Origin of the sequence: Brumimicrobium sp., assembly GCA_023957385.1 — a bacterium.
Taxonomy (GTDB): Bacteria; Bacteroidota; Bacteroidia; order Flavobacteriales_D; family Crocinitomicaceae; genus Brumimicrobium.
Window position 1 is genome coordinate 1,730,143 of sequence record JAMLGZ010000001.1, and the last position, 57,671, is coordinate 1,787,813.

A 57,671-nucleotide genomic window follows, 5' to 3' on the forward strand; every position below is an offset into this window, starting at 1 on the left:
CATAATTTAGAACTCTTACTTGCAAGTGCTACTGGCTCAACTTTTCCAAATATATCAAGAAATCAATTAGAGGAATTAGAGATTTTAATCCCCCCTCTCCCCGAACAAACAGCCATTGCCTCCGTCCTCAGCAGTTTAGACGACAAAATAGACCTGCTGCACCGCCAAAACGCCACCTTAGAAAAAATGGCTGAAACGCTGTTTAGGCAGTGGTTTGTGGAAGAAGCGAAGGAAGAGTGGGAGAATTGCAATTTAGAAGATTTATGCACTCAAATAAATTCAGGCGGCACACCTTTGACCAAAATAGAATCGTATTACAATGGCAACATAAATTGGTATTCTACCAAAGAACTTAACGACAACTATCTATTTGAAAGCATATCAAAAATTACGCAAGATGGTCTGGATAACTCGTCTGCAAAATTATTTCCAAAAGGAACTGTTTTGATTGCTATTTATGCGGCACCGACAGTTGGAAGACTTGGTATACTTGGCAATCAAGCATCATTTAATCAAGCTGCTTGCGGGTTAGTTGCCAATAATAAAATTTGTTGCAAAGAATTTATTTATCTCTTTCTCAAAAGCCAAAGAGATGAATTAAATGCGATGGCATCAGGTTCAGCACAACAAAATCTAAATGTTGGCAAAATCAAATCTTACCCATCCTTTATTCCTGATGAAATGTCAATGGCTAAATTTAAAAAGAAAGTAGTGCCCTTGTTTGATAAGATTGAAAAAAATGCAGGTCAAATCCGCACCCTCACATCATTGCGAGATACTTTGTTGCCGAAGTTGATGAGTGGGGATGTAAGGGTGGAAATAGAAAAGGCCTAAAAAAAATAATATGAGTACAGCATTACAACTTGCCATAACCAAAATTGGTGACCTGCTCTTGGATAGTACAATTAGCCAAAATGCGGAGGGGAAGACTATTAGTCCTATCAATTTGGCAATTCCCCCTTATCAACGTCCTTACAAATGGACAACCAAAAATGCTGTCCAACTATTAGATGACATTATTGAGGCAAAAAACCAAAATAAAGAGACTTACCGCGTAGGAACTCTTATCCTTCATTTTGATGCAAAACAATCGGTGTACAATATTGTAGATGGACAACAACGTACCATTACTTTTTCGCTATTGCTTATGGCTATAAATCAAGAGTACGGAGCTTCAATTCCTTTCTTAAATCAGTCGTTAACTGATGATGCTTATAACTCGAGAAACATTCCCAATAACTATAGAACCCTCGAAAGACGCATACATAATATTTCTGATAATCGGGAACGATTAGAACTTGAGGATTACATCAAAAATAATTGTGAACTCATCGTTGTTATTACGGAGGACATTTCCGAAGCATTTCAGTTTTTTGATTCTCAAAATGCTCGTGGTAAAAAGCTATATCCGCATGATTTGTTAAAGGCTTATCACTTAAGAGAAATGAACAATTTGGATATTGCTCAAACCGAAAAAACGGTAAAAGACTGGGAAGATTTGGACCAGAAGAAGTTGTCCCTTTTATTCAGCGATTACCTCTACCGACTGAAAGAATGGATTAAAGGAAACAGAGCTTGGGAGCTTAATGAACATAATATTCAAAAGTTCAAAGGGATAAGCCGCAACGGAAATTATCCTTATGCGCAGTTTTTTAAAGGGGCTTTTGCCTATGCGGATATGGTCAATCAATCTTCAATGCCCTTTGTTTCCGGTATGAACGACCTTAAACCATTTCAGATAGATACCCCCATAATTTCGGGAAAATCATTTTTTGACTATGCCAAACACTATTTTGAAATCTTAAAAGACATTCAAAACAATGATAAATATGAAGGGTATTTTATCAATGATAATGAAATCGTTAAAACACTCAACTTACGAACATACAAAAACGGAGTCGGCAATGGAATAACGCGTCTGTTATTCGATACAGCTGTATTGCTTTATGTAGATAGGTTCTGTCCCAGTGAACGACCATCGAAAACGGATAAAGAAATGTTGGAAAAACAATTCGTAATGTATGCTTTTATTTGGGCATACTCGCTCAGGGCACAATACTATAATCTTGGGTGGCAATCTGCTCAAAATTATATTTTAGGAGCCGGGGTTAAAAATTCATTCAACATTTACAAAATGATAACAGAGGCAGATTCTCCAATTGCATTGTTAAGCTCGCTTTCCGACAAATTAAGTCCACTCTCAATGAGTAAAATCGTAGCAAAAAAAGAGGATATCGATATAGAGGTGAACGGAATTTATCAAAATTACCTACACTATTTCAAGGTGAATAAATTTATTGAGGAATAATATGGCAAAGAATGTTTTACCACTCAAAGAACAGTCGATAGCAGACATATATAACGGTAATCAGGTTACCTATGAAGTACCTATTTATCAGCGAAATTATGCTTGGGAAGATGATGAGATTACTGCACTTATCCAAGATGTGTACGATGCTTATCTTCTGAATAGTAGTTTAAGTAAAAAAGGTACTTATTTCATTGGTACATTGGTTTCCTATCATAAAGGCGACCAAGTATATGAAGTAATCGATGGACAACAACGACTTACCACCATTAACCTTGTGCTTTCTGCTCTAGGCGTACCCCGTCAAAACAAATTAACCTATAGGGCACGAAAAAAATCTAATGATACCATTCTAAGTATCCCTCTATTTAATATTGATGAAAAAGACAATGGTATTATCAATGGTTTCAATTATGCTAAAAATGCACTAAATAAGATTGTTCCGGAAAAGGATTTAGAAAATTTCAAAAAGTATTTTCAGGAAAACGTTCACATTATACACTATAATGTCCCTAGAGATATAGACTTAAATCATTACTTCGAAATAATGAATTCAAGAGGTGAACAACTTGAAAAACACGAAATTATAAAAGCACGTTTAATAGAACAATTGAATGAAGAAGATAAAGTAACATTCAGCCAATTATGGGAAAACTGTAGCATCATGAATGTGCATATTCAGCAGAAATATCGGCAGGAAGCCATTTTTGGAAAAACACATTCTGATTTCATAATTACAAGTTTTGATGAATTACCGAAAGTAGAAGTTGGGGCAGGAAAAAAGTCAATTATTTCACTTTTAGAAGGAAAAGTCGCAGATGATGTGTCTGCTAAAGATGATAACTTAGATAGCTTTCAACCGATTATAGATTTTTCAAATTTATTACTGATTGTACTTAAAATCACAAGAATAAAAGACCCTAACTTCAATCCATCTAATTTTACACTTGATGATAAAGAACTGATTCGGGAATTTGATAAGTTAACTATTGATGAGAAGTTTGTAAAAGAGTTTGGTTTCAATTTATTGAAATCTAAGTATTTCCTAGACAACTACATAGTGCATCATTCAAATGAAAACGACACAATTGAAAGTAATCCATGGAAGTTACAATATTGGCAAAAAGAGGGTAAAAACGAATATTTGAAGAATCTGGATGCTGAAAGTGAAATCCAACAAAAACTGGTGCAGTTACTTTCTATGTTTGAAGTTTCATTCACAGCAAGACAAAGGAAAAATTACTTGTTCTATTGTTTATTACATCTGTTTAATGAAGGTAGCGATGTTGCAAACTATTATGAATTTGTAAAAGGATTGGCAGATAAGTACTTCATTGATGTTTATTTAGATCAGAGTAAATTGAATGCGATTAATACGCCCAATCCAGGTAGTTTTGACATCACAATCCTAAGTAATAACAAGCTTGGTACTGAACTGCAAAATATCAATTTAGATTTTTCTAATATTTATGGTGATGGTACAGTAAAATCAAACGGGATTCCATTATTTGTATTTAATTACTTAGACTATAAATTGTGGGAGAAATACTTTAATGAGTTAAGAGGCGAAAAAACAAAAGAAGGAAGTTCTGAAAGAATAGCCTTTTTTGACACACTTGGTTGTAGTGACTTTGGCTTAAAAATTTTTGAACAGTTCTATTTTTCGAGAACTCGAAGAAGTTTAGAACATTTCTATCCTCAATCCAAAGGCGATGGAAAAGAAGGTAGGCCATCACAAGACCAAATAAATTGCCTTGGTAATTATGCTATGATTGGTAGCGAAATGAATAGTTCTGGAAATAATTGGGACCCAAATGCAAAACTGAGTCATTATTTAGATGGAGGAAAAATTAAACAGGTGAGTATTGCTTCCATAAAGTTTATGATAATGATGCAAAAGTGCAAGGATAATTTACTGAAAAATAATCGAGAAACTGGCCTAGAGTGGATTTACGATGATATAAAAGAACATCAGGAAAAAATGGAAAATATTCTTTTGGGTAATTAAAAATAGGGTTAGCAAATGACAAGAATAACCGAAAACACCATAGAAACCTTCACTATCGAGTTACTCGAAAAACTCGGTTATGCGTATATCTATGCACCGGATATTGCACCTGATTCAGAAAATCCTGAAAGAGAAAGTTTTGAGCAAGTGCTATTGGTGCAGAGGTTGCAAAATGCCGTTAAGCGAATAAATCATAGTATTCCAACCGATGCACAGACAGAAGCTATAAAAGAAATTCAGCGTATTGCTTCACCTGAACTTCTTACCAACAATGAAAACTTTCATCGTCTTTTAACAGAAGGTATTCCAGTTTCAAAACGTGTGGATGGAGATGACAGGGGCGACAGAGTTTGGCTGATTGATTTCAAGAATCCGCACAACAACGAATTTGTTGTAGCCAACCAATTTACCATCATAGAAAACGGGAACAACAAACGTCCTGACGTTATTTTGTTTGTCAATGGAATTCCGTTGGTAGTTATTGAATTAAAAAATGCAGCAGACGAAAACACAACGATTAATTCTGCTTTCAAGCAAGTAGAAACTTATAAAACCATCATTCCTAGTTTATTCACTTACAACGGCTTTGTGGTTATCTCTGACGGTTTAGAAGCTAAAGCAGGTTCGATTTCTGCGGGATTTAGTCGTTACATGGCTTGGAAATCGGCAGACGGAAAAGCCGAAGCATCGCATTTGGTAAGTCAGTTAGAAACATTAATTCAAGGGATGTTGAATAAAGAAACCTTGATTGACTTAATCAGGCATTTCATTGTTTTTGAAAAATCGAAAAAAGAAGATGCAGTAACGGGTATTACCACCATTTCCACCGTTAAAAAATTAGCTGCATATCATCAATATTATGCTGTAAACAGAGCCGTTGAATCAACTTTAAGAGCAACAGGTTTTACCGTAGAAAATGAAACGCCCTTGAGTATGGTCATGGAATCTCCTGAAAGCTATGGAGTGCCGGGAGTAAAAAATCAACCTATTGGTGACAGAAAAGGCGGTGTGGTTTGGCATACGCAAGGAAGTGGAAAATCATTGTCGATGGTTTTCTATACAGGTAAAATCGTATTGGCTTTAGACAATCCGACCATACTTGTAATTACAGACCGCAACGATTTGGACGATCAACTTTTTGACACATTTGCAGCATCCAAACAATTACTGAGACAAGAACCAGTACAGGCGGAGGACAGAAACCAATTAAAGGATTTATTGAAAGTTGCTTCGGGCGGTGTAGTGTTTGCAACCGTGCAAAAATTTCAACCCGAAGAAGGCAATGTGTATGAATTGCTTTCTGACAGAAAAAACATTGTAGTAATCGCAGACGAAGCACACAGAACCCAATACGGATTTAAGGCCAAAACTATTGATGCCAAAGACGGACAGGGAAATGTGGTTGGAAAGAAAATCGTTTACGGTTTTGCCAAATACATGCGTGATGCTTTGCCAAATGCAACATATTTAGGTTTTACAGGAACACCCATTGAAAGCACAGACGTAAACACACCAGCAGTTTTCGGTAACTATGTGGACATTTACGATATAGCCCAAGCCGTTGAAGATGGAGCAACCGTTCGTATTTTTTACGAAAGCCGTTTGGCAAAAGTGAAATTAAGTGAAGAAGGCAAACAATTAGTTGACGACCTTGATGATGAGTTAGAACAAGAAGATTTAACCAATACACAAAAAGCAAAAGCCAAGTGGACACAATTGGAAGCCTTGGTTGGTAGTGAAAATCGAATTAAGAATATAGCCAAAGACATAGTTGCACATTTTAGCCAACGTCAGGAAGTGTTTGAAGGCAAAGGAATGATTGTTTCCATGAGTCGCAGAATTGCAGCCGATTTGTATCAGGCAATTATTGACCTGAAACCCGAATGGCATTCAGACGATTTGAATAAAGGCGTGATAAAAGTGGTCATGACTTCGGCATCTTCAGATGGTCCGAAGATTTCCAAACATCATACCACCAAAGAACAAAGAAGAACACTTGCAGAGAGAATGAAAAATCCTGATGACGAATTACAATTGGTCATCGTTCGGGATATGTGGCTCACAGGTTTTGATGCACCAAGTATGCACACCCTTTACATTGACAAACCAATGAAAGGACATAATTTGATGCAAGCCATAGCAAGGGTAAATAGAGTTTATAAAGATAAGCCAGGCGGTTTGATTGTAGATTATTTGGGCATTGCAGCAGACTTGAAAAAAGCTTTGGCATTTTATTCTGATGCAGGCGGAAAAGGCGACCCAACTATATTACAAGAACAAGCCGTTCAATTGATGTTGGAGAAATTAGAAGTTGTTTCTCAAATGTATCATGGTTTTGAATATGAAACTTATTTTGAAGCAGATACTTCAAAGAAGTTATCGTTAATACTTGCAGCCGAAGAACACATTTTAGGACTACAAGATGGAAAGAAAAGATACATCAATGAAGTAACAGCATTGTCAAAAGCTTTTGCCATTGCAATACCTCATGACCAAGCTATGGATGCAAAAGACGAAGTTTCGTTTTTCCAAGCCGTAAAAGCAAGGTTGGCAAAGTTTGACGGAACAGGGTCAGGAAGAACAGATGAAGAAATTGAAACAACCATTCGCCAAGTCATTGACAAGGCTTTAGTTTCCGAACAAGTAATTGATGTTTTTGATGCAGCAGGAATTAAGAAACCCGACATTTCTATTTTATCCGAAGAGTTCTTGTTGGAACTGAAAGGAATGGAGCATAAAAATGTTGCCTTAGAAGTTTTAAAGAAGCTCTTGAATGACGAGATAAAATCAAGAGCTAAAAAGAATCTTGTTAAAAGCAAAACATTTTTAGAAATGCTCGAAAACTCTATCAAGAAATATCACAACAAAATATTGACAGCAGCAGAAGTAATCGAAGAACTTATAAACCTGAGCAAAGACATTGTGGAGATGGACAATGAAGCCAAGCACATGGGTTTATCAGATTTTGAATTTGCTTTTTACACAGCAGTTGCCAACAACGACAGTGCAAGAGAACTCATGCAGCAAGACAAATTGAGAGAACTTGCCGTTGTGCTGACAGAAACCATAAGACAAAACGCATCTATCGACTGGACAATTAAAGAAAGTGTAAAGGCCAAATTGAAAGTTGCGGTAAAAAGAATATTGAGAAAATACGGTTATCTGTCTTGTCCTGAAATAGGTTTACACATTTATTAACCATAAAAAGTGTAAACAATGCAAAAAAGTAAAGTCAATTTAGGACTAAAATCTTCGGGAGAATTTAATTTAGAAGAACGGAGGCAAATCATTGAAGAATATCTTCAATCAGATTGTACTAAAAGAGAAATCTGGTATAAATATACCGGTCAAGAACATGAAAAAGGTTATCTTTTAAATTGGATGCGTCAACTAGGTTACCAAGTTCCAGAGAAAAGAGTTAAATTTGTTTCGACTAAAACACTAGCTATGAGCAACAAAGCCAAAGAATCGGTAGAAGTAACTCAATTAAAGGAAAAAATTAAACAGCTAGAAAAGGCACTAGTCAGCTCTGAACTAAGAGCCACTGCGTATGAAACAATGATTGAAATTGCAGAAAAGGAGCTAAAAATAAGTATTAAAAAAGTCCAATACCAAACAATCTTTACGATAAAAATGCGTCAACCTAAAATAGGATTAAGCAAATTATGCTGGTTGTTTGGTGTTACTCGTCAGGCATATTATCAGAGTTTTTATAGAGCAGAATTTCAAGAAATTGAACAAGCTTTAGTATTAAAAGAAGTCATTTCTATTAGAAATAATCATCCAAGAATAGGAACTAGGAAAGCTGTACATTATGTTGGAAAGTTTTCTGCTAGAGCACCAAATAAAAATGGGGAGAGATGCTTTGTTTGACTTGCTTTCCTACATACTTTATTGATTAGAAGGAGAAAAAGAGTCATCAGAACAACCCAGTCTAATCACTGGATGAGAAAATACCCCAACTTAATAAGAGCATTTATTCCAACTGCTCCTAACCAGTTATGGGTAAGTGATATAACTTATTGGAAAACAGGATTTGGTGTTTTGTATATTTCTTTAATTACAGATGCTTTTAGTCATAAAATAATTGGTTATAACCTAGCTCAATCTCTTGAAGCCATTGAGAGTTTAAAGGCTCTTAAAATGGCATTAAAGCAGGATATATTGTCGCAAAATCTTATTCATCATTCTGACAGAGGGAGTCAGTATTGCAGCTATAAATATGTAAATCTCTTAAATAGTTATGATGTTCAAATAAGTATGACTGAATCTGGAGATCCGTTAGAAAATGCCGTTGCAGAAAGGGTTAATGGAATACTAAAAGAAGAATATTTAGAGTATTATAAAGTAAGAACTTTTAAGCAGGCTAAGGAGTTATTTGACAAGGTGGTTGTTCTGTATAATGAACATAGACCTCACATGAGTATTGGGAATCAAACTCCTAATAAGGTTCATTTAGGAGAGGTGGAAAAGGGCGAAAGGAAATGGAAAACATATTATAGAAAAGTAAATCAAGAACAAAAAAGTGAAGAGTGTGTATAGGTTTTTTTTAGGCATTAAGACCTCTAAAGTATTTAGAAAAGGGCTAACAAAAGTTAGCCCCATAACAAAGTTTAATACTTCGTCGGTCGTCGATTTATCCCTGATAAGTTGCTCCTCAGCAGAGCTTATTTCCGTTTCCATCGATAATGCAAAAATAAATAAAATGTAAATGAATTTTAGGATTAAAATAAAATGTAAATTTATAACAGGATTAAAGAGAAAAAGTGTAAACTTTTTTTAGGACGAGACAATCCGCCCGACATGCAAATGTTGGCGACAGAGACCGTTTTAAAACAAGCAGAAATGATAGCAAACGAAATTACGACATAGAAAGCCATCGCACAGGTGTAAGCACATTTGCAATTCGCACAAGCCAGCGCACAGACCAAAAATTGCAAAAGAGCTTCCACCTCACCGACCCAAGAAAGAATTTCAAAATATTTTTCCCAACGCTTCAAAAAAAAATAAAACACGCAACCGCACAGACCAACACGACACAGAAAATGATACTAAAACTCAACAAAGACAATGGTTTACAGACACGGTGGACAAGAACGCCAGCTGGTAACATGCGTTTGGCGTCATGCGGGGTGAAGTGCTTAAATTCAAGTGCAGTTTTTCAAATCAACTTTAGTGCTGGGTTGACAGTTTTGTGCCCTGAAAACCCGCACGAACGCCAAGCGCAAAAACGTTATAGCTAATTAAAAGTCTTGAATTCAACTAATAAATGCAACTTTTTGAGGGCATAAATTAATTTTTTTCAAACGAAAGGACAAAAAAATGTCCCTTCGCTCGAAACGGATAAATTTCCTTTACTTTGTGTCCTCGACCAAAAGTTGCAAAATATGAGTCATTTAACCTTAGAACAAAGATACACAATTGATGTAATGAAACGCAATGGATATAAACAAAAAGATATTGCTCTAGCTATCGGCAAAGATAAATCCGTTGTTAGTAAAGAGTTGAAACGAAATAAAGACAGGCGTTCTGGTGAATATCGTTATGATTTAGCTCAACGAAAATATGAAAAAAGACAAAAGGAGAAACCAAAGAAAATTCGGTTTACTCCCGAGATTAGACAGAATGTAGAAACATTACTTAAGAAAGATTATAGCCCTGAACAAATTGTTGGAACTCTAAAAAAACAAAATGAAGACACCGTTTCTGTCGAGCGCATATACCAACATATATGGGCTGATAAGAAGCGAAAAGGCAAACTTTACGCCCACCTTAGAAATCAAGGTCGAAGATACAGAAAACGAGGAAATACTAAAGACAATAGAGGTATTATTAAAAACAGGGTTGGGATAGAAAAGCGACCTAAAATTGTTGAGGAGAGAGGTAGATTTGGAGATTTAGAAATAGACCTAATCATTGGTAAAAATCATAATCAAACAATTCTTACCATTTGCGATAGAGCCTTCGGGAATGCTGAAAATGAGAAAAGTAAAGTCTAAACAGGCAGAAGTAGTTGCAAATGCTTTGGTAGGAGAATTGGAAGATTGGAAACCTTATCTGAAAACCATAACAGCCGATAATGGAAAGGAGTTTGCTTATCATGAGTTTGTTGCTGAAGAGTTAAATATTGATTACTTTTTTGCTCGTCCATATCATTCGTGGGAACGTGGTTCTAATGAAAACTTAAATGGATTAATAAGACAATATTTTAAGAAATCAACAGATTTTACAGTCATTACAATGGAGCAAATCAAACAGATTGAAAAGAAATTAAATTCAAGACCAAGAAAGCGTTTTCATTTTGAAAATCCTATATTTGTAATGAATAAGTTATTGTTTAACCAAAAGTTGCGTTTGTGACTTGAATCTAGCTTTGGATAAAATAACGTAATTTTATAAACTACAAAACAACAATTATGAAAACAATAAAATACAACATAAATAAGTGGCTTAGCAAAAGTTGCTTAGCTATTTTTGGGCTTGTAGCCACAATTGGCAATACAAATGCCCAATCACAAAACAACGTTTGGAGTTTAGCTCCCAATTATTTTAAAAACGGACAGCCTTTTAGCTTCCCAAACGGCTTTGACTATTCAGGTCAACCAGCCTCCAACGTACACAATGCGATGCAGGATGCCAATGGCAACTTGCTTTTCTTCATGGTGGATGACCAAGTTTTTGACAAGGATGGCTATTTGATTGATTATGTTTACAGCAATAGTGTAGCGGTAAAAGGAACTGCTGAAATTGCTTTCGTACCTGACCCTGTTAACTGCCAAAAATACTACATCATTGCTGCAGGAAGGCAGAATTACTCAGTCGGTTTTTCAAATAAAATTCCATACATAGCAACTTTAGATTTAGCCCAACCGAATAATTATTACCCTTCACGTTTTGGAGTTCTTGAATATACCAATTCAGGAACTGCAATGGACATTGCAGCGATTACTCCTGGATTTGTCGTAGAGGGTACTAAACAGGGTGGTGTTTTTATCGCTGCTTCTAAAATACGCAACGACAACAGTCGCTTGGTTTTTATTTCCAATGGTTATGGGATATACCGTTACATAATAGACAACAATGGATTCAATTACGATAATTATTTTCTGCCTTGGGGTCCCTCACAGTTCAACCAAATATCGATGCGTGGAGAAATGGAACTGGTAGAACTTTCCAATGGGAATTATCGAATTGCTGCTCCTTTTATTTACGAACAGTTCGTTTATCCTTCCATAGTTATTAAACATGCTGTATTTACTGCTGATTTAGATGCTTCAGGTACACTTATTCCGGGTACAAATAATTTATTGCTTTTTACCTATACCAACAACGATGTGTTTCGTCCTTATATTCATGGTTTGGAATTTTCTCCTGATGGCAATATTCTTTACATCACTCACGATAATTCATCTTTACATCCCAATCCGATTGAATATTTTGATTTCAACAATACAGGCTCAGGTGTACAACCATTGAATGTTACCAATGCCCTTGATTTTAAATCTTCGCAAATTGAATTGGGTAAAGATGGGAAGCTATATTTGGCAACAAGTAACCGTCTTGCTACACTTTCCAATCCTAACAATCCAAATCCTGCTAATTGGACAAATAACGCTCAACCGATTAGTTATACGGCAAATTACGAAGGTGTTTCAACTCCTGATTACAACTTAAAAACCTACATCCTACCCGACCAAATTGATGGAATGGATTATACCACCCATTTTTTTGCCAATACACAATGTTGCTTACTAAATACCTTTTTCGATGCTGAAATTTTTTCAGCGACTACAAATGCCACATGGACACCGGGAACTTTATCCAATCCTTTTGGCTCTGTTTCTGGAACTGTTCTAATAGAAAAAGAACTTATTATTCCGGCAGGAAAAACCATTACCATTCAAAACATGACGTTTAAGTTTGCTCCAGGTGCAAAAGTAGTTCTGCAAAGAGGTACTGGAGCTTTACAGGGAGGTAAACTCATTTTAAACAACACCACTTTTACCGTTGACAACCGCTGCGACCCTAATGCCATGTGGTTGGGTGTTCAGGTTTACGGGTATGTTAACCAAAATCAAACACCATATTCCACAAGTCAACAAGGATGGTTTATTATGAACAATGGTTCGGTGGTTGAACACGCTTTAAAAGGTGCTGTGGCTATTAAAATCAATTCAAGCCCGAATTATCCATATAACTTTACATCTTATGATTTTAACTATACGGGAGGAATTATTCAGGCAACCAACTCTTCTTTTAAAAACAACCGTCAGGATGTAGAATTTAGAAGATATGTTGCACCAAACAATTTAAACAATCAAAGTCGCTTTACCAATTGCGAATTTACTACCAATGGCTTGCTAAACAATCCGATTTATACTCCACTCTACCATGTTTTTATGCATGATGTTGTTGGTATTGGCTTTTATGGTAATGATTTTAAAAATCTAACTCCAAATCTATTCAATTATTGGCAACAAGGTTGGGGGATTTACAGCGTGGATGCACATTATTTTGTAAATGCTCGTTGTACAAGTATGTCTTTTCCTTGTTCAAGTTTCGACCCCAACGAGTTTCAGGATTTATACTTCGGTATTCGTGCTTTATCGAGCAATGCGTTAAGAACCGTAAAAGCTGACAGAAATAAATTCATCAATAATTTCTTTGGGGCGTATCTTGGTGGACCTGATTTTGCCACTTTTACAAGAAATGACTTTGAAGTTTATCGTTCTGCTACTCCTAATCAAACTTTTCAGACCTATGGAATGTATTTGAATGGTTGTTCAGGTTACAAAGTAGAGCAAAATACATTTACTGAATTTAATGATGTAAATGTTTCTGCCAATGGTAATACTTACGGTGTGATTGTAAACAACTCAGGCAATCTGCACAATGAAATTTATAAAAATCAATTTCATGATATAAAGATTGGTGGACAAGCTCAAGGGATTAACGGTCAAAATTTTGTTTATGGAGACCCTAACGCTTCCAATCAGGGATTACAATTCCGTTGTAACACGTTTTACAATGACCTTTTTCAAGCAGATTTGGCTGTAACTTCCGGTAGAATTGATTATCAGCAAGGATATTGTTTGCCTCATACCAATCCTATGACAGTTGTATCTCCAGCAGGGAACAAGTTTAGTCATTCTTTGTTTGACCCTCAAAATGATATTGCTGCCAACAATGCTGTTTTAGCATTTAACTACGCACATCATGCAGATTTAATCACTACTCCGCTGTATTACAATTTTAATGTAGTAACTCCACAGCAATGTGCTAGTAATGCAAATCCGGTTTATTTTGATAATGTAAAATCTTGTCCTACTAAAATTAAAGATGGTGGTATTATTTTGTATCCTATGCTAAAGGATCAATCAGATTCTTTAAAACAAGCTATTACCAATAAAGAAAATCTGATTGATGGCGGTAATACCAATTACTTATTGAATGTTATTGCTACACAAAATAACGGTAATGTGAAAAATGCTTTATTATTGGCTTCACCTTATCTTTCTGATGAAGTGTTATTAGCATATCTGGCAAAAAATCCGCCAGCAGGGCATATTCAGCAAGTTGTTTTAGCAAATTCACCTGTATCTCAAGAGGTGTTGAATGTCTTAAACAGTATGAATATTCCAAACGGAATAAAAAACCAAATCAACAATGCACAAACAGGTGTTTCTGCTATGACGTATTTGAACAACGAAATATCCTTTGCATCAACAGAACGAAATAGTCTGATTGATGAGCGTATTCGTTTATTCTTAAATGATACGTTAATTCAAAATCCTTTGGACAGCATCGCTATAATCCTAAAAGAGGAAAAAAGGGAAATACGTAAAAAACAGCTTTGTGATACTTACATTGGCAAAGGTGATACTGTTAAAGCCACTGAAACAAGAGATACTTTAGCATTGGAATATGGATATAATAATTACGTAAAAATGGCTGATGTTCAACTAGAAGTTTTTAGTTTGCCTTCATCTTGCTTTGCGGTTATTACCGACCCCAACATTAAACAGGAAGTAGAATACGTGGCTTACGACCCTAACGACCGCATCAATGCTGTTCGTGGAGAAGCCCTGCTTGCCGTTGCTTTTGATAGTTTATTTTTAGCGAACATAGAACCGCTTGAACCCATCGGCAGCGGTTTACGAATGGGACAGAATAATCTAGAACAGCAAAAAGTTTCAGCTAAAGAAAGTTCTTTATCTATCTATCCGAATCCTTCGGATGGTGGTATCGTAAACTTAGAAATTAAAGGTGATGAATTGTTAAACAATGTAAGCCTTGAAATCTATACTATCACAGGTCAGTTAGTTGCTTCGTATTCGTTCAGTGGTGAGAACAGAATGGTTACTATAAACACCAACAAATTAATACCCGGTGTTTATTTTGTAAAACTGTTCAGCAATACCCAACTTATCGAAACTAAAAAACTCTTGATTAATAATTAAATTTCAAATCCCTGTTCTGCCAAGCAGAACAGGGATTATTTTTATGAAACGATTCGTTTTACATATCGCTTTGTTTTTTTCTTTCCTTGTTATAAGAGTCAATTTTGTTTCTGCCCAAAATCTTTTCCATCAGGATATTTTTTATGGCGGAGTTACGGCTGGTGGGTTTTCAACAGGGCAAGGACAAGGTTCAGGTACTTTAAACCTATACATTGAACCAGGTAGCACCATTAGAAAAGCCTATTTGTTTTCGTATAGGCAAGGCTACGCTCCCGCAGTACCAATTACAGTAAACAGCACTCCTTATGTTTTCGATACAATTAATTGTGTTATGACCGCATCTCATATAAGTCCTCTTGTTAATCCGATAAAACTTTATTTTAAAGATATCACAACAGATTTAAATACTGTCATTACTTCAACTTTTAATATAACCATTCCTAATCAGTTTGGACTTCCTATTGGTTGGGGTTGGTTTACTGCGTTTATTTACATTGAATACGAAAACCTTTCTTTACCAAAAGTTGCTTCATCGCTTTTTATTAATGATAAAGATTTTAACGGGAATGAATCCTACTCTATGGCAGGAATGAATCCGATAAATACTGCTAATCCAGTTGGTTTATCATTAATGATAGACAGGGCTTGCAACAATACTAATGATGGTACAATTGTAACATTAAACAGTAACAATCTTGGTATTATTGGAACTCCTGATGCCGTTAATAATCTTTTTTCGTGTAGTGGAACAAAAGGACATTTTTATTATCAAAACAATACCTTATTTGGCTTAGATGATGATACGGCAAACAATACTATGAATGGAGCAGATGCTTTAGCTGATATTTCTTCGTATATTTTAAATGGGTCAACTGGTTTTACAACTAATTTAAATCTTAATATACTAGGAGGTGATCCAAATTCTAATCTTCTTTTCATCAACGCCTATACCACACCCTGCGATACTATTACAACTAGCATTATAACTGATACCGTAATTTGTAAAGGTGATAGCATACAGCTTTTAGCAAGCGGTGGTACTAATTATTATTGGCTGCCTGCCACGGGCTTGGATAATTCAAACATTGCCAACCCTATGGCTTCACCTGATAGCACCACGCTATACATTGTTCGTATTGAAGATAGTTTAGACTGCTCCCGTACAGAAAAAGTATTGGTAAAGGTTAATGAACCTCCTAAAATAAGTGCTATTAATATCACTCCTTCGGTTTGTGGTAATGATGATGGAAAGATAATTATTTCTGCAAGCGGAGCAAATTCATTGCAATATTCAATCGGCAATGGCTTTCAAAATAGTAACACCTTTGCTAACCTGTCTACAGGCAATTACACCCTTAGCATTTTAGACAACAATGGCTGCTCTTTTGACTCCACTGTTTTTGTACCTGAGATAAATCCGGTAAGTGCTTTATTTAACGCTAATCCTGAAATTGGAGTTGAACCCCTTTTTGTTGACTTAAATAATCAATCAAACAATGCAAATAATTATGTTTGGTATGTTGACAATATTTCTTTTTCAAATTCTTACAATACCTCTTACACCTTTGACAGTTCTGGAGTTTATACAATAATGCTCATCGCCTATAACAACCTGCCCCAATGTGCCGACACGTTTTCTTTGCAAATCATAGTGTACGACTCTTTAATGATTCAAATACCAAATGTTTTTACTCCTAACAATGACGGCATTAATGACAATTTCTCTATAAAAGTGAAGGGTATTAAAGAAATATCATTTTCTGTTTTTAACCGTTGGGGAAATTTATTGACAGAATATAGCAACACAATTACTGTAAGCCCAACGACAATTGATTTATGGGACGGACGGACTTCGGCAGGGGAAAAAGTTTCTGATGGTGTTTACTTTTACATTATCTATGTAACCGATATACAAGACAAAAAACATAATTTTAATGGAACAATTCATTTATTCAGATGACATGAAAATGAGGAAAACCAAGAAGTAGCACCGAAGGTAAACTAATTGCCAATGCTGGTCATACACATTTGCAAAGCCACGAAAAATCTGCCCACACTCCAAAGCTTTGCAAAAGAGCATTCCCTCCGACACACGGACAGAATTGCACGATTTGCTAACATGGGCTAAAATCAAGTGGGCATTTGTAGGTCATTCAAGTTCAGTACTTTTTATCTACTTTTGTGGTGGTGGACAATGAAGTGGTTATCAATTGCCCACCAGCTTTTAGCCCAAGCCCGTTAGCGGTAATTAACAGAAAACATAAATATGGCAAAGTCAATAGACATAAGTAGCTTAATGAATAGTGAAAAAATGAAAAGAATTAATGAGAAAGTCACTTTATTTAAGAATGGTGATTTTGAGGGCTGGTTAAGACTACAATTAGAAGATTTTTTACTTCTTAAAAATAACCCTAATAATTCAGAATATGAATCAGTATTAAATATGGTTATTGTCACTGTAAAAATATATGAAAAATTAGATAAGAAAAAGGAAGCCATACACTTTCTTGAAGAAATTATTAGAGATTATCCCAAAGATATTCATGTAAACGAATGGTCATTATATCTAGAAATAATTACAAAAAGCAAAATTTGGAAAATGTTCAATAAAGCTGAATTTGAGCGTATAAAGGGAGAATTTGATAAAGAGCAAGAAAAGAATGAATCTTATTCTTATATTGATAAGTTGACTGAAGAGGACAAAGAAGAAGAGGCAGAGGCTATCGAAAGGTCGAGAAGAGTAACTAAATTAGTTGTTGAGAATAAAATGTCAGAAGCTGTAGCACTAGCAAAAGAAAATTTTGACAAATTATTTAAATCTCCCGATAATGAGAACTTACATTACTACCTATCACAAGCACATATGACAGCTAACTATATTTCAAATTATGAGGGTGCAGAAAAAGGAATTGATTTCTTAAATAAAATGATTATTTTATTTCCTGATACCACTTTTGTAATACATTGGAAAAGACTTAAAACGGTTTTAGAACGATCCTTATAATTAAGTTAGCGATAATTAACAGGATAACAACAGGATAATTAATATTTAATAATTTAAATTGATGACATATGAAGAATATAGTTTTAATCATTGCAATTGCATTTAGTTTACAATCTTTTGGGCAAAAATATGTTGTAACTCCAAACGGCCTCAGAGATAAATCAGATACGACAAAAACATATCTTGTTCTTGAAGCAAATGGATTAACAGCAGAACAACTTTTCGACAATGCAATAAAATATATTAACGAAAATTATAAAAACCCTGAAGAGGTTGTAAAGGCTAAAACCAATGGAGAATATTTAAGATTTAATACGCATGTCCCTGATTTTTTATTCTATAATAATTCAGGCACAAATATTCCAATTCAAGCGACTTATACTACAGAATTACGTTTTAAAGATGGGAAAGTGAAATATGAGATAATATCATTAGATATGGTAGGAAAGAAAGGAGGTTTCCATTTGCTTTTTTCAGGAGGACTAATGTCTGGATATATAATTTATAAGAAAAATGGAAGTCTATTTAAAGAAGAAACTAAAACAGATATTGAAAACTATTTTAGCTTGCAGGTAGTTGATTTATTAAAGTTTCTTAAGGAAGAAAATAAGTCTAATGATTGGTAAAGTAAAAAAACATTAATTTTTTATAGATAAATAAACACTTTTAACGGCAATTTTTAGAAATGTAACATTATGAAATCAGCTGAAATAAAACTTATAAAAGGAGTGAAAATAACAGAAATAAAAAAAATTAAAGATAATATTTCATCGATTATTGAAGAGTTAACCACTCAAATTAAGCAAGAAAAAGAAATAAGAAACATAAGTACTTGCAATATAGATGAGATTAAAAATTTATATCCAGATATATATAATATTCTAAAGTTTAATACTAAAAAAACCTTAGAATATTATTTTAAAAAATTGAATTCAATACCTAATTTAACAGACGTTCTTTCAATTAATCACTTTAAATTCTCTGACTTTTTTATTGAAATTATTGAAACAGATAAGGCTAAATTAGAATTTACTGTTTTTTTTATTAGTGAGAAAATGAAACTAATTGATAGCCTAAACAATAAAATTCTGATATCATTAAGCCCTCACAAAGACAGTGATTTAATTCCTACTTTTCTTATTGAAATGGGTGATGGACTGAGTTTCTATGATTATAAACTAAATAACCACTCCTATTAAATAAAAAAAACATGATTCAGATAAGTACCACTGATGGAAATGAAGGCGGTTTATTAGCAGACACAATTTCTGAAATAATAAACAAAAGTAATAATTTGAAAAATAACAATTTAGCCTTATCTTTTGCTCTTATCATTTATGATTTTGAAGCCCCACACATTAGGAAACTGTTAACTGATGATTTTTACATGGATGCACTTGATAAATTATCTGGTAAACATATATCAATATTTTATGTGAACAGTAATTATGTAAGAGAGCAAGCTAGAAGATCAGAAACTATTATACGCCTTACCATGTCAGTCGAGCAAATAGATAATAATTCAAATTTCAGTGCTAAAGAAATTGGTAGAGAACTCATCAATACAAAAAAACTCCCTTCTCCGTCTGTTTTATTTTTTTCTATAAAAGATGATAAAATTAAAGATTATACAATAGCCAGGTTAAGAGAAAATGAAATTGAAAAAGCTTTTAATGAATTGAAAAAAATCATCGAAATCTCTATAGATAGTATTAGTAAAGTCAAGGTAGAGTTTAGAAATAATGATCAAGAAATCTTTCGCCTTATAAAAAACGCAATTGATTCATCAGAATTTTGGAAAAACACATCGGATTTATATAAAAAAATCATCAAAGTGAAGCAATTTTTATCATTCTTTAGATTATAATAAATGCTTAACCCACAAAAATAAATACCGCTAACATGCTATTACTCGCAAGCCGAAATAACCGCTTCGTTTAACATTTTTCATTAGAAAAAAGTCTTATCTTCGTATCTAAGTTTAATGCTAAAAGTCGGCCAGCGAGTAGTAGCTTCCCGTTGGCAACAACTGTAAGAACCACCGTACCTCATAGAAACAAAAGAGAAAGACTAAAAAAAATGGCAATATTTGAGATAGATAAAGGAAAAGCAAAACGAGTTCGATTAAGTGAATTTAAACTTGAAAAAGACCTTCAAAGACTTGTTGAAGAGAATGTCGAAACAATCTTTAATTGCCGTTTTATTGCAACAGAATTTTCTACAGGAAATATTCATTCTGGACGAATTGACTCTTTAGCAATTTCCGAAGACAATAATCCAGTAATTATTGAATATAAGAAAGTTGCATCGTCTGATTTAATAAATCAAAGTCTTTATTACTTGCACTGGATTAGAGACCATAAAGGCGACTTTCAAGTTGCAGTAAATAGAAAATTCGGAAAAGAAATAGAAGTTGACTGGTCAGACATCAGAGTAATTTGCCTTGCCCCTGAATATAAAAAATATGACTTGCATGCTGTTCAAGTTATGGGAGCAAATATTGAATTATGGCAGTATAAAATTTACGAAAATGGCATTTTAAGCATTGACGAAGTATATAAAAGAACAAGCAGTTCCAGTCATCAAGAAACTGAAGAATATTCCGAGAAAAATCCTATTATGGTGGAAGCTGGGAAAAAGGCTGCACTAACAAGAAAAACAGCAACCTATACACTGGAACAGCATTTTGAAAATCTTGATGACAATATACTGGAATTGTTTAATGCGACAAGAGATTACATTATTTCATTGGACAGCACTGTTGAAGAAACACCTAAGAAAAACTATGTGGCATATAAAACAAGTCAAAATTTTGTGTGCATGCAGACTTATAGAAAGAAAATAACTCTATATTTAAAACTCAATGCTGACGAAATTGAAACAATACCCAAGCAAGGTCGTGATGTTAAAAATATTGGACATTTTGGCACTGGTGATTTTGAATTGACAATTAAAGATTTAAAAGACTTTGAAGAAACAAAGCATTTGATTAATGAAGCATACAAAAATATTGGTGGATAAACATGAAAATAAATTGTATCGAAATATCAATAAATGACGAAGATTTAGGCTGTCAAGTGACTTTCTCAGAGAATAAAAGTTTAGGGGAAGAAGCTGCGGAAATGTCAGTTCAAGAAATAATTGATTCGACAGGTAAATACTTGTTAATACAAAGGTCATACCCTGATTTTGAAGATGAAAGTGATTACATATACTTTGAAACTCACAATGAAGAATTTGCTGGGGAATTAAGTGATTATGAAATGGTTTTATCGAGAGAACAGTTTGAACTAAAATTAATCGATGGGAAAATTGAAGTTTTAATAAATCCGACTGACAAGGAATATTCAGAGTTAAAAAAAATATTGCCAATTTTGACAAATAAAACAGGAAAACTGATTGTAAATGACTGAAAAACAGCAGTTGCCAACACGCAATATAGCAAAAAGCGGTGAAGTGCGTAATTGGGGCGTCTTTAGCCCGTTTCAACTTCATCTCGGTTTGATAGTGAATCACTCGCAATCCGCTTCATGCCATATTGCCAACCGTTACCTGCAAGCCTAAAAAACGAAACAGACAATGATAGATAAAAGGTCTCCATTTTTTGCATTTAGATATTTGGTCACTCCGACAAGTGAGCAAATCACTATTGTGCAACAATTAAACAAAAGCAAAGAGGAACTAATGACTGACATCATTAGAGACCTTGCTGTTAATGTAAAATCTGAATGGACAAAAGGAAGCAAGCGTTTTCTGTTTTATGGTTTTCAGCAGAAGGACGATATTCATATAATAAAATTTGCGAGAGAGACTAATGAGAATATTTATATAGAAGGGGACAATGACATTGAAATCAAAGGGATTAAAGAAGCTAAGTATGTTTTTTTAATCATCGACACAAAACATCAGATTATTTTAATTGAAAGAAATGTTTCCGTGTTCCAACAAATTGAAAGTTCAGTTAACATACTCGCTGACTTCTTTAGAAGTAAAATGAGAGACTTTGATTATGTTGTAAATATTTATCCTTTGGTTTCTAAAAAGAAATTTTGGAATTATGTCGAGACTGCGGAGGAAATTTATGAACTCTCGTTAGAAATGAATGCTCCAAATATGGCATTATTTGGTAATTCAGATACAAGAGACGTTTTACAACAGATAAAAGAAACAACAAATAATGAGGTGTTTGACATTTCATTTAAAAACAAAGAAGGAAGACTTAAGGTCCTAAGAGAAGCTTTGGGCGGCTACATAGACTATGTAAGGGAGGTAGGTGGAAAATATTTGCTTAAATTTAAAAGGAATGGAATTAGAGAAACCAAAACGAGCGAGACTGATACTGCCAAAACTTACATAGAAAGGAAAAAAACAGAAAAGTATTCGGATGAGGAGCTTCAGAATATTTCAGACAAATTGAATGCAATTCACAACTTGGAAAGCCGGGAAGATGAAGATGAACAAGACTAAACGCTTTTTCTTAACAATGCTGGTTGTTTTATCAGTTGGCATAATTTCCAATTTCTTGGTCAGGACAACTCCTGTATCTACATTTACAATATTTGAAACTGCAAACCTGTTTACTTATTTCGGTGTTCTGATAGGTTTTGCATTGACAATTTACACATTCGGACTTTCAATGGTTTCAGATATCAAATCTAAAATTGACAATCATAAGAAATTGACTGATGAACAAAAGAAGAAAATGTATTCAAGTTTGGTTAGTGGTTTCGGTGAAATCAAAGGAGATATTTGGCTGATATTTTATTCAATCCTAATTGTCATCGGATTTGCAATTGCAAAAGAAATTCCTAACCCTTTTAATTGGCAAGTGGAAAAATACAAATTTCCTGACACCGCAAATTTGACACTTTTCATAACGACAACTATTGCAATGTGGGACATCATGCAGACATTGTTTAATCTCGCTGAAATCAACTTAGAATTAAATAAAGAAAGTAAACAAAGTGATTAACTCGAAACAAAGAAATACATGGATAATTCATTTAAACAAGATAAAATTCTTTATTACCCAACCATAGAGTTTCAAGATGAAACATGGGTAAAATCAGCCTTAACATTTTGGGATAAAGTATATCGAATTGTGCCAAGAGGTTATAATCCAAATGATTCAGATGATATATATATTGCAAAACAAGAAGGTTTGATTGAAGATATTTTTCTTTCCGCAGATGATTTGAAAATAGCTGCAATAGAATTTGAGAAGTTCTGTGACAATCAAAATGGTTTACCTGCTGGATTAGATGCAAGCTTGTATGAAGTAAGACTTCACACGGATAAAATTGACGAAAGGCTAAAACCATTCTTTGCTCAATTTTCAAAATCAATTGACAAAGATGGCTTTTATAAAATTCCTGAAAGAATTGCTAATGGATATATGTTTTTCCTTTCAGATACTGTTTCCAAAAGACGGAATATTCCAAAACTGACAGACAATCCAGATATGTTTGCAGCAATGACCTATTTTGATGTTGAAGGAGAAATTGATGAATGGTTTACAGATGAGGAAGCAAGTGAAACCTATTCAAATCTCGTAATTGAAAACCTTATACCTGCAGATATTAGGTCAATGTCAATAAACGATTTGATTAAGTTGAATAAGGGAATGTCAGAATATAAAACTGAATTTAGAAAAAGTGTTTCGGAGTTCAATGATAAACTTACAAAAATTGAAGATTCTGATTTTGCGTTAATGGAAATTAAAAAGTTTAAAGATGAATTGACAAGATTTAACGCAAGTAAAATGGAAGTTTTAAAGACATACATAAAGGAGCTAAAGCCATCATTATTATATGTTGGCTTACCTGTGTGTACGACTAGTTTGATAGGATCAATTTATTCAAACCCAAACGACCTTTATTCAACTATGATTCAAATTAGTAAGGGTATTTTTCTTGGAGGAATTGCCTCTCTTGGTAATGCTGCGAAAGACGTAAGAAATCGTTGGACAAGTTCCCGTTCTAATTATTACTTGGAGTTAAAAAAACAATTAACTTCTGACCACAATGCTGAAATTAGAATAACAAATATGAATAATAGATTAGAAGAATTTATAAACGACTAAAAAGCCAGCAGGTAACAGCACCTACCCAAAAGTGGCGGTTCAGTGGTTAAATCAAGCTTTGTGCTTCTATCAAAGTTTCTGCTTGGTTGACAGTGAAGTGCTTCGAAATCGCCACCTTCGGGTAGCTGCAAAACGTGTGTGACTTGAACAATCAGCTGTCTGCTGATTGGTGCTTTAAAACAGATGAGAGTAGGTCTCTCAATGGCGATTTTCAGGAATAGCCATTAAACCACTTTGTGCTGCAAGATTAGGAAACGGTTTTGTGGTGAGCGACAAAGAAAAACGGAAGCAACGACTTCTGTAGGTGTGTGTATGTGAGTTGAACGAAAGTGAACCCAACGATGAAGCCTCGTAAGGGCAATAGACGATGTCAAAAATAGGTAGTTACGTTTGTACCTATGATAAGAGTGTACCGGACACCTGATTTACTGGGTACACGGCATCCGGGGTTAAGTGGGCAAGACGCATACATAGGCTGTTTTAAGGAACAAGTGAACTCTACATCGTTCTGTAAAATAGAAATAGGAAGCAGACAAGAGGGGATGTGCTTGAGATGTAGGGGGCAGACTTAGCCGTAGTAGTGTTGAAGTGTTTGTAATGAACATGGAGCGAAGGGCTAAGCATGTTAGGTTTCAAACGAATTTACAACCGTAAAAGGGATGATTAATTATTATGAAACAAAATCACAGCCAATAACCAGATTAATGGTTTGGCAAGCATACAAGGAGGTAAAATCCAATGCTGGAAGTGGTGGAATAGACAAAATGAGTTGGGAATATTTGCAGAAAAACGCAAGTACGGAACTTTATATGCTCTGGAACCGCCTAAGCTCAGGGAGTTATTTTCCGAAAGCTGTCAAACAAGTTGCTATACCAAAGAAAGGGGGAGGAGAACGATTACTCGGTATCCCGACGATTTTAGACCGTATAGCACAACAAGTAGTACGAAAACACTTGGAACGAATAGTAGAACCAAAATTTCATTCCAGTTCATTTGGTTACCGACCCAATCGGAACTGTCATCAAGCCGTTGAACAAGCATATACAAATTTATACAATCATGATTTTGCTATTGACTTAGACATCAAAGGTTTCTTTGACAACATCGACCACGAACTGATGATGAAAGCATTAAAACACTACTGTTCAGACAATTGGGTTTTGTTATATGTGGAAAGGTGGTTGAAAGCAGGAATTGTACAGAAAGAGGGAGATTTTAAACCAACCCTTTCAGGAACTCCACAAGGTGGCGTTATTAGTCCGCTTTTAGCAAACTTATTTCTACATGTAGTCTTCGATAAATGGATGGATAAGTTCCACCCTGAAAAGCCATTTGAAAGGTATGCAGATGATATTGTAGTGCATTGCAAAACCGAGAATCAAGCGCAATTCATGTTGCGCCAAATTAAAGAGCGCATGGAATCGTGTAAATTACAGTTGCATGAAGTCAAAAGTAAAATAGTCAATTTGAGAGGGTTTTCACAAACGAAATACTCCAAAGGGTTCGACTTTCTTGGCTTTACAATCCGTCCACGAGCCTACAAAACAAAAGGCACAGGAAAAGTGAAATCTATTCCATGTATCTGCGTAAGTCAGAAGTCGAAGACAAGCATCATGCGAAAGTTCAGGGAAATGAATTTACACAAGCGCAGAAAATCCTTGGAAGAAATCGCCAAGGAAATCAACCCCGTCATTCGTGGGATTATCAACTATTACCACAAGTTTTGGAAAGATGATATGCGAATGGTGTGGAATCAACTGAACGCACGACTACTGAAATGGACAAAATGGGAGAAAGACTTATTCAAGAAAGCCTCTGTGCGCTACTTGAAAACCAAGTACAAAGAAAACCCCAATTTATTTGCGCATTGGTTATTGGTATATCCGTAAAAAGTTATTACTTTTGATGTGATTTAGTAACATGAAGAGCCGTATGAAGGGAGACTTTCACGTACGGTTCCGTGAGAACGTAGGGGTGAAATTCCCTTACGTGACTCGATTACCAACAACTAAAAAAAGCAACAATGAACAATATCGCAACATATTTAATTCTCGGTTTGACTTTGGCTTTCAGTCAAGTCTACGGACAGACATATAAGCAACAATTTGACGATTTGGTTTCTAAACAAGACACCTTAGGTCTACAACAACTTTTAGATAAATGGGAACAAGCAGATAGTGAAGACCCTGAGCTTTATGTTGCTTACTTTAACTATTTCGCAATGAAGAGTGAAAAAGAAATAGTTCGTCTTGACGGAAATCCCAAGGGTAAAGAAGGTCTTCAAGTTATGGACAATGATAGTACGAATAAAGAGCCTATTGCATTTTTATATAGTGATATGTATTACGATCCAGATATTTTGAAAAAAGGTTTTGATTACATAGACATAGAGATTGAAAAACATCCTAACAGACTTGATATGCGATTTGGGAAAATTTATATGTTCGGACAAATTGAAGACTATGAAAAATTCACGAATGAAATCATAAAGACGATTGACTACTCTGTCGTAAACAAAAACAAATGGACTTGGACGGACAGCGAACCACTCGACGACCCGAATATTATGCTTAGTGCAATACAAGATTATCAATTTAAACTATACAATACAGAGAATGACGACTTGCTCGACAATATGAAAAGAATTGCCGAAGCTGTTTTAAAACATTATCCAGACAACATTGAAAGTTTATCAAATATTTCAATCGTTTTTATACTTCAAGAACAGTATGACAAAGCTATTGAGGCCTTATTAAAAGCTGAAGAAATAAATCCAAAGGACTACATTGTGTTGAGCAACATTGCATTTGCATATAAACAAAAAGGAGATACGAAAAAAGCAATTAAATATTACGAACTAACATTGAAATACGGCGACGAACAATCCACATACTACGCAAAACAACAAATTGAAGAACTCAAAAAGAAATAAGAGTACAACAAATGACAAGGGATTAACATCAAGATTCCATATTTTCTAAAATTTCTATTATCAATAATTTTATAGCTATCGAGTTATTATTAAATTCCAAGTTACTGCTTCGTTTTAAAAAAATCGCCTAACTCTCACTAGTAATATCCTTCAGAAACCTCATAACACCCTCTTCGCGCCCCTACAAACCTCCACGTCCTCCACAAAAAAAAAACTTTGCGACCTATGCGCCAAACCTCTACGTACTTTGCGGTTAAACCTATGTTCCCTATGTACCTATGTGTTTCAAAAACATCCACAATTCCAATATACCACCGCGACCTTTGCGGTTAACCCGCCTTTTACCAATTACCTAATTATAACAAATAAGCATTTTTACAATTAAAAATTCTACTATTATAGATAAATATGTATAAATAAGACTATTTAAATCTGTTTATTTTGTTATATTTGTAAAAATAAATAGATATTATGAATGTTTCAAGTCTTATTCCTACAGAAAAAATAATAGAACGCTTACGGTATGAAAATCCTTGGTGGGTAAACAAACAAATACCCGAAACCTACAGCTCAATGTCAAAGCGCCTGTATTTTGACTTATTCTATCCTTATGTGATTGAAAAGAAAGTACGAAGAGCTTTGGTTCTTATGGGGCCAAGACGTGTTGGTAAAACCGTTATGTTATTCCATAGTATTCAGCAACTGATCGATGAAAAGATTAATCCACAGAAAATATTTTTCGTAGGTATTGACAATCCCATTTATGTTCACTTAAGTTTAGAAGATATTTTAAGCCTTTGTAAGCAATCGCTCAACCAAGAAGACTTAAAAGGATGTTACGTTTTTTTTGACGAGATACAATACCTTAAAGATTGGGAACGACATCTAAAAGTACTTGTTGACAATTATCCTGAAACAAAATTTATTGTATCCGGATCTGCTGCTGCCGCTTTAAAATGGCATAGTACTGAAAGTGGAGCTGGTAGATTCACTGATTTTATGTTGCCTCCTCTCACATTTCAAGAATACATTCACCTCAAGGGAATGAATCATCTTATTTATGATGGAAAAATAAGCTATGGTAACAATCAAATACCATACTGCCTTACACACGACATAAAAACTTTTAACAAAGAGTTTATACACTACTTAAACTTCGGAGGGTATCCTGAGGTGGTATTAAGCGAAAAAATACAAAATGATATGGGTAGATATGTCAAAAACGATATTGTTGATAAAGTTTTATTGAGAGATTTGCCAAGTTTGTATGGAATAAAGAATGTACAAGAATTAAACAGATTTTTTACATACATAGCGTATAATACTGGTAACGAATTTTCGTATGAAAAAATGAGTCAAGAGAGTGGCATACAAAAAGACACCTTAAGAAAATATTTAGAATATCTTGAAGCAGCCTTTCTAATTAAAGTGTTAAACAAAGTTGATGTAAATGCCAAACGTTTAAAACGAGTAACAAGTTTCAAAGTCTATCTAACCAATCCTTCATTGCGAACTGCATTGTTTTCACCCATCAGTGAAATTGACAAAGAAATGGGAAATATGGTAGAAACAGCAGTTCTATCCCAATGGATGCACCGTGAAAAATTAGACTTAACCTATGCACGTTGGAAGGAAGGACGAAGTGAAGGTGAGGTAGATTTGGTCTTAGTCGATGACAAAAAATATAAACCAGTTTGGGGTGTTGAGGTAAAATGGAGTAACCGTTATTTTGAAAAACCTAATGAACTAAAAAGTCTCATAACATTTTGTAAAAACAATAAATTTGAAAAAGCTTTGGTAACATCAATAGATCAAACAGGCGTTAAAGAAATTGACAATCTATTATTTTCCTTCTTACCGGCATCAGTTTACAGTTATAATATTGGCGATATAACTCTCAAAATGAAAAATAATGGATAACATATACAACACCCTCTTCGCATCCCTACAAACCTCCACGTCCTCCACATAACCCCTCCACACCCTATGTTCCCTATGTTCCTATGTGTTTAAAAAACATCCACTATTTTATTATGCCTCCACGTCCTCTGCGCCAAACCTCCGTGACCTTTGCGGTTAACCCACCCTCCAAACCTTACATAAAATCATACAATACATTATGTATTTTCACTATATTTGCATTCTAATTTTGTTAAAATGAAGAGATTTTATGCTGTTTTTTTATACATAGGAGTAGTTGCCATTTTATTTTCATGTGCCCCTGTTTATAAATGTGGGGACGTAAGACCTGATGGAGGCATTCAAGGAAGTTCTCGATTATTGGAGGTTGTAAAAGAGCGTGACGAATTATGTGATCATTTAAAAATAAAAGAAGAAGAGAATGCTTATCTCTTAAAAAAATCACAACAATTAACTTTTATAAATGATAGCATTGTAGCAAAAAATATTCAAATACAAGGACAATTTGATGATTTACAAGCAACTATTTCTGATTTAAAAGATAAGAATGAAAAACTCAGAGAAGAGAAATTGGAGTTAGCAGAGCGTTATTCAACCGCTATTACCAATAATCTGAATCAAGGGGTTTTATATGATGAACGAATCAGAGATAAAGAGCGAAGAGTTGAAGCGAAAGAAGCGGAACTAGAAGTACGTGAAGCAAAAATTAAAGAGTTAGAAAATAAATTAAACGCAAAAGATTCTACAGCTGAAAGAATGGAATATTTACTGAGAAAGGCATTACTCGGTTTTGATGCTGATGAATTGACTATTTCTATAAAAGAAAATAAGGTATATGTTTCCATGTCAGACAAGCTGATGTTTGCATCTGGAAAGACAGAAGTACAAACAAAAGGTCAAAGAGCGCTTCAATTCTTAGCTGAAGTTTTAGTAAAAAATAAAGAATTTCTCATAATGGTGGAGGGACATACGGATAATGTTCCAATTAAAAACGATAAATTTAACGATAACTGGGATTTAAGTGTCGCAAGAGCTACTTCAATTGTTAGATTATTACAAGATAATGGAATTGAGCCAGTACGGATGACAGCTTCAGGAAAAGGTGAATTTGCCCCAAGAGCTAGTAACGATTCTGCCGAGGGTAAAGCAAAAAACCGAAGAACAGAAATCATATTATATCCAGCAGTAAAGAACTAATGAAATCAAATATGTTTACTATAGCAAATATATTAACTGGAAGTAACCTCCTGTGTGGAGTTTTGAGTATTGTATTCACTTTTTCTGGGCGACTCGAATGGGCTGTTGCAGCTATTGTGCTAGGCGCCATCTTTGATTTTTTTGATGGATTCGCAGCACGTTTACTCAAACAACAAGGTGAATTAGGAAAGCAACTGGATTCTTTAGCTGATGTGGTTACCTTTGGCGTTGCGCCAGCCATGATTGTTTTTGTATTATTGATCTTATCGAACACCTTAGATATCATACTTGCCAATGGTGGCAGTCTTTCTAATTTATGGTTGGATGGAACAACGATGGGGTATAGTATTCAAGTTTGGATAAATACGTATCTGAATGATTTAGTGGTAAATAATATGGAGAATAATCCATTTCGTTACGAAGGATGGCATAAGTTTGCTCCATTTTTTGCCTTTTTAATTCCGTTCTTTAGTATGTTCCGATTGGCTAAATTCAATTTGGATAAAAGACAAACGACAGGATTTATCGGTTTACCTACACCAGCGAATAGTTTATTCTTTGCCTCCTTTGCTTTAATGTTATGGGCAGGATTTAATGATGACAGCTGGAAATCTATTCTATCTATAGCTTTAATTAGTAACCAAATTCTTATACCAACTGTTATTCTATTTTCTATTTTATTGGTAGCTGAAATCCCTTTATTTTCTTTAAAATTCTCTACGTATAGTTGGAACGAAAATCAAATTAAGTATATTTTTTTGGGACTTTCAGTAGTATTATTGATTACTCTTCAAGTGTGGGGGTTGTCGTTAATAATACTTTTATATATTCTACTGTCAATTATAAGAAATAGATTAACTTTGAAAAATAAAATTAAAGCATAATTAAATATCATGAAATATAGAGCAGAAATTGATGTAATGCCACAAGATGCATTGTTAGATCCACAAGGAAAAGCAGTAACTCAAGGTTTAAAAAACATGGGGCTTTCTGAAGTGGAAGATGTAAGAATTGGAAGACATATCCGTGTATTTATCGAAGCGGGAAGCAAAGACGAAGCTATTGAGAAAACAAAAACAGCTTGCGATAAATTACTTGTAAATCATGTGATGGAGCAATATACTTTTTCTGTATTTGAAGTAGAGATGGCATAATTCTCATCAGAGTTTGGAATTTACAAGGTGTATGAAAAAATAAGCATGCAAAAGTATGTGTGTTTTTAAAAATTTGTACTTTAGCCTTTTGTTTTTCTAACTCACTAATTATAATTTATATGAAAATATTAAAGAATTTATCTTTTATAGGCCTAGGTTTATTGATTGTTGCAAGTTGTACGAATGAGACAAATAATAATGATGTTAAAATCACTATTGATACAGATACCTCAAATGTATTGTCTTCTGAAGAATTTGATTTCAAATTTCCGCACCCTTATGCTTTAGTTGCATCCTTTGAAGAAGCTGGAATTGCTTTTGACGCTACTAGAATCAATTCATTGGAGAATGCTAAAAATTACAATACCGAAGGAAAAGAATTATTAAACTTTGGAGTGTATAGTTCTGATTTAGTGTATTCTATTGTTAATAATCAGCCTCAATATTCTTTGAAGACTTTTAATACTATTAGACAATTAGCTGATAAAGTAGGAATGGGGAAAATATTTGAAAAAGAAGATCTGGCGAAAGAAGTTGAAGCAAATATTGGTGATAGAAATAAAATGGAAGATCTTTTATTAGATATTCATGAAAGATTACAAGAATATTTACAAGATAATGGTATTCGTGTATATGCTTCCGTTCAGTTCGCTGGTGCTTGGGTGGAAGGCATGTATTTGGCAAGTTATGAGTTCGAGAAGAAAGATTTTAAAATTTTATCTGTAAAGGTTGCTGACCAAATGAATCTATTAAAAGATGCCATGAAAGGTTTAGAGGCTTATCAGAAAGAAAATACAGATTTAGCCGATTTCATTGGAAAAATGTCTGAGTTACAAGCAACTTATAATGGTTTCGAATCTGTTCAAAATGCGCAAGGATTGCCAATTCTATCTGAAAATGAAGTAGCTAAGATATTTGAAAGTATTAATGCTATCAGAGCAATTGCTATTCAATAGAATATAGGAAAACAGATTGAATAAATCTATAAAAGTTACTTTTAATTTAAGATGAGTATTAAAATTACGCTTCCAGATGGAACGATTAAAGAAGTTGAAAAAGGAACAACTTCATTAGATATAGCAAAAAATATTAGTGAAGGTTTAGCAAGAAACGTGCTTGCAGCCGAAGTTAACGGAGAAATTATTGACTCCATGCGCCCATTGAATACGGATAGCACTCTAAAACTCTTAACATGGAATGATAATGGAGGGAAATCTACTATGTGGCATTCTTCTGCACACTTGATGGCAGAAGCCTTGGAAGCGATATATCCGGGAGTTAAATTGGCTATTGGACCTCCTGTAAAGAATGGATTTTATTACGATGTAGATTTTGGAGATTATTCTTTTGCTGAGAAAGATTTAGAGGCTGTTGAGAATAAGATGCGTGAATTAGCTAAAAATAATAGCGAATATATACGTAAAGAGGTTTCTAAAGCTGATGCAATAGCTTACTTCGAGAAGAAAGGAGATCCTTACAAATTGGAGTTGATTAGTGAATTAAATGATGGCGAGATTACCTTTTATACACAAGGTGGTTTCACTGATTTATGCCGTGGACCTCATATACCAAATACCAGTTTTATTAAAGCTATTAAACTAACTTCAATTGCTGGTGCATATTGGAGGGGAGATGAAAAGAATAAACAGCTAACTCGTATCTATGGAATCACTTTTCCAAAAAATTCTGAATTAACTGAATATTTAGAGAAATTAGAGTTGGCTCGTCAGCGTGACCATAGAAAATTAGGAAAAGAATTGGAGCTATTTACGTTTTCTCAATCTGTAGGACAAGGGTTGCCACTTTGGTTGCCAAAAGGTGCCGATTTGAGAAACCGTTTAGAGAATTTTTTACGTAAAGTGCAGCGTAAAGCAGGGTATGTGCAGGTAATTACACCACATATTGGAGCTAAAGATTTGTATGTAACATCAGGTCACTATGCCAAATATGGAGCTGATTCATTTCAGCCTATTCATACACCCGATGAAAATGAGGAATTTTTGTTAAAACCTATGAATTGCCCACATCACTGTGAAATTTATAAGTCAAAACCACATTCTTACAAAGAATTACCACTTCGATTTGCCGAATTTGGAACGGTTTATCGTTATGAGCAAAGTGGAGAATTACATGGTTTAACTCGTGTACGTGGCTTTACACAAGATGATGCGCATATTTTTTGTACTCCCGAACAAGTAAAAGGGGAGTTTCAAAAAGTTATTGATATTGTATTATATATTTTTAAAACCTTAGATTTTAAAAATTTTACTGCTCAAGTTTCACTTCGTGATCCCGATAATCCAAGTAAATATATTGGTAGCGATGAGAATTGGCATAAAGCTGAATCGGCTATCAAAGAAGCAGTTGCTGAAAAGGATTTAAATACAGTGATTGAATATGGAGAAGCTGCATTCTATGGTCCAAAGCTTGATTTTATGGTAGAAGACGCTTTGGGTCGTCAATGGCAATTAGGAACAATTCAGGTGGATTATAATTTACCTGAGCGTTTTGAATTGGAATATATTGGTGCTGATAACCAGAAACACAGACCAGTGATGATACATAGGGCACCTTTTGGATCTATGGAACGATTTGTTGCTGTATTATTGGAGCACTGTGGTGGAGAATTCCCATTATGGCTTGCTCCTGAACAACTTGCAATACTTCCAATCAGTGAAAATTTCAATGATTATGCAGAAAAAGTTTTAAATCTCCTAAATAATTACGATATTCGCGGCTTTATTGATGATAGAAACGAGAAGATAGGTAAGAAAATCAGAGAAGCAGAAATTGGAAAAACCCCATTTATGCTTATTGTTGGTGAAAAAGAAATGGAAACTAATACAGTTTCTGTTCGCCAAAGAGGAGTGGGAGATATCGGTTCTATGTCAATAGAAGATTTTTCAAAAGTTATTAATAACATTATAGAAACAGAATTAGGGAAAAACTAAAGTTTATAAATTATAAATGAGAGACCAAAAAAGAAATTTTCGCCCAAGAGAGGTGGAAGAACTAAACAGAATAAATGAACGCATTCGAGTTCCGCAGATCAGATTGGTACTGGAAGGGCAAGAGCCACTCATTATTGATACACGTGAAGCACTTAAAATGGCAGAGGAGCAAGAATTGGATTTGGTTGAAATTTCCCCTAATGCTACACCTCCTGTGTGTAAAATCATGGATTACCAGAAATTTTTATATGCACAGAAGAAAAAACAAAAAGAGATTAAAGCAAAGCAAACTAAAATTGTAATTAAGGAAATTCGTTTTGGTCCTCATACAGATGAACATGACTTCAATTTTAAATTGGAACATGCTAGAAAATTCCTAAAAGAAGGAGCTAAAGTGAAAGCTTATGTATTCTTTAGAGGAAGAACAATTGTGTATCAAGATAGAGGAGAAATCTTATTACTTCGTTTTGCACAAGAATTAGCCGAGTTGGGAACGCTTGAATTAATGCCAAAACTTGAGGGAAAAAGAATGACTATCATGATTAACCCTAAAAAATAGAAATTAATATATTAAAAATAATAGTGAGTAAATAAATAGCGAGAATATGCCAAAAGTAAAAACAAAATCCAGTGCTAAAAAAAGATTTCAAATCACTGGTAGTGGGAAGGTAAAAAGAAAGCATGCTTTCAAAAGCCACATCCTTACTAAGAAATCAACAAAGCGTAAACGTAATTTAACAGCAGCAGGTCTTGTTGATAAAACAGACATGAATAATGTTAAATTAATGCTTAATTTAAAATAAAATCTGTCATGGTGACAGAGGTTAGTATTCACCCAATGTTAAGTATCTAAGTTTTCTGAAACAACGAAACACTTTACATTAAAAAACAAATAAATATGCCAAGATCAGTAAATCACGTAGCATCCAGAGCAAGAAGAAAAGAGTACATGAAACTTGCAAAAGGATATTATGGAAGAAGAAAAAATGTTTGGACAGTAGCGAAAAATGCTATTGAAAAAGGATTAGTTCACGCGTATAGCGGTAGAAAACAAAAGAAAAGACAATTCCGTTCACTTTGGATTATGCGTATCAACGCTGGTGTTAGAGAACACGGAATGAGCTATTCTCAATTTATGGGATTATACAATAAAAGCAACTTAGAATTAAACAGAAAAGTTCTTGCTGATTTAGCAATGAACAACCCTGAAGCATTCAAAGCTGTTGTTGATGCTGTAAAGAAATAATTTATTAATTTATACTCACTAGTAAAAACGGAGAATCTTAGATTCTCCGTTTTTTTTATTTATCGATGATATATTACAATCAATTTTATATCTTTGCCATCCCCGCCCAGGTGCTGAAATTGGTAGACAGGCATGTTTGAGGGGCATGTGCACGTTTGTGTGTGCGGGTTCAAGTCCCGCTCTGGGCACTTTTTCAAAATTCAACCTATCTTTCGCTATTCAACGCTTGAAATCTACATTTTTTATTATTTTTACATTTACTTAAATTCTTTTGAAAGTGACTGATAAAATTAAATTCGGAACAGACGGTTGGAGAGCTGTTATTGGTGATACATATACAGTTGTTAATGTAGGTAGAGTAGCAGAGGCTACTGCTAAGTGGATTTCACAATCAAATAATACATCGGTACTTATTGGCTATGATTGTAGATTTAATGGGAAGTTATTTATGGAAACTGCTATTAAAGTATTTCTACATTATGATATAAAAGTATATTTTGCTAAAAATTTTGTATCAACACCTATGGTCTCTATGGGTACAAGAAAATATGGTGCGGCATTAGGTGTGATTTTAACTGCTTCTCATAATCCACCTGAATATGGAGGGTTTAAACTAAAATCTTCTTTTGGGGGACCACTTTTACCAGATAAAGTACAAGAAGTTGAAGATTTGATTCAAGATGATTTTGACAGAAGTATGCTGAATATTGATTTAGATTCTGCTATTTCAAAAGGAACATTAGTGGAGTTGGATTTGGAAAGTGAATATGTAAAAGCAGTTCAAGATAACTTTGACTTAAATGCTATCCGAAATTCAGGGATGAAATTTGCTTATGATGCTATGTATGGTGCTGGTCAAAATGTAATGCGAAGATTATTTCCAAATATCGAACTATTGCATTGCGAATATAATCCTTCTTTTAAAGGGCAAGCGCCCGAACCAATTGCTAGAAATTTAAGAGAATTAGAGACTTTCTTGCAAGAAAAAAAGGATATTGATATTGCTTTAGTGACTGACGGAGATGCGGATAGAATTGGATTATATAATGGGAATGGAATTTTTGTGGATTCTCATCACATTATGCTATTGCTAATTCACTATATGGTGAAATATAAAGGTTTGAAAGGAAAAGTAGTCACCGCCTTTAGTAGCTCACCAAAGATTAAAAAATTATGTAAACATTATGGACTGGAGCATGAAACTGTAAAGATTGGGTTTAAATATATTGCGGGACTCATGGTAACAGAAGACGTTTTAGTAGGAGGAGAGGAATCAGGTGGAATTGCTGTGAAAGGACATATTCCAGAACGTGATGGTATTTGGATGGGTATGATACTTTGGGAGTTTATGGCTAAATCTGGAAAAAGATTAACTGAATTAATCCATGAAGTGTATGACATTGTTGGCGGTTTCTACTTTGATAGAAATGACTTACACCTTGATGAAAATTTGAAGCAAAGAATTGTAGAGAATTGTAAGAATGATAAATATACATCATTTGGTGATTTTAAAATTCAGCATATAGAAACAATAGATGGTTTTAAATTTTATTTCGACAAAGAAGCTTGGGTGATGATACGCCCATCCGGAACAGAACCTGTTTTACGTGTATATGCTGAAGCAGCAACTATGAGTGAGGTGCAAGCTATCTTAAAATCTACTAAAGAAACTATCTTAAATTAATTCAATTAATATTCATGGGAAACACATTGGGTAAGCTTTATACATTGACTTCTTTTGGTGAATCTCATGGAAGAGCAATAGGTGGTGTGATTGATGGTGTGCCTGCTGGTTTCTCCTTAGATATAAATAAAATTCAAAGAGAATTAGATAGAAGAAAACCAGGACAATCAGCTATCGTGACACAACGCAAAGAAAGTGATACTGTACAATTTCTTTCAGGTATTTTTGAAGGGAAAACAACTGGTGCTCCAATTGGATTTATTATCGAAAATAACAATCAGAAATCAGTAGATTATGAACATCTGAAAGATGTGTACCGTCCTTCTCATGCAGATTTTACGTATGCAGAAAAATATGGAATTCGTGATTACAGAGGAGGGGGGAGAGCAAGTGCACGCGAAACCGCTAATTGGGTAGTGGCTGGAGCTATTGCCAAACAATTTTTAAAAGAAATAGGTGTTCAAATTAATTCCTTTGTGACTCAAGTAGGTACAATCATATTGGAGCAAGATCCCATTGAACTAGATATTCCTGCTTTTGAAAATGAAGTTAGGTGTCCTGATACAAACACGGCAGAACGAATGATTGAATATATTAAAGGGATTCGTGCGCAAGGAGATACAGTGGGAGGAATTGTTTTCACAAGAGTGACAGGTGTTCCTATTGGTTTGGGTGCTCCAGTTTTTGACAAACTACAAGCTGACTTAGGAAAAGCTATGTTGTCTATCAATGCAGTAAAGGGGTTTGATTATGGTTCTGGCTTTGGATGTGTGACAATGAAAGGAAGTGAGCACAATGATTCTTTCTTGCCTGATTCTTCTACACAAACGAATTACAGTGGTGGAATACAAGGGGGGATAAGTAACGGAATGCCCATCTATTTCAGAGTAGCATTTAAACCAGTTGCAACCCTTATGCAAAAGCAACAAACTATTGATAAAGCATATAATTCGGTAGAAATGATGGGGAAGGGAAGGCACGATGCGTGTGTAGTTCCTAGAGCAGTTCCTATTGTAGAGGCTATGACCGCAATAACACTCTTTGATCATTATCTGCGTAATAAAATAACGAAACTATAATATGACTCAAGAACAAAAGAAGAAAAAACGTTTGGCGCTTCATTGGAAGATTATCATAGGAATGATATTAGGGGTTGTGTTTAGTTTAGTTTTGTTGCAAACCCCATGGGGGAAAGATACAACTATCATTAAAGTAAAAGGAGTTGATACATCCATCTCAAATGCCTCTTTGTTCGTAAAACACTGGATTAAGCCTTTTGGAAATATGTTTATCAATGCCTTGAAATTGATTGCTGTTCCTCTGATTTTAGGTTCTCTAATTAAGGGAGTTTCTGATTTAAAAGATGTTTCAAAGCTGTCTAAAATGGGGTTAAAAACAATTAGCATCTTTATAGCTACTACAGTGACTGCTGTGTGTATCGGTATTGCGGTTGTAAATATTATCCAGCCAGGAAAAACCATAAGTGAAGAAACGCGCATCAGTTTGATGGATAGTTTTAGTGGAGAAGCAAGTCATAATATCTCTAATGCCGAACTGCAAAAAGAGAATGGGCCTTTAAAAGCTATTGAAGATTTGATTCCCAACAACATCTTTTTCTCTGCATCTGATAATGCAAACATGCTTCAAGTAATCGTTTTTGCTTTATTATTTGGCATTGCTATGATTATGATTCCAGAAGAAAAAGCAAGACCTGTAAAGCAATTTTTTGATAGTTTTAATGATGTTATACTCAAGTTGATTGATGTTATTATGCTGGCAGCTCCAATCGGAGTATTTGCACTGTTGGCAGGATTAGTTGTGGAAGCACCAAGTCCTGACTTATTTATGGCGTTACTTTGGTATGCGATTAGTGTTATCATTGGTTTAACTTTAATGTTAGGAGTGTATGGTTTTATGGTGTATGCCTTTGCAAAGAAATCACCTAAATTTTTCTTCAAAGGAATATTCCCAGCGCAATTGCTAGCCTTTAGTACAAGTTCTTCTGCAGCCACACTTCCTGTAACAATGGATAGAGTAGAGAATCACTTAGGTGTTGATGAGGAAATTTCTAGTTTTGTTTTACCTATAGGAGCCACTATTAATATGGATGGAACTAGTTTGTATCAAGCAGTTGCTGCAATCTTTATAGCCCAAGCTATGGGGATGGATTTGAGTGCTATGACACAAATAGGTATTATTGCCACAGCCACCTTAGCAAGTATTGGCTCGGCAGCCGTACCTGGTGCGGGAATGGTGATGTTGGTTATTGTATTAGCGCAGGCTGGAATTCCAGAGGCTGGATTAGCTTTGATCTTTGCTATTGATAGACCACTGGATATGTTGCGTACTACTATTAATGTAACAGGAGATGCTACGGTTTCCATGGTAGTTGCCAAAGGAGAAAATATGCTCAAAAAATAGGTTTAAAAAACTATCCACAGCTTTACATGAAATTGTTGATAAATTAGTTGAAAACCCTTGTGTTTTTAACATGTTTTCACTCTAGATTTTGTATATTTGTTCGTTGTGAAAATTAATTACTGAAGACATTAAAATAATACAAATTATATGAGTGAATTAGACAAGAAAATGGAGGATTACTCCGCGGATAATATCCAGGTGTTAGAAGGTTTAGAAGCAGTTAGGAAAAGACCTGCGATGTATATCGGAGATGTTGGCTTGAGAGGTTTACATCATTTGGTGTACGAGGTGGTTGACAACTCTATAGATGAAGCGATGGCAGGATATTGTAATCAAATTTTTGTCACTATCAATGAAGGAGAATCTATAACAGTTGAAGATAATGGACGTGGTATCCCCACTGCAATGCACTCTAAAGAAAAAAGATCTGCCTTAGAGGTTGTAATGACTGTATTACATGCCGGAGGTAAATTCAATAAAGATAATTATAAGGTATCAGGAGGTTTACATGGTGTTGGGGTGTCTTGTGTGAATGCACTTTCAGATCATCTTTCTGCCATAGTTCATAGAGATGGAAAAGTATTTCAACAAGAATATAGTAAAGGAGCACCTCAATATTCTGTAAAAGAAATCGGCACAACTGATAAGACAGGAACGATTGTTACTTTTCATCCAGATGCAACCATTTTTGAAGAGGTAAAATACAATTACGATACATTGAAGTCAAGAATGAGAGAATTAGCGTTCTTGAATAAAGGTATTACACTTGTATTGACTGATAATAGAGATGAGTCAATTAACGACAAAGGTGAACATCCAACTGAAACTTTCCATTCTGAAATTGGTTTACGTGAATTTGTTAAATATGTTGACAGAAGCCGTGAGCCTCTTATTGAAAATGTTATATACATGGAAGGTGAGAAAGAGGGTATTCCTGTTGAAGTAGCAATGATTTATAACACTTCTTACAATGAGAATATTCTATCGTATGTGAATAATATCCATACGCATGAAGGTGGAACTCACCTTTCTGGTTTTAGAAGGGGTCTGACTGGTACTTTAAAGAAATATGCTGATGACTCAGGATTATTAACTAAAGAAAAGATTGAAATTGTAGGGGATGACTTTCGTGAAGGATTGACAGCTATTATTTCTGTAAAAGTAGCAGAACCTCAATTTGAAGGTCAGACAAAAACAAAATTAGGTAACAGAGATGTTCAAGCCCCTGTTTCGCAGGCTGTGTCTGAAATGTTGACTAATTATTTGGAAGAAAATCCAAATGATGCAAAAAAAATTGTAGAAAAAGTAATTATTGCTGCAAGAGCACGTCACGCTGCTAAAAAAGCCAGAGAAATGGTGCAACGTAAAAATGTTCTTTCAGGAAGTGGTTTACCAGGGAAGTTAGCGGATTGTACATCTAAAGACCCAGCTGAATGTGAGATTTTCTTAGTTGAGGGAGATTCTGCGGGAGGTACAGCAAAGCAAGGTAGAGATCGTCATTTTCAAGCAATTATGCCTTTGAGAGGTAAAATTTTGAACGTGGAGAAAGCTATGCAACATAAAATCTTTGAAAGTGAAGAAATTAAAAATATCTATACAGCATTAGGAGTTAGAATTGGTACCGAAGAAGATTCAAAGGCATTAAATCTGGAAAAATTAAGATACCATAAGGTTGTAATTATGACGGATGCCGATGTAGATGGGGCGCATATTGCAACATTGATTCTGACTTTCTTCTTCCGTTATATGAAAGAATTGATTGAAAATGGCTATGTGTATTTGGCTGCTCCACCTCTTTACTTAGTGAAGAAAGGAAATAAAGCAGAATATGCATGGGATGAAAATCAACGTGACTTATTAGTGGAACGTATGGCTGGAAATACTCCGAGAACTACAGTAGGTGTTCAACGTTACAAAGGTTTGGGAGAGATGAATGCAGAACAATTATGGGAAACAACTATGAACCCTGAGCACAGAATGTTGCGCCAAATCACTATTGATAATGCGGCAGAAGCAGATCAAGTGTTTTCTATGTTGATGGGGGATGATGTTCCACCACGTAGAGAATTTATTGAAGAAAATGCAAAATATGCGAATGTGGACGCATAATAGGTATGGATAAAAAATAATATATAAATCCCGTTAGGTCAACACTTATCGGGATTTATATTATCACCTTAGTGCTATATTTCAACTCCTCTAATACAATTTGTGATTCAATATTATTGATGTTTTGAATGGCTGATAAATCATTTACCAAAAAGTTACTATACTCTTTAATGTCTTTAAATCGTGCCTTTGCAACATAATCATAGGTTCCTGAAACTTGGTAAAATTCTGTAATAGCTACTAACGATTTAATCTCTTCTACAAAACTATCTCGCTGTGTGGTATGGTGATCTTTTACGGTAATATTTAAAATAACTAATACCGATTGACCTAATAAATCTGCATCAAGGAGAGCTACATAATCCTTTATATAACCAGCATTTTCAAGTTTTTTGATACGCTCGTAAATAGGGGTTGCCGTTAGGGCTAATTCAGCTGCCATTTCTTTTGCAGTCTTCAAACAATCTGTTTGGAGAATTTCAAGTATTTTTTCATCAATATAGTCCATAATTAGTTTTTTTCACCACAAATATATAAATATACAATAATTTTTACCAAAAATCATTTAATAGTGAAATATATCACTTTTTTAGCTCAAATTTGCAGCGATAAAAACTAAAAAATTAATCTTTTTTATGGTCTGAAATGAAGAATAAATACATTGATCTAATTGAGCAAACCTTTGATTTTCCACAGGAAGAGTTTAAAGTAGAAGACGGCAAACTATTCTTTAGAGAGCTTGATATGAGTGCCTTGATAGAAAAATATGGAACTCCTTTTAGGTTTACTTATCTTCCAATTATCGGTCAACAAATAGAAAAATGCCGAAATTGGTTTAATACCACCATGAAAGAACAACAATATAAAGGTAAATATGAGTATTGTTATTGTACAAAAAGCTCACATTTTAACTTTGTTTTAGAGGAATGTTTACAACATAAAACCAATATTGAAACTAGTTCTGCTTTTGATATTGATATTCTTATAGCTTTATTTAATAAAGGTAAATTAGATAAGAATACATATATTTTATGTAATGGGTATAAGACGGAAGAATATATAAAAAAGATTAAAGAATTATTGGATTTAGGATTTTCAAAAGTGATTCCTGTGATTGATAATTTTCGTGAGTTTGATATCCTAGAAGAAGAAATTGATCAGAAGCTAGAAATAGGTATTCGTATTGCGTCAGAGGAAGACCCAAAATTTGAATTCTATACCTCTCGTTTGGGAATCGGATATAAAGATGTAGTGTCTTTCTTCAATTGGAAGTTAAAAGATCATAAGAAATTCAAACTTTCTATGCTACATTTCTTTGTAAATACAGGTATTCGTGATAATGCATATTATTGGAATGAGTTGCATAAGTTTTTAGGAGTTTATGAGAATTTGATCAAAAACGACGCAAACATCAAATATTTAAATATTGGTGGAGGTTTTCCCATTAAAAATTCTTTGGCATTTAACTACGATTACGAATATATGGTCCAAGAGATTATGTCACAGGTTAAAAATGCTGCAGATCATGTGGATGCTAAACACCCTGATATCTTTACTGAATTTGGTTCGTTTACTGTGGCTGAATCGGGAGGGATGGTATTTACAATCTTAGACCAGAAAAAACAAAATGATAGAGAGAAGTGGAACATGATTAATAGCTCTTTTATGACGACTTTACCAGATGCATGGGCTATTAATAAACGATTTATCATGTTACCTATTAATAGATGGGAGGAAAAATATGAAAGAGTCTTTTTAGGTGGCTTAACCTGTGACTCTGATGATTATTATAATTCAGAACAGCACACCAATGCTATTTACCTTCCTGTATATAGCAAAAGATCCCCTTTGCATGTTGGGTTCTTTAATTGTGGGGCCTATCAAGAATCCATTTCTGGATTTGGTGGAATTAAACACTGTTTGATTCCTAGTCCACAACATATTTTGATAGATAAAGATGAAGAAACAGGAGAGATTAAAGATGAAATATTTGCACCGCATCAAACTCCTGAACAAATGCTTAAAATTTTAGGATACAAATAAAAATGAGAACTTACGCTGGAATACCTGAAGAATTCGGTGAATTTGATCAGGCAAAAATTGTTATGATCCCCGTTCCTTACGATGGGACATCCACTTATGGAAAAGGAGCAGATAAAGGTTATGATGCTATGTTAGATGCTTCCGAAAACATGGAATTGTATGACATAGAAACTGATAGTGAGGTGTATAAGGAAGGGATTTATCTTGCACCAAAAGTAACTGAGGATAGCTCTCCTGAAGCCATGTGTGATGCAGTAGAAAAAGCTACTACTGATATGTTAAATACTGGGAAATTTGTAACGCTATTTGGAGGAGAACATTCCATTTCAATTGGTTCTATTCGTGCATTTAGAAAAAAATATACAAATCTATCTGTTTTACAATTAGATGCACATTCTGATTTGCGCCCTGAATTTCACGGTTCTGCATGTAATCATGCATGTGCTATGCACGAGGCTTCTAAGACAACTAATTTAGTACAAGTAGGTATTAGAAGCATGGATACGGTTGAACTTCCCTTTGTAAAAAAAGAAAATTTCTATACAATGTACAGACTTCGTGCAACAGAAAATTGGATGGACGAAGTGATTAGCAAATTGGGAGAAGATGTCTATTTGACAATCGATTTAGATGTTTTTGATCCATCTATCATGCCTTCAACAGGTACTCCAGAACCGGGAGGTTTGTTATGGTATGATGTCATTACATTAGTTAGAAAATTAATTGAAAAGAAAAATTTAGTAGGCTTTGATATAGTAGAGTTAGCTTCTGAAGAAGGGGTGCCTTCTCCTGATTTCATGGCTTCTAAATTAGTATATAAGATTTTATCATATAAATTTAAAAAGTAATGGGAAAAGTTAGAGAGTTTATTGAGTACAATTACCGCCACTTTAATGCTGCTGCGTTAGTTGATGCTGCTAAAGGATATGAAAAACACTTAGCTGAAGGTAAAAAAATGTTAGTTTCCTTAGCAGGAGCTATGAGTACAGCTGAATTAGGGATTTCCTTAGCTGAAATGATTCGCCAGGATAAAATTCACATAATTTCTACTACAGGTGCCAATTTGGAAGAGGATGTGATGAATTTGGTGGCACACAATCACTACGAACGTGTTCCACACTATAGAGATTTAACTCCACAAGATGAGTGGGATTTATTAGAAAACCACATGAATCGTGTAACGGATACGTGTATTCCTGAAGAAGAAGCTTTTAGAAGAATTCAAGCGCATATTTTTAAAATCTGGAAGGATGCTGAAGATAAAGGGGAACGCTTTTTTCCGCACGAATTTTTATATAAATTATTGCTTTCTGGAGTGTTAGAGCAATATTATGAGATTGATTCAAAGAATTCATGGATGTTGGCTGCAGCACAGAAAAATTTACCAATTGTTTGTCCAGGCTGGGAAGATTCTACTTTGGGGAATATATTTGCTTCTTACTGTATTAAAGGAGAATTAAAGCCTTCTACAATGAAATCAGGAATTGAATATATGACTTGGTTAGCTAATCATTATACTGCTACAGCAGGAACAGATGGTATTGGTTTCTTCCAAATAGGAGGGGGAATTGCAGGTGATTTCCCAATTTGTGTAGTTCCAATGTTGTATCAAGATTTGGAAAGAGAAGATACCCCGTTCTGGAGTTATTTCTGCCAAATTTCTGATTCAACAACAAGTTATGGTTCATATTCTGGGGCAGTACCTAACGAAAAAATAACGTGGGGTAAACTAGGTATCGATACACCTAAATTTATTGTAGAATCTGATGCTACAATTGTAGCTCCATTGATTTTTGCATATTTGTTAGATCAATAGAAACGATTAATCGAAGTGATTACAAAAGAAAAGCTCTGACAGAATCAGAGCTTTTCTTTTATACTAATTTAAAATTTTAATATCCAAACAAAGGATATTTACTCATCATTGATTTAACATCGGCAATAACTTCCATTTGTATTTTATCATTTCCTATATTCATTAATGTTTTATCAATTAAATCTACAATAGCAGGAATCTCAGTGTCTTTTACGCCACGAGTTGTAATAGCAGGAGTTCCTAGACGAATACCTGAAGTGACAAATGGAGATTCTGTATCGAAAGGTACCATGTTTTTGTTTACCGTAATATGCGCATTGTTTAGTGCTGTTTCGGCATCTTTACCATTTAGTCCTTTGGAACGTAAGTCAATTAACATACTATGATTATCAGTACCCCCTGAAATGATGTCATAACCTCTTTTTACTAATTCAGAGGCCATTACTTTCGCATTTTTTATAATTTGTTTTTGATATTCAGTAAATTCTGGTCGGAGTGCTTCACCAAAAGCTACTGCTTTTGCAGCTATTACGTGTTCTAGCGGTCCACCTTGTGTGCCAGGGAATACTCCAGCATCTAAAATAGAAGCCATAGAACGTAAATTACCATTCTGCCAGCGAATTCCCCAAGGGTTATCAAAGTTTTTACCCATCATAATGATACCACCTCTTGGACCCCTTAAAGTTTTATGGGTTGTTGAAGTAACAATATGACAGTATTTTAATGGGTCTTTTAATAATTTGGTTGCAATCATTCCAGCTGGGTGAGAAATATCTGCTAATACAAGAGCTCCTACCTGATCTGCAACTTGGCGAACACGCTCATAATCCCAATCACGACTATATGCAGATGCACCAACTACAATAAGTTTTGGTTTTACCTCTTTTGCTCTTTTCTCTAACTCATCATAGTCAACTTGTCCTGTTTCTTTATTTACTCCGTAGAAATGAGGTTCATATAGTTTTCCAGAGAAATTTACTGGAGAGCCATGTGTCAAATGTCCTCCGTGAGATAAATTAAATCCTAAAATTTTATCTCCCGGTTTCAAACAAGCTAGCATAACAGAAGCATTAGCTTGTGCGCCAGAGTGAGGTTGTACGTTAGCCCATTCTGCACCAAAAAGCTGACAGAGTCTATCAATTGCTAATTGTTCAACTTGATCCACAATTTCACATCCTCCGTAATACCTTTTTTCAGGAAGTCCTTCTGCATATTTATTAGTTAATACAGAACCCATTGCTTCCATCACTTCATTACTTACAAAGTTTTCGGAGGCAATTAACTCAATTCCGTTTGTTTGACGTTCTCTTTCTTTCTCTATTAAATCGAAGATGATTTGATCTTTTTTCATATTGCGATAAATTATTTATTTAATTGATTGTATATCTGAGTTAAACCATAATTCAAAGATGTAGATGGCTTAAAGCCTGTTAAACTTACTAATTTTCCAGAACTTCCAACTCTTCTTTCTACCTCATAATCATATCGTTTCTTGGGTGCCTCAATATATACGATATTAGAAGATGAATGCGTTATTTCTTTAATTTCATCAGCCACATCTTTGATAGTTATTTCCTTTTCGTTGGCAATGTTTACAATGTGATAACCACTAATATCCATAAGGCGTACACATGCTTCTACCGCATCGTCAATATAGGTGAAATCGCGTGTTTGTTTTCCATTTCCAAATACAGTTATATTTTCATTTGCCAAAGCTTGTTCAAAGAACCGAGGTACTACCATACGGTTGTCTTGCCCGATACCATAAACATTGAAAAAACGCACTGAAATTGCATTTAATCCCTTCTCTTCAAAATTAGAAGCTAAATAAATTTCGTTATAGCGTTTAGCCATTGCATAAGAGGTCTTAGGGTCAACAGTTACTTCTTCAGTAAATGCACTTTGTGTAAGCGCAGAATGACCATAAATACCTGAGGTCGAGGCATAAATTATTTTCTTTACACTATTATCGATGGAAGATTTAACTATATTTCTTAAACCTACTGTTTCTACATCCATAGTTTCTACAGGGGCATCTGCGACAACATCAACGCCTAATATGGCAGCAAAATGGAAAACTAAATCAATATTTTGAGTGAGTTTATTCATTAATTCAACATCACACACATCTCCTTTAATGAAAGTGATATTTGAAAAGGTGTCTGAATCTAATTTATTTCCACGTAATAAATTGTCAACTACAGTCACGGTATGACCATCTTTGACTAATCGCCGTGTTAAATTACTTCCGATAAATCCTGCGCCTCCGGTAACTAAAATTCTCATGATTGGTTATTTAAATGTTTTAATACAGTTTAGTTTATGAGAAAAATATTTTTCTTTCTCGTTGTAAATCCCTTCTTCTTTTAGTGTATCTATTCTGACTCTCCCGTGTGCGTGGATAATCGTGTTATTTTCTAATATTATTCCTACATGTGTTATTTTTCCAGATTTTTCTGATCGGAAAAATGCTAAATCTCCTTCTCTTTGGTTGTTAAAAGTCACCTCTTTACCCTGTAGAACCTGTTGGGAAGCATCTCTATTCAAAGAAATGCCTAATTGATGATAAACAGTTTGCGTAAATCCTGAACAATCTATTCCAAAACACGTTCTTCCACCCCACAAATAAGGCGAATTTAAGTATTTAAGTGCTAATTCTGATATATTTTGTTCACGAATAACTGGTGCCATCTCATTCCAACTATAAGAAAAATCTTCTATTTGAAAATTTTTATTTTGTGATAGAATGGGTGAACCAGCCAATATTGTTTGGTTTCCCCAAGGAGTTTGAAGTGGCAATACCTCATCTTGTTGACGAGGATTGGTAACAATTAATTCAGCTGTTTGCTTTGAAATTGGCATGAATTGTTTGCTATCTACCCAACCCTTGTAAGTGTCATGCGTAATCTCAATTTGTAGCCATTGGTTTTGAATACTCAGAATACAAACAACTTCACCAAATAATAATTGTGTGATTATTTCCGAAGTGTCGTCGGGACTGATTCTAACCGGAACAACGGTTAAATGGCATATTGCATAATCACCTATTTCCATTTAGCCAACTACTTTATCGGGGAAATTTTTATTCTCAAGTATATTCTTGATTTGTTGAATGTGACGCTCATTGTGATATATCACAAATTGTAATACATCTCCTAAGCGTAAACGTACAATTCTACTGAATGAAATAGGAACCTTTGCTTTTTTTAGATTAACATGTTTGGCTAAATCTAGAATATTTAATAGCTCTAGTTGATTTTTTTCAAATTTTTCTATAGTATTCTTTTCTACTAATTCAGGTAAAATAGTAGGGTTGTGTGTGCGTTGGGCTCTAAATTTACGTTTGATATTATTTGCCCTTCCCAACTGAATAGATTTCCATGCACTTCTCCCTAATTGTGAAGATACAAATGTATCACTTGGTGTGGTGAATTTTGTTTTCTTAATTTTGTTTAAAATAAGGGGGTGGTAAAAATTAACTAAACTGTTTAGATGAGCTAAGACCTCTAGAATGTTCCAACTATCTTTTGTTCTTCTCCAATGTAATTGATTTTCTCCTAAATGCCTACATTTTTTAGAAACGAACGTCATATTATCCTCTGTAATTCGTCTTAGCCTAAAAAGTAATTCGTCTGTTGGAATTCCTATCATATATATTTAGTGTTGTCTTTATTGCTCTCAAATTTAATACGTTTTCTGAGAGTATGCAATTAAAAATGAATGATTTTTTGTTATTTATAATACCTTTCCTAATCTTTATATTTTTAGTCTTATAATTATTACTATATTTACTTTATAAAATCTAAAAAATAGAGTATATGGCTAGTAAAAGAGAGTTAAAGAAACGCATTAATTTAATGATATATGATGTTGTAGATGAGTGTTTTAGCATTCAATTATATAACTCTAAAAAGACAGAAGTAACAGATAAGTTTATTGATGAAGCAGCAGACTTTCAAGATGAAATAATGGCGGCTATCCACAAAGCAAAAAATAAATCTGAATTCAGAAAGATTGTAGAAAAAGTTGAAGATATTAATGAAGAATGGTTAGAGCGTTTAAACAAATTAGCTTAACCTAGCATTTATTTCAATAATTTTTGGATACGATACATTTCGTCTCTTAAACGGGCAGCTTCCATGAAATCCAGTTCCTTTGCTGCCTTTTTCATGTCCTTTTCTACTTTTTGTAGGCTCTTCTGGAGTTGCTCTTTTGACATATATTGTTCCACCGGATCAGCAGCTATCATTTGATTCTTGTCATCGATATTTCCATATCCTTGCAATGCATTCATTTTGGATTTGTTCAATGGTGTAGGCGTGATACCATGTTCTTCGTTGTAGGCCATTTGTAGAGCACGTCTACGATTAGTTTCTTCAATGGTGCGATCCATAGATTTTGTAATGGTTTCAGCATACATAATTACTTTACCATTCACATTTCTTGCAGCTCTCCCTACCGTCTGAACTAAAGAGCGTTCATTTCGTAGAAAGCCTTCTTTATCAGCATCTAAAATGGCAACAAAGCTTACCTCAGGTAAATCAAGTCCTTCACGTAAGAGATTTACGCCTATTAACACATCAAAAACACCTTCTCTCAATTGTTGTAGAATCTCAACACGCTCTAAAGTATCTATTTCGCTATGTATGTAACGACATAAGATACCCAATCGATCAAGATACTTTTGTAATTCCTCTGCCATACGCTTGGTTAAAGTGGTAACAAGGGTACGTTCTTTTAATTCTACTCTTTTTTGAATCTCTTCAATTAAATCATCTACTTGATTAATGCTTGGACGCACTTCTATAACAGGGTCTAATAGACCTGTAGGCCGTATAACTTGTTCAACAATGACTCCATCGGATAGTTGAATCTCATAATCTGCTGGGGTAGCACTGATATATATTACCTGATTAAGCAGGTCTTGAAATTCCTCGAATTTTAGCGGTCGGTTGTCCATGGCTGCTTGTAATCGAAAACCATATTCTACTAAGTTGATTTTACGAGAATGATCACCTCCATACATTGCGCGTATTTGTGGAATAGTGACATGACTTTCATCGATAAGCATAAGATAGTCTTTAGGGAAATAGTCTAGGAGGCAAAAGGGGCGCATGCCCGGAGCTCTTTTATCAAAATAGCGTGAATAATTTTCAATTCCTGAACAATAGCCAAGCTCTCGTATCATTTCTAAATCATATTCCGTACGTTCTAATAGGCGTTTTGCTTCTATAGGTTTTCCTTCTCGTTTAAAAGCTTCTACCTGTATCACTAAATCGTCTTGAATCATTTCGATTGCTTCACGCGTATTCTCAGGAGAACTTACGAAAATATTAGCAGGGTAGATGTTGATGGCGTCTAATTGTTCAATCTTATTATTTGAGATGGGGTCAATAGTAGAAATAGCTTCAATCTCATCTCCCCAAAATTCAATGCGCAAAGCATAATCTGCATAAGCTAAAAATATATCTACCGTGTCTCCATTCACCCGAAAGGTTCCTCTTTTAAATTCATTTCCGGCTCTGGAGTACAGATTTTCTACAAGTCTGAATAAAAACTTATTACGCATTATAACATCTCCTTTTTTTACATGCATAATACTTTTCTGAAATTCATTTGGATTTCCAATACCATATATGCAAGAAACCGAAGAGACTACAATCACATCACGCCTACCAGAAAGTAGGGCGGAAGTGGCGGATAAACGTAGCTTCTCTATTTCATCATTGATAGCTAAATCTTTCTCGATATAAGTGTCTGTGAGCGATATATAAGCCTCTGGCTGGTAATAGTCATAGTAGGAAACAAAGTATTCAACTCTGTTTTCTGGAAAGAACTGCTTAAATTCATTATAAAGTTGTGCAGCCAGTGTCTTATTGTGCGATAGTACCAATGTAGGTTTGTTGACTTGTTGAATAACATTAGCTGCAGTGAAGGTTTTACCACTACCTGTAACTCCCAACAGGGTTTGGTGTTGTACGTCGTTTTTTATTCCTTTAACTAATTCGTCAATGGCCTGTGGTTGATCACCAGTTGGACTATAAGGAGAAACGAGTTTGAAATCCATAGTACAAAGATAGTAGTTTTAAGAAACATTAAAAATTAGTATTCTTATCTAGTTTTTTGACTATTTAGTGTAGGCATACTTTTCTAAAGTATCCACAAATTCTTTGCATAATATTGATTTGTCATAGGTGGTTTCAGCTAATTTGCGTGCATTTATTCCCATGTCTTTGGCAAGATCTGGATTCTCCTGGATGTACTTTATTTTGTGAGCTAAATCTGCATCTATTTTAGGATTTGCAAAGAGACCACAATTATTTTCTTCTACCATTGCCTTCGTCCATCCCGCTGAATTAACGATGATTGGTTTTCCTGCAGAAAGTGAATCAAATAATTTATTGGGAGAATTGGTATATAGAATGGGTATATCTTCAAATAAAACAATGGAAACATCACTAAAATTTAAAACCTCAGAAACTGTTTTTAATGGCTTTTCTCCGTAGAAATGTACATTGGGTAATTGGAGTTTGACAGCTAGTTCTTTTAATTCTGCTTCTTGTGAGCCACCTCCAATAAATAGGAATTCAATGTTGTTGTCATCTTTGAGTTGATTGGCAGCATCTACAAGCGTGTGAACGGCATTGGCTAGTCCCATGGCTCCAAAGTAAATAACCTTAAAACTATCCTCTCGGAGTTTCATCTCCTTCATTAGTTCCAGGTTTTTCTCTCTTTCCCAAAACTCATCTTTTTTAGACATGTTGGGTATCATAGATGTTTTATTCTTGGGAATATAATGCATAACACCTTCTTGCATACCTGGAGATAGTGCGATTACATGATTCGCATTTCTATAGATTGTTTTTTCCAGTTTCCTTGTTGCCCAAATCAAGAATGGATTTTTAATCGCTCCCATTTGGATAGGAACTTCTGGCCATAAATCTCTTACTTCAAAGATATAAGGTGTTTTCTTAAACCATTTGAGATAAAGTGCAGGAATACCAACTGTAAGTGGAGTAGATGTAGCAAAAACTAAGTCAATATCCTGCTGTTGTTTGGCAACTTTAATGCTTTTTCGCATAAACCCAATAAACGATTTAAGACGAGCCTTTACAGACATGCTTTGATGATAAGCTTCTTTGATATAAATGACTTTGATGCCTTCAATGATTTTCTCTTCTATATCTTTCTCGATTTTACTGCTTCCTGCAATAACCGTGACTTGATGTCCTCTAGCAATTAATTCTTTACAATTCCAGTAAGAACGCGTCCCACCTGCATCGGCAGGAGTGTAAAAATACTGGTGTATGTAAATAATATTCATTCTTTTATAAGATAATTTCGAGCTAAAGGACCTTCGTTCATTAGCAAGTCTAAAATAGATAAATTAGGGTAAAACTCAAACTTATCAGAGAAAACTTGTATGTAGGGTGATTGTGTTATATCAAATTCTTTTTTATCTAATGCGATACGCTTGTCAAGGTCGTCTTTTGGTGGAACATATTCAGAACTATAAGAAATAGCTATATCAAGGTCTAGCCACTTCAATAATTGCTCTAAGATTCTTGTATTGAAACGATATAATATTGATTCTTCCATATATATCAAATCTTTGATCATTTCTCCGTAGTAAAAGAAATAGGGTGCATGGTGATAACTACTCTCTAAGGCATTCCAATGATCTTTCCGCCAGTTGGTGTCGTAGGTGATAAGTACATCTCCTACAGGTGTCTCATTGCCTTTAGGACGAGAAACAGGTACGCTCAAATACATGGGACCATTACTCTCTAGAATTTTAGTTCTATTTCTCCAGCTCTGTTTCTTATATATTTCATGAATATCTATAACTATCTCTTTGTGTTTTGCAAGAGATTGAAAATAGGGAATAGAACCAAAATAATTAGTGGAGTAGAGCATTATTTAATTAAAGTAAATAACCTTTCCCAACGAATTCCTTTTGTTTCTGATTTAGAGAACCAAACCATAGAAGCTTTCCCAACGATATGGTCGTCTGGAACAAAGCCCCAAACTCTGGAGTCAGCAGAATTATAGCGATTATCTCCCATCATCCAATAATATCCTTTTTCAAACGTATAAGTTGTGGCTTCTTTTCCATCTATGTAATATTTCCCATCCTTTTCTTGGAAATCATGTAATTCATAAGCTGTAATTACACGTTTATACCAATCAACATTATGGGGAGTCAATGGTATAGTTACTCCTTTTTTAGGAATCCAGAAAGTTTCAAAATCAGAAACAGTATTATTGATATTGAATGACTTAGGGTAATAGTTTAGGTTATTCACTCTTTCTGAAGCTGTCATATTACTTGCGTCAACACGTTCAGGATCTACTATTGTAAATGTCGCATCTGGATAATCTTTTTGAAGCATTTTCAACTCTGATTGAGTCAGATGGTAGAAGTCATTCCCTTTGTAATAATCACGGTTTAATTCTAATCCGTACTTATTATCCATTATTCGATCGGAGGGTCTAGTAAAGTTTGTTGCCATATACTCCAAATTCTGATAATCAAAGATAGGAGCAGCTTTTCCATTTACATAAACCTGAGAATGAACAATCTTAATAGAATCGCCTGGAATACCGATACAGCGTTTAATATAGAATTCTCTTTTGTCTATAGGTCTATAAATAATACCTTTATGATGAATCATCATTCCTTCTACATTGGAAAAAGTTTGTTTGTTCACAGCAATCTCATATCTAGCTTTTTTTCTCCATGTATCAATGTTATCAATAAATTCTTGATAAATATTATCAACAATTGCTTGGATCTTTATATTCAATTTCTCTGCTTCCAACTGCATTACACTGTCTAATTCTTTCCCTTGATATTGACTGGATAATTGTTCTCTTCGTTTTTGTAATAAAGCGTTACCATTTGGAATTTTGTTTCGATCAATAGACTCTTCAAATAACCTTCTGGCTTCAGTATTTACAATTCCGTGATAATCATGTCCCATCAATCCATTAGGGATACGAGGGTCATAAATAGCTGTGTCTCCGGAAGGATAGTTAAATACTACTACATCGTAATTCTTGACATGACTCCAGCCTGGTAAGCGCATATATTTAACCTTTTCCAACGTGGTGTACGATTGAACATTCAACCAAGGAATAGTGTTGTGAGCTAATGGAAAGGAAAGAGGTGTTTCAGGAACCCTAGAACCATACGTGAGTTTATTAACTACTAAAAAATCTCCCACTAACAATGTTTTCTCCATAGATCCTGTTGGGATTTGGAAAGGTTCGAATACATAAGTTCGTATGGCACTAGCAGCAACTAGAGCAAATAAAATACTGTCACCCCACTCTTTAATAATCGTTTTCTTACCCTTTTTCTTTTTCTGCATAGCACCTAGTGTAAGAGCAACAACATGACCTACAATAGGAAGGGATAGAAAAAGTACAATATGATCACTATTGCGTCTTAACTCTAAATGTTTTTGGTTTTCCCAATTGGTAACAAAATCTGGTTTTAGATTGTCGTCGTTTGCAATCTTAGCCATGATAATGAAAGGGAAGAAGATACCTTGTAACGTATCACCAACAGAGAATAGACCATATTTACGAATGTAGCTCACGTTAAATACAGCCCACATTACTAAGTGAATTCCAGGAATAATCATTAGAAATGCCCACCACCAAGGTTGGCCTGCAATTTTTGATGCAATAGCATAGTTATATCCTGGAATGAGCGCCTCCCATGATTTTCTTCCTGCTTTTGGGAAACTCTTAAACCATAATGCTAGATATGGATAAACGATAAAAAATATGAAGAAATATTTTGCTAACATGTATAATGAATTTAAGAAAGTTGTAGCACATCTTTCATGGTGAATAATCCTTTTTTATTTATAATCCATTCAGCCGCTATGACAGCTCCTAAGGCAAAACCTTTGCGACTAAATGCTTCGTGACGAATGGAAATGGCGTCTATATCCGAAGTGTACTCAACGATATGTGTTCCTTTCACATCTTCTTCTCGTATCGCTTCTATCTCAATAGCAGGTTGATTGGATGATTTCTTCTCGCTTTGCGGACAAAACCAATCTGTATAAGCGGAGTGGTTGTGTAACAAATCTTGCGCAATAGAAATAGCTGTACCACTTGGTGCATCTAATTTCTGAGTATGATGTATTTCTGTTATTTTTGGTTGATACTCAGGATGAGGTGACATGAGCTTTGCTAATTGTTCATTCAATTGGAAGAATAAATTTACACCTATGCTAAAATTGGATGCATATACTAGAGAAGAGTTGTTAGATTGAACTAAATCCTTCACTTTATCCAAATGTTGATGCCATCCAGTTGTTCCAACCACAGTAGGGATATTTGCTTTAGAAAGTAATTCTAAATGTGCTAATACAGAACTTGGCGTAGTAAATTCAATGGCTACATCTGCCTGAAGTACCATTTGTTCAGTTAGTGGATGCTCAATATCCGCTTTAGCAACAACTTCATGACCACGTTCCAAGAGAATCGTTTCGATTTCTTTCCCCATTTTACCGTATCCTACTAAGATTACTTTCATGATTTGTATTGAACGTAGCAAAAATACTATTATTTGTTTTCTAATTGTAATTTAGGGAGAATTTAACCTCAATTTAACCGCAAAGACCGCGAAGTTTTGGCGCAGAGGTCACAGAGGTTTTTGTGGAGGAGGTGTTTATTTGAAACACATAGGCACATAGGGAACATAGTCCTTTTTCTATGTGTTCTATGTTCATTTCAACAAGTTCAATGCAGGTCTATGTGTTTGATTATTTGTTAAACACATAGGGGACTTATCTAATTTCCATACATCTATGTATTTAAAAAATTAATAAAAAACTCTTCATTCTCTCATAAATATCACTATCTTAAATAATAAAAAGAAAATGTTAACCAAAAACGACCTAAACGATTTAACCTATGAAGATGTAGGAGCAGCCATAGAAGTACACAAAGAAATTGGACCAGGGCTACTTGAATCTGTATATCACAAATGCTTAAAAGAAGAACTTCGTTCGCGATGTATTATGTATCAGTCAGAATTAATAGTTCCAATTGCCTATAAAAACATCGAATTTGAAGCAGATTTACGATGTGATCTATTTGTAGAAGGTTGCTTAGTTGTTGAATTAAAGGCTGTTCAAGAAATGCATCCAGTATTCGAATCCCAACTATTAACTTATATGAAGTTATTAGAAGCCCCAAAAGGAATTTTAATGAACTTCTTTTGTAATAACTTTTTTAAAGAGGGGCAAAAAACATTCGTCAATGAATTATTTAGAGATTTATCAGAATATTGAAGGAGAAAACACAAAGGGCATATGGAATATAGGATACTTAACTATGTGTTCTATGTTTCTATGTGTTTGATTATTTGTTAAACACATAGGGAACATAGAGGGGGTAAAGTGTATTGCTCTGTTAGGCACTGAGGTTGCAGCTTTATGGTTAATTAATGAAACTTAAGGCTTATCGATAGCCCCGGAGTATAGAAATCATGCATAGAAGGGTAAATTGACATGGATAAATCTTTTGATACATCGAAGCGTACAAAATGTGCTTCTGCAAAGGCATCTAGAATATTTAATCCATATACAGCTACACAGGCGAAAATCATTAAATCACGGTTTGTTCGTTTACTTTCAAAAAGTTGTAAAATTCCTTCATTATCATAGCTCCAATATTTAGGTAACTCAGGGTTAGGTTCTCCATTTTTAACGCGGTATAGATATTCTTCTTTTAGTGTTTTTTGAGTAATATGATTCTTTACAGCAAAATATCCTGTAACACCAAGGCCAGCATATATAATAGGAACTTTCCAATAGGCTTTCTTCTTGCCTTTCGGCATAGCGATATGGTTATAAATTTGTCCAGCACCAGGAAGAAGAGATAATAATGCGGCCTTCTTTGGTGAATGGAGTGTATCCTTCTCTTTGGATTCATTTACTTTCTTTTCGGGTGTAGCTTTTACGGCTAAACTATCTTGACTGTATAGGGCAGAAGAAAAGAAGAGAAAGATGATAAGAACCAAACGCATGGGTTATCCATTCAAAATTTCGATAATACGGTTTAAATCAACTTCAGAATTAAAGTTTATAATCAATTTTCCATTTCCTGAAGCTTGTTTTTTGATTTGAACTTTTGCCGCCACTTTTTCGGAAAAGGAAGAAGTAAATTCAGCCTGTTTACTGGAAATATTTAGAGTACTCTTTCTTGAGTTGGTGCCTTTATCATCTTTGTCGTTACGGATTAAATCTTCTAAATCCCTCACTGATAAAGCATCTGAAAGCGTTTTCTTAAAGAATTTCAGCTGTTTATTTA

Annotated in this window: 49 protein-coding genes, 1 tRNA gene and 1 pseudogene (2 of these 51 only partly in view); 39 read left to right on the forward strand and 12 right to left on the reverse strand. The window is 34.5% G+C overall.

Annotated features, from left to right (window positions below; genetic code table 11):
* The 34 genes and pseudogenes from M9897_07605 to gyrB all read left to right on the forward strand — a co-directional run.
* Nucleotides 1-834, forward strand: partial view of a restriction endonuclease subunit S gene (locus tag M9897_07605; protein MCO5268744.1) — the 3' portion only. 330 nt of this gene lie to the left of the window's left edge; the window shows 834 of its 1,164 coding nt (coding positions 331-1,164); its start codon lies beyond the left edge, outside the window; the stop codon is at nucleotides 832-834.
* Nucleotides 835-844: 10 nt separating this feature from the next.
* Nucleotides 845-2,308, forward strand: coding sequence for a DUF262 domain-containing protein (locus tag M9897_07610; GenBank protein ID MCO5268745.1), 1,464 nt, complete (start codon nucleotides 845-847; stop codon nucleotides 2,306-2,308).
* Nucleotide 2,309: 1 nt separating this feature from the next.
* A complete protein-coding gene (locus M9897_07615) occupies nucleotides 2,310-4,316 on the forward strand; it encodes a DUF262 domain-containing protein (GenBank protein ID MCO5268746.1) in 2,007 nt (668 codons plus the stop codon).
* A 15-nt stretch (nucleotides 4,317-4,331) separates the two neighbouring features.
* Nucleotides 4,332-7,514, forward strand: coding sequence for a type I restriction endonuclease subunit R (locus M9897_07620; GenBank protein ID MCO5268747.1), 3,183 nt, complete (start codon nucleotides 4,332-4,334; stop codon nucleotides 7,512-7,514).
* Between the two features lie 18 nt (nucleotides 7,515-7,532).
* The gene (locus M9897_07625) at nucleotides 7,533-8,189 is read left to right on the forward strand and encodes a hypothetical protein (GenBank protein MCO5268748.1); all 657 of its coding nucleotides are present in this window, start codon (nucleotides 7,533-7,535) and stop codon (nucleotides 8,187-8,189) included.
* Nucleotides 8,190-8,261: 72 nt separating this feature from the next.
* The gene (locus M9897_07630; GenBank protein MCO5268749.1) at nucleotides 8,262-8,858 is read left to right on the forward strand and encodes an IS3 family transposase; all 597 of its coding nucleotides are present in this window, start codon (nucleotides 8,262-8,264) and stop codon (nucleotides 8,856-8,858) included.
* Nucleotides 8,859-9,745: 887 nt separating this feature from the next.
* Nucleotides 9,746-10,676: pseudogene (locus tag M9897_07635) on the forward strand (IS30 family transposase).
* Between the two features lie 56 nt (nucleotides 10,677-10,732).
* Nucleotides 10,733-14,776 carry a T9SS type A sorting domain-containing protein gene (locus tag M9897_07640; protein ID MCO5268750.1) on the forward strand — a complete coding sequence of 1,348 codons (4,044 nt, stop codon included), beginning with the start codon at nucleotides 10,733-10,735 and terminating at the stop codon, nucleotides 14,774-14,776.
* A 43-nt stretch (nucleotides 14,777-14,819) separates the two neighbouring features.
* Entirely contained in the window at nucleotides 14,820-16,736 is a 1,917-nt protein-coding gene (locus tag M9897_07645) for a gliding motility-associated C-terminal domain-containing protein (GenBank protein ID MCO5268751.1), read from the forward strand.
* 306 nt (nucleotides 16,737-17,042) lie between these two features.
* Nucleotides 17,043-17,780: a hypothetical protein gene (locus tag M9897_07650; protein MCO5268752.1), complete on the forward strand. Its 738-nt coding sequence runs from the start codon at nucleotides 17,043-17,045 to the stop codon at nucleotides 17,778-17,780.
* Between the two features lie 68 nt (nucleotides 17,781-17,848).
* Complete coding sequence (locus M9897_07655) at nucleotides 17,849-18,406, forward strand: DUF4468 domain-containing protein (protein ID MCO5268753.1); 558 nt, start codon at nucleotides 17,849-17,851, stop codon at nucleotides 18,404-18,406.
* Nucleotides 18,407-18,475: 69 nt separating this feature from the next.
* Nucleotides 18,476-18,979, forward strand: a complete 504-nt coding sequence (locus M9897_07660) for a hypothetical protein (protein ID MCO5268754.1) — start codon at nucleotides 18,476-18,478, stop codon at nucleotides 18,977-18,979.
* Nucleotides 18,980-18,990: 11 nt separating this feature from the next.
* Nucleotides 18,991-19,647, forward strand: coding sequence for a hypothetical protein (locus M9897_07665; protein ID MCO5268755.1), 657 nt, complete (start codon nucleotides 18,991-18,993; stop codon nucleotides 19,645-19,647).
* 152 nt (nucleotides 19,648-19,799) lie between these two features.
* Nucleotides 19,800-20,801 (forward strand): DUF5655 domain-containing protein, encoded by a 1,002-nt coding sequence (locus tag M9897_07670; protein ID MCO5268756.1) that lies wholly within the window; start codon nucleotides 19,800-19,802, stop codon nucleotides 20,799-20,801.
* Nucleotides 20,802-20,803: 2 nt separating this feature from the next.
* On the forward strand, nucleotides 20,804-21,193 hold the full coding sequence (locus M9897_07675; protein MCO5268757.1) for a hypothetical protein: 390 nt from the start codon (nucleotides 20,804-20,806) through the stop codon (nucleotides 21,191-21,193).
* Nucleotides 21,194-21,359: 166 nt separating this feature from the next.
* On the forward strand, nucleotides 21,360-22,247 hold the full coding sequence (locus M9897_07680) for a hypothetical protein (GenBank protein MCO5268758.1): 888 nt from the start codon (nucleotides 21,360-21,362) through the stop codon (nucleotides 22,245-22,247).
* A complete protein-coding gene (locus M9897_07685; GenBank protein ID MCO5268759.1) occupies nucleotides 22,228-22,752 on the forward strand; it encodes a hypothetical protein in 525 nt (174 codons plus the stop codon). Before M9897_07680 ends, M9897_07685 begins: the two co-directional genes overlap by 20 nt.
* A gap of 18 nt (nucleotides 22,753-22,770) precedes the next feature.
* Nucleotides 22,771-23,862, forward strand: coding sequence for a hypothetical protein (locus M9897_07690; protein ID MCO5268760.1), 1,092 nt, complete (start codon nucleotides 22,771-22,773; stop codon nucleotides 23,860-23,862).
* A 659-nt stretch (nucleotides 23,863-24,521) separates the two neighbouring features.
* Complete coding sequence (gene ltrA / locus M9897_07695) at nucleotides 24,522-25,751, forward strand: group II intron reverse transcriptase/maturase (GenBank protein MCO5268761.1); 1,230 nt, start codon at nucleotides 24,522-24,524, stop codon at nucleotides 25,749-25,751.
* 134 nt (nucleotides 25,752-25,885) lie between these two features.
* The gene (locus tag M9897_07700; protein ID MCO5268762.1) at nucleotides 25,886-26,794 is read left to right on the forward strand and encodes a tetratricopeptide repeat protein; all 909 of its coding nucleotides are present in this window, start codon (nucleotides 25,886-25,888) and stop codon (nucleotides 26,792-26,794) included.
* Between the two features lie 471 nt (nucleotides 26,795-27,265).
* Entirely contained in the window at nucleotides 27,266-28,714 is a 1,449-nt protein-coding gene (locus M9897_07705; protein ID MCO5268763.1) for an ATP-binding protein, read from the forward strand.
* 237 nt (nucleotides 28,715-28,951) lie between these two features.
* Nucleotides 28,952-29,911, forward strand: coding sequence for an OmpA family protein (locus M9897_07710; protein MCO5268764.1), 960 nt, complete (start codon nucleotides 28,952-28,954; stop codon nucleotides 29,909-29,911).
* Between the two features lie 11 nt (nucleotides 29,912-29,922).
* A complete protein-coding gene (locus M9897_07715; GenBank protein MCO5268765.1) occupies nucleotides 29,923-30,795 on the forward strand; it encodes a CDP-alcohol phosphatidyltransferase family protein in 873 nt (290 codons plus the stop codon).
* Between the two features lie 9 nt (nucleotides 30,796-30,804).
* Entirely contained in the window at nucleotides 30,805-31,065 is a 261-nt protein-coding gene (gene purS / locus M9897_07720; GenBank protein ID MCO5268766.1) for a phosphoribosylformylglycinamidine synthase subunit PurS, read from the forward strand.
* 119 nt (nucleotides 31,066-31,184) lie between these two features.
* On the forward strand, nucleotides 31,185-32,021 hold the full coding sequence (locus tag M9897_07725; protein MCO5268767.1) for a hypothetical protein: 837 nt from the start codon (nucleotides 31,185-31,187) through the stop codon (nucleotides 32,019-32,021).
* Nucleotides 32,022-32,072: 51 nt separating this feature from the next.
* Complete coding sequence (thrS, locus tag M9897_07730; protein ID MCO5268768.1) at nucleotides 32,073-34,016, forward strand: threonine--tRNA ligase; 1,944 nt, start codon at nucleotides 32,073-32,075, stop codon at nucleotides 34,014-34,016.
* A gap of 16 nt (nucleotides 34,017-34,032) precedes the next feature.
* Complete coding sequence (gene infC / locus M9897_07735) at nucleotides 34,033-34,575, forward strand: translation initiation factor IF-3 (GenBank protein ID MCO5268769.1); 543 nt, start codon at nucleotides 34,033-34,035, stop codon at nucleotides 34,573-34,575.
* Between the two features lie 46 nt (nucleotides 34,576-34,621).
* Nucleotides 34,622-34,819: a 50S ribosomal protein L35 gene (gene rpmI / locus M9897_07740; GenBank protein MCO5268770.1), complete on the forward strand. Its 198-nt coding sequence runs from the start codon at nucleotides 34,622-34,624 to the stop codon at nucleotides 34,817-34,819.
* A gap of 95 nt (nucleotides 34,820-34,914) precedes the next feature.
* Entirely contained in the window at nucleotides 34,915-35,262 is a 348-nt protein-coding gene (gene rplT, locus M9897_07745; protein MCO5268771.1) for a 50S ribosomal protein L20, read from the forward strand.
* 104 nt (nucleotides 35,263-35,366) lie between these two features.
* Nucleotides 35,367-35,450, forward strand: a tRNA-Leu gene (locus M9897_07750).
* Nucleotides 35,451-35,539: 89 nt separating this feature from the next.
* Nucleotides 35,540-36,946 carry a phosphoglucomutase/phosphomannomutase family protein gene (locus M9897_07755; GenBank protein MCO5268772.1) on the forward strand — a complete coding sequence of 469 codons (1,407 nt, stop codon included), beginning with the start codon at nucleotides 35,540-35,542 and terminating at the stop codon, nucleotides 36,944-36,946.
* 14 nt (nucleotides 36,947-36,960) lie between these two features.
* Complete coding sequence (aroC, locus tag M9897_07760) at nucleotides 36,961-38,025, forward strand: chorismate synthase (protein MCO5268773.1); 1,065 nt, start codon at nucleotides 36,961-36,963, stop codon at nucleotides 38,023-38,025.
* Between the two features lies 1 nt (nucleotide 38,026).
* Complete coding sequence (locus tag M9897_07765; protein ID MCO5268774.1) at nucleotides 38,027-39,367, forward strand: dicarboxylate/amino acid:cation symporter; 1,341 nt, start codon at nucleotides 38,027-38,029, stop codon at nucleotides 39,365-39,367.
* Between the two features lie 147 nt (nucleotides 39,368-39,514).
* Nucleotides 39,515-41,476, forward strand: a complete 1,962-nt coding sequence (gyrB, locus tag M9897_07770) for a DNA topoisomerase (ATP-hydrolyzing) subunit B (GenBank protein MCO5268775.1) — start codon at nucleotides 39,515-39,517, stop codon at nucleotides 41,474-41,476.
* A gap of 55 nt (nucleotides 41,477-41,531) precedes the next feature.
* Here the strand turns inward: gyrB and M9897_07775 are convergent, their stop codons facing one another.
* Entirely contained in the window at nucleotides 41,532-41,984 is a 453-nt protein-coding gene (locus tag M9897_07775; GenBank protein ID MCO5268776.1) for an Lrp/AsnC family transcriptional regulator, read from the reverse strand.
* A gap of 137 nt (nucleotides 41,985-42,121) precedes the next feature.
* On the opposite strand from M9897_07775, the gene M9897_07780 reads away from it, so the two are divergent.
* The 3 genes from M9897_07780 to M9897_07790 are packed head-to-tail and all read left to right on the forward strand — an operon-like array spanning nucleotide 42,122 to nucleotide 45,335.
* A complete protein-coding gene (locus M9897_07780) occupies nucleotides 42,122-43,519 on the forward strand; it encodes an arginine decarboxylase (GenBank protein MCO5268777.1) in 1,398 nt (465 codons plus the stop codon).
* Nucleotides 43,516-44,367 carry an agmatinase gene (speB, locus tag M9897_07785; GenBank protein MCO5268778.1) on the forward strand — a complete coding sequence of 284 codons (852 nt, stop codon included), beginning with the start codon at nucleotides 43,516-43,518 and terminating at the stop codon, nucleotides 44,365-44,367. Before M9897_07780 ends, speB begins: the two co-directional genes overlap by 4 nt.
* Nucleotides 44,367-45,335: a deoxyhypusine synthase family protein gene (locus tag M9897_07790; GenBank protein ID MCO5268779.1), complete on the forward strand. Its 969-nt coding sequence runs from the start codon at nucleotides 44,367-44,369 to the stop codon at nucleotides 45,333-45,335. Before speB ends, M9897_07790 begins: the two co-directional genes overlap by 1 nt.
* 76 nt (nucleotides 45,336-45,411) lie before the next feature.
* Here the strand turns inward: M9897_07790 and M9897_07795 are convergent, their stop codons facing one another.
* From M9897_07795 to M9897_07810, 4 genes are read right to left on the reverse strand one after another with little or no spacing between them, the layout of a single operon-like run.
* Nucleotides 45,412-46,686 carry a serine hydroxymethyltransferase gene (locus M9897_07795; GenBank protein ID MCO5268780.1) on the reverse strand — a complete coding sequence of 425 codons (1,275 nt, stop codon included), beginning with the start codon at nucleotides 46,684-46,686 and terminating at the stop codon, nucleotides 45,412-45,414.
* 11 nt (nucleotides 46,687-46,697) lie between these two features.
* A complete protein-coding gene (locus M9897_07800; GenBank protein MCO5268781.1) occupies nucleotides 46,698-47,621 on the reverse strand; it encodes an NAD-dependent epimerase/dehydratase family protein in 924 nt (307 codons plus the stop codon).
* A gap of 6 nt (nucleotides 47,622-47,627) precedes the next feature.
* On the reverse strand, nucleotides 47,628-48,389 hold the full coding sequence (locus M9897_07805) for a C40 family peptidase (protein MCO5268782.1): 762 nt from the start codon (nucleotides 48,387-48,389) through the stop codon (nucleotides 47,628-47,630).
* Entirely contained in the window at nucleotides 48,390-48,986 is a 597-nt protein-coding gene (locus M9897_07810; protein ID MCO5268783.1) for a DinB family protein, read from the reverse strand.
* Nucleotides 48,987-49,153: 167 nt separating this feature from the next.
* On the opposite strand from M9897_07810, the gene M9897_07815 reads away from it, so the two are divergent.
* Nucleotides 49,154-49,411: a hypothetical protein gene (locus M9897_07815; GenBank protein ID MCO5268784.1), complete on the forward strand. Its 258-nt coding sequence runs from the start codon at nucleotides 49,154-49,156 to the stop codon at nucleotides 49,409-49,411.
* A gap of 8 nt (nucleotides 49,412-49,419) precedes the next feature.
* Here M9897_07815 and uvrB read toward each other — a convergent pair whose 3' ends face one another.
* The 5 genes from uvrB to dapB are packed head-to-tail and all read right to left on the reverse strand — an operon-like array spanning nucleotide 49,420 to nucleotide 55,890.
* Nucleotides 49,420-51,402: an excinuclease ABC subunit UvrB gene (gene uvrB / locus M9897_07820; protein MCO5268785.1), complete on the reverse strand. Its 1,983-nt coding sequence runs from the start codon at nucleotides 51,400-51,402 to the stop codon at nucleotides 49,420-49,422.
* A 60-nt stretch (nucleotides 51,403-51,462) separates the two neighbouring features.
* A complete protein-coding gene (locus M9897_07825) occupies nucleotides 51,463-52,659 on the reverse strand; it encodes a glycosyltransferase family 4 protein (protein ID MCO5268786.1) in 1,197 nt (398 codons plus the stop codon).
* Complete coding sequence (locus M9897_07830) at nucleotides 52,656-53,252, reverse strand: WbqC family protein (protein MCO5268787.1); 597 nt, start codon at nucleotides 53,250-53,252, stop codon at nucleotides 52,656-52,658. The genes M9897_07825 and M9897_07830 overlap by 4 nt, the downstream gene beginning before the upstream one ends.
* Nucleotides 53,252-55,153, reverse strand: a complete 1,902-nt coding sequence (gene lepB, locus M9897_07835) for a signal peptidase I (GenBank protein MCO5268788.1) — start codon at nucleotides 55,151-55,153, stop codon at nucleotides 53,252-53,254. The genes M9897_07830 and lepB overlap by 1 nt, the downstream gene beginning before the upstream one ends.
* Before the next feature lie 11 nt (nucleotides 55,154-55,164).
* Nucleotides 55,165-55,890 carry a 4-hydroxy-tetrahydrodipicolinate reductase gene (gene dapB, locus M9897_07840; protein MCO5268789.1) on the reverse strand — a complete coding sequence of 242 codons (726 nt, stop codon included), beginning with the start codon at nucleotides 55,888-55,890 and terminating at the stop codon, nucleotides 55,165-55,167.
* A 346-nt stretch (nucleotides 55,891-56,236) separates the two neighbouring features.
* Between dapB and M9897_07845 the strand changes: the two genes are divergently transcribed.
* A complete protein-coding gene (locus M9897_07845; GenBank protein ID MCO5268790.1) occupies nucleotides 56,237-56,650 on the forward strand; it encodes a GxxExxY protein in 414 nt (137 codons plus the stop codon).
* Between the two features lie 152 nt (nucleotides 56,651-56,802).
* Here the strand turns inward: M9897_07845 and M9897_07850 are convergent, their stop codons facing one another.
* The gene (locus M9897_07850; protein ID MCO5268791.1) at nucleotides 56,803-57,387 is read right to left on the reverse strand and encodes a DUF5683 domain-containing protein; all 585 of its coding nucleotides are present in this window, start codon (nucleotides 57,385-57,387) and stop codon (nucleotides 56,803-56,805) included.
* Between the two features lie 3 nt (nucleotides 57,388-57,390).
* Nucleotides 57,391-57,671: the end of a ParB/RepB/Spo0J family partition protein gene (locus tag M9897_07855; protein MCO5268792.1), read on the reverse strand. It continues 616 nt past the right edge of the window; the window shows 281 of its 897 coding nt (coding positions 617-897); its start codon lies off the right edge, out of view; it ends in the stop codon at nucleotides 57,391-57,393.

Bases quoted from the DNA above. Each gene is read 5' to 3' on its own strand.
- M9897_07610 (MCO5268745.1), top strand. From the start codon at position 845: ATGAGTACAGCATTACAACTTGCCATAACCAAAATTGGTGACCTGCTC.
- M9897_07615 (MCO5268746.1), top strand. From the start codon at position 2,310: ATGGCAAAGAATGTTTTACCACTCAAAGAACAGTCGATAGCAGACATA.
- M9897_07620 (MCO5268747.1), top strand. From the start codon at position 4,332: ATGACAAGAATAACCGAAAACACCATAGAAACCTTCACTATCGAGTTA.
- M9897_07625 (MCO5268748.1), top strand. From the start codon at position 7,533: ATGCAAAAAAGTAAAGTCAATTTAGGACTAAAATCTTCGGGAGAATTT.
- M9897_07630 (MCO5268749.1), top strand. From the start codon at position 8,262: ATGAGAAAATACCCCAACTTAATAAGAGCATTTATTCCAACTGCTCCT.
- M9897_07640 (MCO5268750.1), top strand. From the start codon at position 10,733: ATGAAAACAATAAAATACAACATAAATAAGTGGCTTAGCAAAAGTTGC.
- M9897_07645 (MCO5268751.1), top strand. From the start codon at position 14,820: ATGAAACGATTCGTTTTACATATCGCTTTGTTTTTTTCTTTCCTTGTT.
- M9897_07650 (MCO5268752.1), top strand. From the start codon at position 17,043: ATGGCAAAGTCAATAGACATAAGTAGCTTAATGAATAGTGAAAAAATG.
- M9897_07655 (MCO5268753.1), top strand. From the start codon at position 17,849: ATGAAGAATATAGTTTTAATCATTGCAATTGCATTTAGTTTACAATCT.
- M9897_07660 (MCO5268754.1), top strand. From the start codon at position 18,476: ATGAAATCAGCTGAAATAAAACTTATAAAAGGAGTGAAAATAACAGAA.
- M9897_07665 (MCO5268755.1), top strand. From the start codon at position 18,991: ATGATTCAGATAAGTACCACTGATGGAAATGAAGGCGGTTTATTAGCA.
- M9897_07675 (MCO5268757.1), top strand. From the start codon at position 20,804: ATGAAAATAAATTGTATCGAAATATCAATAAATGACGAAGATTTAGGC.
- M9897_07680 (MCO5268758.1), top strand. From the start codon at position 21,360: ATGATAGATAAAAGGTCTCCATTTTTTGCATTTAGATATTTGGTCACT.
- M9897_07685 (MCO5268759.1), top strand. From the start codon at position 22,228: ATGAAGATGAACAAGACTAAACGCTTTTTCTTAACAATGCTGGTTGTT.
- M9897_07690 (MCO5268760.1), top strand. From the start codon at position 22,771: ATGGATAATTCATTTAAACAAGATAAAATTCTTTATTACCCAACCATA.
- ltrA (MCO5268761.1), top strand. From the start codon at position 24,522: ATGATTAATTATTATGAAACAAAATCACAGCCAATAACCAGATTAATG.
- M9897_07700 (MCO5268762.1), top strand. From the start codon at position 25,886: ATGAACAATATCGCAACATATTTAATTCTCGGTTTGACTTTGGCTTTC.
- M9897_07705 (MCO5268763.1), top strand. From the start codon at position 27,266: ATGAATGTTTCAAGTCTTATTCCTACAGAAAAAATAATAGAACGCTTA.
- M9897_07710 (MCO5268764.1), top strand. From the start codon at position 28,952: ATGAAGAGATTTTATGCTGTTTTTTTATACATAGGAGTAGTTGCCATT.
- M9897_07715 (MCO5268765.1), top strand. From the start codon at position 29,923: ATGTTTACTATAGCAAATATATTAACTGGAAGTAACCTCCTGTGTGGA.
- purS (MCO5268766.1), top strand. From the start codon at position 30,805: ATGAAATATAGAGCAGAAATTGATGTAATGCCACAAGATGCATTGTTA.
- M9897_07725 (MCO5268767.1), top strand. From the start codon at position 31,185: ATGAAAATATTAAAGAATTTATCTTTTATAGGCCTAGGTTTATTGATT.
- thrS (MCO5268768.1), top strand. From the start codon at position 32,073: ATGAGTATTAAAATTACGCTTCCAGATGGAACGATTAAAGAAGTTGAA.
- infC (MCO5268769.1), top strand. From the start codon at position 34,033: ATGAGAGACCAAAAAAGAAATTTTCGCCCAAGAGAGGTGGAAGAACTA.
- rpmI (MCO5268770.1), top strand. From the start codon at position 34,622: ATGCCAAAAGTAAAAACAAAATCCAGTGCTAAAAAAAGATTTCAAATC.
- rplT (MCO5268771.1), top strand. From the start codon at position 34,915: ATGCCAAGATCAGTAAATCACGTAGCATCCAGAGCAAGAAGAAAAGAG.
- aroC (MCO5268773.1), top strand. From the start codon at position 36,961: ATGGGAAACACATTGGGTAAGCTTTATACATTGACTTCTTTTGGTGAA.
- M9897_07765 (MCO5268774.1), top strand. From the start codon at position 38,027: ATGACTCAAGAACAAAAGAAGAAAAAACGTTTGGCGCTTCATTGGAAG.
- gyrB (MCO5268775.1), top strand. From the start codon at position 39,515: ATGAGTGAATTAGACAAGAAAATGGAGGATTACTCCGCGGATAATATC.
- M9897_07775 (MCO5268776.1), bottom strand. From the start codon at position 41,984: ATGGACTATATTGATGAAAAAATACTTGAAATTCTCCAAACAGATTGT.
- M9897_07780 (MCO5268777.1), top strand. From the start codon at position 42,122: ATGAAGAATAAATACATTGATCTAATTGAGCAAACCTTTGATTTTCCA.
- M9897_07790 (MCO5268779.1), top strand. From the start codon at position 44,367: ATGGGAAAAGTTAGAGAGTTTATTGAGTACAATTACCGCCACTTTAAT.
- M9897_07795 (MCO5268780.1), bottom strand. From the start codon at position 46,686: ATGAAAAAAGATCAAATCATCTTCGATTTAATAGAGAAAGAAAGAGAA.
- M9897_07800 (MCO5268781.1), bottom strand. From the start codon at position 47,621: ATGAGAATTTTAGTTACCGGAGGCGCAGGATTTATCGGAAGTAATTTA.
- M9897_07805 (MCO5268782.1), bottom strand. From the start codon at position 48,389: ATGGAAATAGGTGATTATGCAATATGCCATTTAACCGTTGTTCCGGTT.
- M9897_07810 (MCO5268783.1), bottom strand. From the start codon at position 48,986: ATGATAGGAATTCCAACAGACGAATTACTTTTTAGGCTAAGACGAATT.
- M9897_07815 (MCO5268784.1), top strand. From the start codon at position 49,154: ATGGCTAGTAAAAGAGAGTTAAAGAAACGCATTAATTTAATGATATAT.
- uvrB (MCO5268785.1), bottom strand. From the start codon at position 51,402: ATGGATTTCAAACTCGTTTCTCCTTATAGTCCAACTGGTGATCAACCA.
- M9897_07825 (MCO5268786.1), bottom strand. From the start codon at position 52,659: ATGAATATTATTTACATACACCAGTATTTTTACACTCCTGCCGATGCA.
- M9897_07830 (MCO5268787.1), bottom strand. From the start codon at position 53,252: ATGCTCTACTCCACTAATTATTTTGGTTCTATTCCCTATTTTCAATCT.
- lepB (MCO5268788.1), bottom strand. From the start codon at position 55,153: ATGTTAGCAAAATATTTCTTCATATTTTTTATCGTTTATCCATATCTA.
- dapB (MCO5268789.1), bottom strand. From the start codon at position 55,890: ATGAAAGTAATCTTAGTAGGATACGGTAAAATGGGGAAAGAAATCGAA.
- M9897_07845 (MCO5268790.1), top strand. From the start codon at position 56,237: ATGTTAACCAAAAACGACCTAAACGATTTAACCTATGAAGATGTAGGA.
- M9897_07850 (MCO5268791.1), bottom strand. From the start codon at position 57,387: ATGCGTTTGGTTCTTATCATCTTTCTCTTCTTTTCTTCTGCCCTATAC.